The organism is Aquimarina amphilecti (genome assembly GCF_900109375.1).
Lineage (GTDB): Bacteria > Bacteroidota > Bacteroidia > Flavobacteriales > Flavobacteriaceae > Aquimarina > Aquimarina amphilecti.
Genome location: NZ_FOAB01000007.1, coordinates 230,686 through 288,356 on the forward strand (window position 1 = coordinate 230,686; position 57,671 = coordinate 288,356).

Annotated in this window: 58 protein-coding genes and 1 pseudogene (1 of these 59 running past the window's edge); 48 read left to right on the forward strand and 11 right to left on the reverse strand. The window is 31.0% G+C overall.

The features are described from left to right. Both BMY33_RS18690 and rlmB read left to right on the forward strand, forming a co-directional pair. Positions 1 to 624: the 3' end of an arylsulfotransferase family protein gene (locus BMY33_RS18690; RefSeq protein WP_091411600.1), read on the forward strand. The gene continues 735 nt to the left of window position 1, outside the view; 624 of the gene's 1,359 nt are visible here — the last part of the coding sequence; its start codon lies off the left edge, out of view; it ends in the stop codon at positions 622 to 624. Between the two features lie 123 nt (positions 625 to 747). Beyond that, entirely contained in the window at positions 748 to 1,482 is a 735-nt protein-coding gene (gene rlmB / locus BMY33_RS18695) for a 23S rRNA (guanosine(2251)-2'-O)-methyltransferase RlmB (protein ID WP_091411602.1), read from the forward strand. Positions 1,483 to 1,500: 18 nt separating this feature from the next. Here the strand turns inward: rlmB and BMY33_RS18700 are convergent, their stop codons facing one another. Beyond that, positions 1,501 to 2,238: a rhomboid family intramembrane serine protease gene (locus BMY33_RS18700; RefSeq protein WP_091411604.1), complete on the reverse strand. Its 738-nt coding sequence runs from the start codon at positions 2,236 to 2,238 to the stop codon at positions 1,501 to 1,503. A gap of 140 nt (positions 2,239 to 2,378) precedes the next feature. Between BMY33_RS18700 and BMY33_RS18705 the strand changes: the two genes are divergently transcribed. Next, positions 2,379 to 3,656, forward strand: coding sequence for a replication-associated recombination protein A (locus BMY33_RS18705; protein WP_091411357.1), 1,278 nt, complete (start codon positions 2,379 to 2,381; stop codon positions 3,654 to 3,656). A gap of 2 nt (positions 3,657 to 3,658) precedes the next feature. Here BMY33_RS18705 and BMY33_RS18710 read toward each other — a convergent pair whose 3' ends face one another. Genes BMY33_RS18710 through radC form a run of 6 tightly spaced genes read right to left on the reverse strand, consistent with a single transcriptional unit; the run spans position 3,659 to position 9,199 of the window. Then, complete coding sequence (locus tag BMY33_RS18710; RefSeq protein WP_091411359.1) at positions 3,659 to 4,477, reverse strand: hypothetical protein; 819 nt, start codon at positions 4,475 to 4,477, stop codon at positions 3,659 to 3,661. Next, positions 4,477 to 5,877 carry a DUF5723 family protein gene (locus tag BMY33_RS18715; RefSeq protein ID WP_091411361.1) on the reverse strand — a complete coding sequence of 467 codons (1,401 nt, stop codon included), beginning with the start codon at positions 5,875 to 5,877 and terminating at the stop codon, positions 4,477 to 4,479. Before BMY33_RS18715 ends, BMY33_RS18710 begins: the two co-directional genes overlap by 1 nt. Further along, positions 5,874 to 6,464, reverse strand: a complete 591-nt coding sequence (locus tag BMY33_RS18720; protein ID WP_091411363.1) for a hypothetical protein — start codon at positions 6,462 to 6,464, stop codon at positions 5,874 to 5,876. The genes BMY33_RS18715 and BMY33_RS18720 overlap by 4 nt, the downstream gene beginning before the upstream one ends. A 47-nt stretch (positions 6,465 to 6,511) precedes the next feature. After that, complete coding sequence (locus BMY33_RS18725; protein ID WP_091411606.1) at positions 6,512 to 7,201, reverse strand: YjjG family noncanonical pyrimidine nucleotidase; 690 nt, start codon at positions 7,199 to 7,201, stop codon at positions 6,512 to 6,514. After that, on the reverse strand, positions 7,182 to 8,492 hold the full coding sequence (locus tag BMY33_RS18730) for a polysaccharide deacetylase family protein (RefSeq protein ID WP_211482413.1): 1,311 nt from the start codon (positions 8,490 to 8,492) through the stop codon (positions 7,182 to 7,184). Before BMY33_RS18730 ends, BMY33_RS18725 begins: the two co-directional genes overlap by 20 nt. Before the next feature lie 8 nt (positions 8,493 to 8,500). Further along, on the reverse strand, positions 8,501 to 9,199 hold the full coding sequence (radC, locus tag BMY33_RS18735) for a RadC family protein (RefSeq protein ID WP_091411365.1): 699 nt from the start codon (positions 9,197 to 9,199) through the stop codon (positions 8,501 to 8,503). A 228-nt stretch (positions 9,200 to 9,427) separates the two neighbouring features. Here radC and BMY33_RS18740 point away from each other — a divergent pair, with 228 nt between their 5' ends. The 3 genes from BMY33_RS18740 to BMY33_RS18750 all read left to right on the forward strand — a co-directional run bounded on the left by BMY33_RS18740 (position 9,428) and on the right by BMY33_RS18750 (position 11,050). After that, positions 9,428 to 9,874, forward strand: a complete 447-nt coding sequence (locus BMY33_RS18740; protein WP_091411367.1) for a hypothetical protein — start codon at positions 9,428 to 9,430, stop codon at positions 9,872 to 9,874. A 127-nt stretch (positions 9,875 to 10,001) separates the two neighbouring features. Continuing rightward, a complete protein-coding gene (locus BMY33_RS18745) occupies positions 10,002 to 10,445 on the forward strand; it encodes a DUF1569 domain-containing protein (RefSeq protein ID WP_091411369.1) in 444 nt (147 codons plus the stop codon). Positions 10,446 to 10,450: 5 nt separating this feature from the next. Next, positions 10,451 to 11,050, forward strand: coding sequence for an FMN-binding negative transcriptional regulator (locus tag BMY33_RS18750; protein WP_091411372.1), 600 nt, complete (start codon positions 10,451 to 10,453; stop codon positions 11,048 to 11,050). On the opposite strand, the gene BMY33_RS18755 is transcribed toward BMY33_RS18750, so the two are convergent. Further along, positions 11,051 to 12,403: a UDP-N-acetylmuramate--L-alanine ligase gene (locus BMY33_RS18755; RefSeq protein ID WP_091411374.1), complete on the reverse strand. Its 1,353-nt coding sequence runs from the start codon at positions 12,401 to 12,403 to the stop codon at positions 11,051 to 11,053. A gap of 289 nt (positions 12,404 to 12,692) precedes the next feature. On the opposite strand from BMY33_RS18755, the gene BMY33_RS18760 reads away from it, so the two are divergent. Further along, positions 12,693 to 18,788, forward strand: coding sequence for an alpha-2-macroglobulin family protein (locus BMY33_RS18760; protein ID WP_091411608.1), 6,096 nt, complete (start codon positions 12,693 to 12,695; stop codon positions 18,786 to 18,788). A 41-nt stretch (positions 18,789 to 18,829) separates the two neighbouring features. Beyond that, positions 18,830 to 19,552: a hypothetical protein gene (locus BMY33_RS18765; RefSeq protein ID WP_091411376.1), complete on the forward strand. Its 723-nt coding sequence runs from the start codon at positions 18,830 to 18,832 to the stop codon at positions 19,550 to 19,552. A gap of 63 nt (positions 19,553 to 19,615) precedes the next feature. Here the strand turns inward: BMY33_RS18765 and BMY33_RS18770 are convergent, their stop codons facing one another. Beyond that, complete coding sequence (locus BMY33_RS18770) at positions 19,616 to 20,203, reverse strand: hypothetical protein (protein ID WP_091411378.1); 588 nt, start codon at positions 20,201 to 20,203, stop codon at positions 19,616 to 19,618. A gap of 140 nt (positions 20,204 to 20,343) precedes the next feature. On the opposite strand from BMY33_RS18770, the gene BMY33_RS18775 reads away from it, so the two are divergent. From BMY33_RS18775 to BMY33_RS18935, 33 genes are all read left to right on the forward strand, one after another. Beyond that, entirely contained in the window at positions 20,344 to 21,441 is a 1,098-nt protein-coding gene (locus BMY33_RS18775) for a serine hydrolase domain-containing protein (RefSeq protein ID WP_091411381.1), read from the forward strand. An 18-nt stretch (positions 21,442 to 21,459) separates the two neighbouring features. Next, the gene (locus BMY33_RS18780; protein WP_091411383.1) at positions 21,460 to 22,338 is read left to right on the forward strand and encodes an AraC family transcriptional regulator; all 879 of its coding nucleotides are present in this window, start codon (positions 21,460 to 21,462) and stop codon (positions 22,336 to 22,338) included. Positions 22,339 to 22,442: 104 nt separating this feature from the next. Then, the gene (locus BMY33_RS23835) at positions 22,443 to 23,897 is read left to right on the forward strand and encodes a nuclear transport factor 2 family protein (RefSeq protein WP_244543053.1); all 1,455 of its coding nucleotides are present in this window, start codon (positions 22,443 to 22,445) and stop codon (positions 23,895 to 23,897) included. Between the two features lie 64 nt (positions 23,898 to 23,961). Beyond that, on the forward strand, positions 23,962 to 24,498 hold the full coding sequence (locus tag BMY33_RS18790) for a hypothetical protein (protein WP_139195697.1): 537 nt from the start codon (positions 23,962 to 23,964) through the stop codon (positions 24,496 to 24,498). A 110-nt stretch (positions 24,499 to 24,608) separates the two neighbouring features. After that, positions 24,609 to 25,226 (forward strand): O-methyltransferase, encoded by a 618-nt coding sequence (locus tag BMY33_RS18795; protein ID WP_091411389.1) that lies wholly within the window; start codon positions 24,609 to 24,611, stop codon positions 25,224 to 25,226. Positions 25,227 to 25,231: 5 nt separating this feature from the next. Next, positions 25,232 to 25,765, forward strand: a complete 534-nt coding sequence (locus tag BMY33_RS18800) for a cytochrome b/b6 domain-containing protein (RefSeq protein WP_091411391.1) — start codon at positions 25,232 to 25,234, stop codon at positions 25,763 to 25,765. A gap of 11 nt (positions 25,766 to 25,776) precedes the next feature. After that, the gene (locus BMY33_RS18805; protein WP_091411393.1) at positions 25,777 to 26,211 is read left to right on the forward strand and encodes a cupin domain-containing protein; all 435 of its coding nucleotides are present in this window, start codon (positions 25,777 to 25,779) and stop codon (positions 26,209 to 26,211) included. A gap of 213 nt (positions 26,212 to 26,424) precedes the next feature. Beyond that, entirely contained in the window at positions 26,425 to 27,345 is a 921-nt protein-coding gene (locus BMY33_RS18810) for a HamA C-terminal domain-containing protein (RefSeq protein WP_091411395.1), read from the forward strand. Between the two features lie 2 nt (positions 27,346 to 27,347). Further along, positions 27,348 to 29,462: a DEAD/DEAH box helicase gene (locus tag BMY33_RS18815; protein WP_139195698.1), complete on the forward strand. Its 2,115-nt coding sequence runs from the start codon at positions 27,348 to 27,350 to the stop codon at positions 29,460 to 29,462. A 134-nt stretch (positions 29,463 to 29,596) separates the two neighbouring features. Then, entirely contained in the window at positions 29,597 to 30,355 is a 759-nt protein-coding gene (locus BMY33_RS18820; protein WP_244543054.1) for a DUF6090 family protein, read from the forward strand. A gap of 140 nt (positions 30,356 to 30,495) precedes the next feature. Next, a complete protein-coding gene (locus BMY33_RS18825) occupies positions 30,496 to 31,980 on the forward strand; it encodes an SH3 domain-containing protein (protein ID WP_091411397.1) in 1,485 nt (494 codons plus the stop codon). Between the two features lie 285 nt (positions 31,981 to 32,265). After that, positions 32,266 to 33,414 (forward strand): ligand-binding sensor domain-containing protein, encoded by a 1,149-nt coding sequence (locus BMY33_RS18830; protein ID WP_091411399.1) that lies wholly within the window; start codon positions 32,266 to 32,268, stop codon positions 33,412 to 33,414. Continuing rightward, on the forward strand, positions 33,371 to 33,526 hold the full coding sequence (locus BMY33_RS24025) for a two-component regulator propeller domain-containing protein (RefSeq protein WP_091411401.1): 156 nt from the start codon (positions 33,371 to 33,373) through the stop codon (positions 33,524 to 33,526). Before BMY33_RS18830 ends, BMY33_RS24025 begins: the two co-directional genes overlap by 44 nt. A gap of 264 nt (positions 33,527 to 33,790) precedes the next feature. Next, complete coding sequence (locus BMY33_RS18840) at positions 33,791 to 34,687, forward strand: hypothetical protein (RefSeq protein WP_091411403.1); 897 nt, start codon at positions 33,791 to 33,793, stop codon at positions 34,685 to 34,687. A gap of 461 nt (positions 34,688 to 35,148) precedes the next feature. Then, complete coding sequence (locus BMY33_RS18845; RefSeq protein ID WP_091411406.1) at positions 35,149 to 35,568, forward strand: hypothetical protein; 420 nt, start codon at positions 35,149 to 35,151, stop codon at positions 35,566 to 35,568. A gap of 259 nt (positions 35,569 to 35,827) precedes the next feature. Continuing rightward, the gene (locus tag BMY33_RS18850) at positions 35,828 to 36,643 is read left to right on the forward strand and encodes a helix-turn-helix domain-containing protein (RefSeq protein WP_244543055.1); all 816 of its coding nucleotides are present in this window, start codon (positions 35,828 to 35,830) and stop codon (positions 36,641 to 36,643) included. Positions 36,644 to 36,806: 163 nt separating this feature from the next. Beyond that, a complete protein-coding gene (locus BMY33_RS18855; RefSeq protein WP_091411618.1) occupies positions 36,807 to 37,190 on the forward strand; it encodes a VOC family protein in 384 nt (127 codons plus the stop codon). A 125-nt stretch (positions 37,191 to 37,315) separates the two neighbouring features. Then, positions 37,316 to 38,458 carry a sterol desaturase family protein gene (locus tag BMY33_RS18860; RefSeq protein WP_091411408.1) on the forward strand — a complete coding sequence of 381 codons (1,143 nt, stop codon included), beginning with the start codon at positions 37,316 to 37,318 and terminating at the stop codon, positions 38,456 to 38,458. Between the two features lie 46 nt (positions 38,459 to 38,504). Beyond that, positions 38,505 to 38,909 carry a hypothetical protein gene (locus tag BMY33_RS18865; RefSeq protein ID WP_091411410.1) on the forward strand — a complete coding sequence of 135 codons (405 nt, stop codon included), beginning with the start codon at positions 38,505 to 38,507 and terminating at the stop codon, positions 38,907 to 38,909. A 407-nt stretch (positions 38,910 to 39,316) separates the two neighbouring features. Further along, complete coding sequence (locus BMY33_RS18870) at positions 39,317 to 40,402, forward strand: ligand-binding sensor domain-containing protein (RefSeq protein WP_091411411.1); 1,086 nt, start codon at positions 39,317 to 39,319, stop codon at positions 40,400 to 40,402. A 143-nt stretch (positions 40,403 to 40,545) separates the two neighbouring features. Beyond that, positions 40,546 to 40,947 (forward strand): hypothetical protein, encoded by a 402-nt coding sequence (locus BMY33_RS18875; protein ID WP_091411413.1) that lies wholly within the window; start codon positions 40,546 to 40,548, stop codon positions 40,945 to 40,947. Between the two features lie 203 nt (positions 40,948 to 41,150). Continuing rightward, entirely contained in the window at positions 41,151 to 41,768 is a 618-nt protein-coding gene (locus BMY33_RS18880) for a hypothetical protein (protein ID WP_091411415.1), read from the forward strand. Positions 41,769 to 42,011: 243 nt separating this feature from the next. Next, positions 42,012 to 42,848: a LytR/AlgR family response regulator transcription factor gene (locus BMY33_RS18885; RefSeq protein WP_091411416.1), complete on the forward strand. Its 837-nt coding sequence runs from the start codon at positions 42,012 to 42,014 to the stop codon at positions 42,846 to 42,848. A 124-nt stretch (positions 42,849 to 42,972) separates the two neighbouring features. Continuing rightward, a complete protein-coding gene (locus tag BMY33_RS18890) occupies positions 42,973 to 43,635 on the forward strand; it encodes a CPBP family intramembrane glutamic endopeptidase (protein WP_091411418.1) in 663 nt (220 codons plus the stop codon). A 298-nt stretch (positions 43,636 to 43,933) separates the two neighbouring features. Then, a complete protein-coding gene (locus BMY33_RS18895) occupies positions 43,934 to 44,527 on the forward strand; it encodes a hypothetical protein (protein ID WP_091411420.1) in 594 nt (197 codons plus the stop codon). Positions 44,528 to 44,735: 208 nt separating this feature from the next. Further along, positions 44,736 to 45,374 (forward strand): DUF998 domain-containing protein, encoded by a 639-nt coding sequence (locus BMY33_RS18900; RefSeq protein WP_091411421.1) that lies wholly within the window; start codon positions 44,736 to 44,738, stop codon positions 45,372 to 45,374. Positions 45,375 to 45,559: 185 nt separating this feature from the next. Further along, positions 45,560 to 46,114 (forward strand): hypothetical protein, encoded by a 555-nt coding sequence (locus tag BMY33_RS18905; protein ID WP_091411423.1) that lies wholly within the window; start codon positions 45,560 to 45,562, stop codon positions 46,112 to 46,114. 154 nt (positions 46,115 to 46,268) lie between these two features. Then, positions 46,269 to 46,946, forward strand: a complete 678-nt coding sequence (locus BMY33_RS18910; protein ID WP_091411424.1) for a hypothetical protein — start codon at positions 46,269 to 46,271, stop codon at positions 46,944 to 46,946. 218 nt (positions 46,947 to 47,164) lie between these two features. Continuing rightward, positions 47,165 to 47,842: a carboxypeptidase-like regulatory domain-containing protein gene (locus BMY33_RS18915; RefSeq protein ID WP_091411426.1), complete on the forward strand. Its 678-nt coding sequence runs from the start codon at positions 47,165 to 47,167 to the stop codon at positions 47,840 to 47,842. Positions 47,843 to 47,857: 15 nt separating this feature from the next. Further along, on the forward strand, positions 47,858 to 48,868 hold the full coding sequence (locus tag BMY33_RS18920) for a transglutaminase domain-containing protein (RefSeq protein ID WP_091411427.1): 1,011 nt from the start codon (positions 47,858 to 47,860) through the stop codon (positions 48,866 to 48,868). Between the two features lie 97 nt (positions 48,869 to 48,965). Next, complete coding sequence (locus BMY33_RS18925) at positions 48,966 to 49,370, forward strand: hypothetical protein (protein WP_091411429.1); 405 nt, start codon at positions 48,966 to 48,968, stop codon at positions 49,368 to 49,370. Between the two features lie 12 nt (positions 49,371 to 49,382). Further along, on the forward strand, positions 49,383 to 50,318 hold the full coding sequence (locus tag BMY33_RS18930) for a hypothetical protein (protein WP_091411431.1): 936 nt from the start codon (positions 49,383 to 49,385) through the stop codon (positions 50,316 to 50,318). A gap of 61 nt (positions 50,319 to 50,379) precedes the next feature. Further along, a complete protein-coding gene (locus BMY33_RS18935) occupies positions 50,380 to 51,084 on the forward strand; it encodes a phytanoyl-CoA dioxygenase family protein (protein WP_091411433.1) in 705 nt (234 codons plus the stop codon). 74 nt (positions 51,085 to 51,158) lie between these two features. On the opposite strand, the gene BMY33_RS18940 is transcribed toward BMY33_RS18935, so the two are convergent. After that, the gene (locus tag BMY33_RS18940) at positions 51,159 to 51,758 is read right to left on the reverse strand and encodes a fasciclin domain-containing protein (RefSeq protein ID WP_091411435.1); all 600 of its coding nucleotides are present in this window, start codon (positions 51,756 to 51,758) and stop codon (positions 51,159 to 51,161) included. A gap of 305 nt (positions 51,759 to 52,063) precedes the next feature. On the opposite strand from BMY33_RS18940, the gene BMY33_RS18945 reads away from it, so the two are divergent. The 7 genes and pseudogenes from BMY33_RS18945 (at position 52,064) to BMY33_RS23840 (ending at position 56,582) form a co-directional block, all read left to right on the forward strand. Continuing rightward, positions 52,064 to 53,515 carry an amidohydrolase gene (locus BMY33_RS18945; protein WP_091411437.1) on the forward strand — a complete coding sequence of 484 codons (1,452 nt, stop codon included), beginning with the start codon at positions 52,064 to 52,066 and terminating at the stop codon, positions 53,513 to 53,515. A 109-nt stretch (positions 53,516 to 53,624) separates the two neighbouring features. Then, positions 53,625 to 54,578 (forward strand): SMP-30/gluconolactonase/LRE family protein, encoded by a 954-nt coding sequence (locus BMY33_RS18950; RefSeq protein WP_170837127.1) that lies wholly within the window; start codon positions 53,625 to 53,627, stop codon positions 54,576 to 54,578. Between the two features lie 98 nt (positions 54,579 to 54,676). Next, complete coding sequence (locus BMY33_RS18955; RefSeq protein WP_170837128.1) at positions 54,677 to 55,195, forward strand: Crp/Fnr family transcriptional regulator; 519 nt, start codon at positions 54,677 to 54,679, stop codon at positions 55,193 to 55,195. A 76-nt stretch (positions 55,196 to 55,271) separates the two neighbouring features. Beyond that, complete coding sequence (locus BMY33_RS18960; RefSeq protein WP_091411442.1) at positions 55,272 to 55,724, forward strand: carboxymuconolactone decarboxylase family protein; 453 nt, start codon at positions 55,272 to 55,274, stop codon at positions 55,722 to 55,724. Positions 55,725 to 55,743: 19 nt separating this feature from the next. After that, complete coding sequence (locus BMY33_RS18965) at positions 55,744 to 56,166, forward strand: DoxX family protein (protein ID WP_091411443.1); 423 nt, start codon at positions 55,744 to 55,746, stop codon at positions 56,164 to 56,166. Positions 56,167 to 56,358: 192 nt separating this feature from the next. Beyond that, a pseudogene (locus BMY33_RS24030) lies at positions 56,359 to 56,483 on the forward strand (GNAT family protein); the annotation flags it as partial. 9 nt (positions 56,484 to 56,492) lie between these two features. Further along, positions 56,493 to 56,582, forward strand: coding sequence for an N-acetyltransferase (locus tag BMY33_RS23840; RefSeq protein WP_244543056.1), 90 nt, complete (start codon positions 56,493 to 56,495; stop codon positions 56,580 to 56,582). Between the two features lie 6 nt (positions 56,583 to 56,588). Here the strand turns inward: BMY33_RS23840 and obgE are convergent, their stop codons facing one another. Next, the gene (obgE, locus tag BMY33_RS18975) at positions 56,589 to 57,587 is read right to left on the reverse strand and encodes a GTPase ObgE (protein WP_091411447.1); all 999 of its coding nucleotides are present in this window, start codon (positions 57,585 to 57,587) and stop codon (positions 56,589 to 56,591) included. Positions 57,588 to 57,671: the final 84 nt, after the last annotated feature.

The window sequence follows — 57,671 nt, forward strand, 5'->3', positions numbered from 1 at the left end:
TATAATTATGATGATCGAGGAGATATCATGCACGCTAATGGTATTGATTATGATCCTGAAAACGACCTAATTTATATCAGCGTTAACTTTTTTAGCGAAATATGGGTAATTGATCATAGTACTACAACAAATCAAGCGTCGTCTCATTTAGGCGGTAATTTCAGCAAAGGAGGAGACTTAATTTATAGGTTTGGAAATCCCGAGACATACCAAAACTCTAATGGAATTAGACTGTTTTATAATAATCACTTTCCTAACGTTTTACTTAACAATGAAATTGGAGCTGGAAATATTTTAATGTATATGAATGGAAATATCCCGAATCAAGAACAATCTATCGTATATGAATTAAATTTACCAGACGAACTCACTTTGTTATCTAATGCGAATAATGAACCAAATGTTGTTTGGGATTTCACATCACCGGATTTGTACTCTCCTTTAGTTTCAGGAGCTGTAAGACTCCCTAATGGCAATACACTTATCACAGAAGGTTCATTTGGATTTTGGGAAGTCAATAATGAAAAAGAAGTTGTATGGAAATTTGATGCTAATAGTAGTTTACATTGGAGAGGTTATCATTATAATATTGATGATGAAGCTATTATTAATTTAGGTTTGTAAATAAAAATAGACAGAATATTAAGTACCGGAGATTTCAGATTTAATTAATATTAAATATAGTATATAAAAAACATCCCGATGAAATTTCATCGGGATGTTTTTTATATACTATATTTGTTCCTTATGAAAAATGAATCCCAAATCTTTGGTATAAGAACAGTTATAGAGGCCATAAATTCTGGAAAAACAATTGATAAACTTTTTATTCAGAAAGGTCTGAAAGGGGACTTATCTAAGGAGTTGATGAGTTTACTCAAAGAAGAAAACCTTAATTTCTCTTTTGTTCCTATTGAAAAACTTAATCGGTTAACTCGCAAAAATCATCAAGGAGTGGTGGCACATATAGCACCTATTGAGTTTCAAAATTTAGAAAACTTGGTTCTACAGGTTATTGAATCTGGGGAAACTCCTTTATTTTTGATTCTCGATCAATTATCAGATGTTCGTAATTTTGGAGCAATAATTAGAACTGCGGAATGCACAGGAGTTCATGGTATTATTATTCAGAAAAAAGGAGGAGCACCTGTAAGCGCAGATACGGTAAAAACTTCTGCAGGAGCAATTTTCAAAATTCCTATCTGTAAAGTTGATCACATTAAAGACGCTATGTTTTACCTACAATCTTCTGGCATACAAATAATTGCTGCAACAGAAAAAGCAAATTCTACTATTTATGACAAAGATCTTACAAATCCCACTGCAATAGTAATGGGGAGTGAGGGGAAAGGCATATCCAACTCTGTTTTAAAAATTGTAGATCATTCAGCTAAACTTCCTATGTATGGCGAAATAGCTTCACTTAATGTATCTGTTGCCTGTGGCGTCTTTCTTTATGAGTCTATCCGACAAAGATTATAAAACCCGTAAAACACATTTTTAATCACTTTTTTTTTCATCTTTTGGATTATACTCATACATTATTTCAATACCCTCATTCAACTCTTGATCCGGTAAAACTTCTATAAAATTTCCATTTTCATCAAAATGCTTTAAAAAAGCATCATCTTCTGGATTAAAATCTTTTGTTTCCCAATGATACTTTTTTTGCTTAGCAATACCTTTTTTTACAATAAAAGCTAATAACACACCTACTATCAAACCTGATAAATGCCCTTCCCAAGAAATCTTTGGATCTACTGGCAATGTATACCAAATCATACTTCCATATATAAAAACAACTACGAATGAAAGCGCAATTAGCCTAAAATGCTTTGCCACTATCCCTTTAAAAAACAAAAAACCAAACAACATATAAATTACTCCACTCACTCCAATATGATTAGCAGATCTTCCAAGAAACCAAGTTAAAACACCCGTGAAAATAGCTCCATAAAGTAACACTCTCCATGAGTTCTTAGGATAAAAGAAAAAAAGTGCCATTGATAAAATTAAAAGTGGCAAAGTATTATGCCATAAATGTGATAAATCGCCATGAATAAAAGGAGAAAACAACACTCCCCTAACCCCTATTAAAGTTCTTGGATATATCCCATAACTATTAAAATCAAAACCAAACCGAACTTCAAACCAAAAAACTACCCAAATTACTAACACAAATAATAATGGATACCCTATAACTCCTGTACTAAACCTAAAATCACTATTTCCTTCCATAAGTGTATAATAATAAGCAAAAAACCATCCAAAATTCAAATCCAGTTAAATTGTCAGTAATACAAATTTTCGGAATAATGAAACATAGAATAAAGTTAACAATTATGTTTTTCTACTAAACACTTGTTACCTTTGTCAATATGAACAAACCACTGGCTGAAAGAATACGTCCAAAATCCTTAGAAGAATATTTAAGCCAAGAACATTTAATTGGTAACAATGGTTCTCTAACAAAACAGGTGAAAAGAGGAATCATTCCTTCTTTAATTCTTTGGGGCCCTCCTGGAGTTGGAAAAACCACTTTAGCTAATATAATCGCCAATGAATCTGATAGGCCATTTTATACACTAAGTGCTATTAATAGTGGAGTCAAAGAAGTACGAGAAGTTATCGACAAAGCCAAACAAAGTGGCGGTCTATTTACTTCTAAAAATCCAATATTATTTATAGATGAGATTCATCGTTTTAGCAAATCTCAACAAGACTCTTTATTGGGAGCTGTTGAAAAAGGATGGATTACATTAATTGGCGCAACCACAGAGAACCCTAGTTTTGAGGTAATCCCTGCCCTATTATCCCGCTGTCAGGTCTATGTTCTGAATCCTTTTGGGAAAGAAGAATTAGAAGCACTCTTAGAAAGGGCAATGAAGCAAGACGAATATCTTTTATCTAAAAACATAAAGTTAAATGAAAGCGAGGCTTTATTAAGGCTAAGTGGAGGAGATGCTAGAAAATTACTGAACATTTTTGAGCTTATAATTTCAAGTCAAGATCAAGATGAAATCACAATAACAAATGATCTAGTATTAAAACTTGTACAACAGAACACCGTTAGATATGATAAAACAGGAGAACAACATTATGATATTATCTCTGCTTTTATCAAATCGGTTCGAGGCAGTGACCCTAACGCAGCGGTATATTGGTTAGCTAGAATGATCGAAGGAGGAGAAGATCTAAAGTTTCTTGCTCGCAGAATGATCATATTAGCATCGGAAGATATAGGGAATGCTAATCCAACAGCGTTAATAATGGCTAATAATACTTTTCAGGCAGTTACTACGGTTGGATATCCAGAAGCAAGAATCATTTTAAGTCAATGCGCAGTTTACCTTGCTACTTCCGCAAAAAGTAATGCTTCTTATATGGCAATTAACAAAGCGCAACAGTTAGTACGGCAAACTGGAGATTTATCTGTGCCATTACACATTAGAAACGCTCCTACAAAATTAATGAAAGAATTAGGATATGGTGAAGACTATAAATATTCCCACAATCATGCGAATAACTTCATTAATCAAGAGTTTCTTCCTGAATCAATAGAAAACACCAAGCTATATGAACCTGGAGACAATCAACGTGAAAATGCATTTAGATCTTTTCTTAAATCACGTTGGGGAGAAAAATATAACTATTAAAATTACTGACGAGCAAAAGTATCAGTTATTAATCTACTAGTCGCGGGATTAATCCTATCCAGCATGAAATTTCCATAGGAATCAAAATAACCAACTCCACTTAATTCTCCAGCTTGAATAATATAATTATTATCCCTACTGGATTTAAATATTTTACCAACAGAAACAGGTGTATCATTATTATTTTTCAATAGCTCAAAACCAAAAATTCTTTTTTCAAAAATATATTTGTCACCATTATAAACATATGACAATGATTTTATTTTAGAAACATCTTCTTTAGAGATATTACTTTCGGCTTTATCTAAAGGCACAACTTTATTAGCTGCAGGTGATTTTTCAGAAACAACTATATCTTTTTTAATAGAAGTGTTTTCCTTTTTACCATTATACTTATAGTTTAGTCTTTCAATATCCTTAAAAGCATCTCTAAGGGCCTCATGATATGATTTTTTAAACTCTTTTTCTCTGCTGACTCCTTCTTTTGTGCTAAATACAACTATACCATTACAATCGATTAAATCAATGATAAGTTTAGTTTTTAATAATCCAGAGTTTTTCTTCACATCGGCTCTTAAACCTTTGCATCCATTCACCTTCAAATCTTCAGGTAAATCTTCTCCTCGAATAAATGCCGTGAATCCGTATTTTTCAAACAAAAATTTAGTTAAAGAATTTAACTGATAATCATCGTTCTCCCTTAAAAAGACATAGCCTTCAGGAACAATGACATATTTATAATCATTCACAGTACTCTGCGCTGAGAAATTAATTGTAAACAAAAAAGAAAGCCCAAAAAATAAAATACGTATTATATTCATTACATTATTACATTAAATCCTAACTGAATAGATGCCCCCCTGGCTTCTGCAAGATTAGAATATTCTAAAAGATTATTTGCCGAAATATAGAAATTAATTTTGTTAATATGGGTAGACATTAAAAAACCAATGTTTTTATATGAATAATCATCAACGGTATATGTCAATTTTGCTTTTAAAAAATTAGACAATCGCTTATAATAAAACAAAGATGCAGCATATTGTGGTCTTTTTGGTCTAAACTGAGAAAACACTTGTAAACCAAAAGCATCTTGATAAGGAGGATCCTCCCCTTCTACAAAACAGTTACACGTGCCATCATCATAACGGTTAAACGAATATTTAATAGAACCATTTAGTTTAAGAGGGCGTAAAGCGGCATAACTAGTATTCAATGTATCAATCGGTATAGCTTCTTCTAACTCATCCAAAATATCCTGACCATTATCATCGGTAATAGGAGTTTCGAATCCTTCAAAAACAAAATTCCCTCTCGCTTGATAGGTTTCAACATCTTTAGTATAAAAAATCACACCCAAATCCGTTGCACTACCAGTAATTGTCCATTGATCTTCTAATTTATATGTAAACCCAACATCAAAACCAACTCCTAGGTTACCTCCAAGAAATGCTCTACCCAAAAACTTATTAAGTACTTGTTTCGAACCATCTGAGTTATCTTCAGATTCTATATCCCGCAAGGAAGCATATCCTGCAGTTTGAAGACTTACATCCGCATTACTAATTACGTGTTGATATATGTTATTTCCTTGTGGAGTTTCTATAGTTGTAAAAGTACCTCTGTTTTTAGTACTCCGAAAATTAAACATACTGGAATACAATTTAGCCCTTGCCCCAAAAGTGAGTTTTTTACTTACTTTTTTATTATAACCAAAATGATACACCGTTAGTAACTCTCCTGTAGCACTGATATTCGAAAATCGAAATGGGACATTTATAAAATCTTGATTCCCTTGATAAGCTAACACTGCAAAGTCTTTAGGAAAATATACAATCAAGTCCAACTCTTGATATAAACCCGCAGAATAATATAAATCTTTATTATTCTTACTTCTCCAACCAAAATTTATAATATCTAATTGCTGAGTAAGTGTAAAATAATCTTTACTAGTTAGTGTATTTATTGTATTTTCTATCTTATCATTAATATCTCTTCCATCATCAGCAAAAATATCATAAATGGAAGTTCCTCTAAATCCTACATTTAAATGAATTTGTGATAAAAATGGTACTCCTGCATGATATTTAAAGTTTACATCTGCACCGGGATTAAGCATTAATGATTGTGGCAGATCTGTAAAGTCGTATAAGGTTTCTTTGTTCTGAGAATATCCTGAGTATCCCAATAAACCTAAATAAAGGCATAGCAAGATTCTCATAATTCGTAATTTACATAATAACTAGCTTTAGATCTTATATTCAAAACGCCTCTCAAATCTGTATTGAGAGTTGGAACGATAATCTCGGTTGCAATTTTTTGAGCTGACGATAATTGATTTAATGTGGCATTATCCAACACTATCGGATTAGGAACAGAAAACGACACTACCGGTTCAGTCCCCGCTCCCATTCCAGCCTGCACAGGAACACTGTACAATTGTCCTAATGGTTGTTCACTTTCAGTCAAAAACTGAAATTGTATTGTAAAAGATCTTTCTATTATATTACGAACTTCTATAGTTAACTCTACTCTATCCAAGTTATCTATTGCAAAATCAGTCCCTACCAAATCATAATTTATAGTATCTCGTAAGACATCCGGAGGAATTGTAAAATCTGTATCCGGAGGAAGCCCATCAGGAATATATTCGGACACATCAAACTCCGAATAAATAAAATCTGCTTCAATTACAGGCGTTAAAACAACATCATCAAGTTGTTCAAAATCTAGTTCCTTTACGCAAGAAACTGTTGTTAAAACTGCGCTAAAAAACAGCAGTAATAAACTGGCTTTTTTTGTTTTCATCTGGGGGGAGTTGTTTAGTATTAACGAAAATATACAAATAATTATTACTAAATATATTTTTTTATTTCATATAATTCAGAAACTTGTATTGTGGTTTCTGGTAACTTCTCTTTATGATAATTAAAACATATCGTTTTAATTCCCAATGATTCTGCACCAACAATATCAGCTTCATAATTATCTCCAATCATTAAACTATTAACAATATTAGCGCCAGAAACCCTAATTGCATGTTCAAATATTATTGGATTTGGTTTCTTTGCCCCCACATCTTCACTACTAGTAACCGTTTTAAAATAATGATTGATTTCAGAGTTTGAAAGCTTTGTGTTTTGTACCTCTCTAAATCCATTCGTAATGATATGAAGTTGATATTTTGGCATTAGATACGTCAACAATTCTCTTGCTCCAGTAATAAGATAATTATTTAATGGCAAAAAATTAATATAATCATCTGATAAAGCATCAATGATTTCTAAAGGAAATTTCTTATCAAAAAAGGCAAAAGCCTCTATCAAACGGCCTCTTCGAAGTTCCTCTTTAGTAACTTGTTCTTCTCTAAACAACTTCCAATAACGCAAGTTAATAGACTGATAAACAGTTAAAAAATTATCAATTGGAATTGAAATTTGGAATTTATCAAACATCAACTGAAAAGCTAAAGTAGAATTTTTATCAAAATCCCAAAGAGTATGATCTAAATCAAAAAATATGTGCTCAATTTTTTCTGTTTTCATCTTCATTCCATATAAACTCAAATACTGATTTCCAAAAACTTTGCTCAGTAAGCTCACTGAACAAACCGTTACTAAAAACGGGAATAAATAATCCGTTTACTTTTTTTATTTTTTCAATATAATTTTGTAATTCTTGTTTTACTGCAAATTCGTTTTCTGCCTTATCAAAACTTTTAGGAGTACAGCAGAAAGAATATATAACTAAAGGTGTTTGTACCTCATAATCCAAATCATAAAACATAAAAGGAGTACAAGTACCGGCTCTAAATCCTGCATGCTCGGGATATCCCATAGAGAAATCTTCTTTTATCTCTAACTCAATAAAATTTCTATAAGCTTCTGGTAATTTTATTTTATAAAAAGAACACAAGGAATACACTAATTGTCTATTCACTATGTTCTCTATTCTCTTTTTTTCTTCTTTTAATATTCCCAAATCTGATATAGCATCATAAGATACTTTAAGCCCTATATCAACATAATCAGAAACATGTTTAATTGTCTTTATGTGTTCTGGATTACTATGACTAATATTCTTTTCGTAATTCGTGTAATCGCCTAAACCAAAAAATATGAGACAATCCCTTATTTTATTCTTTTGTAGATTAATAACAAAATCAAAGGTATTATAAGGATCTTTTTTGATTCCTAACATTACTTTAATCCTATCAGTAACCTCACTTATTTTTAACTGCCATAAATCCCGTACACCTCCACCTATTGATCGTAAAATTCCTTTTTGCCAATATGCAAAGGTTTGATTAATATAGAGAATAGGATATATTCTAAATTCTTTTTCTTGAAACTCTATATCTGGATACTTCTCTCGTAAAATGTTTTTAAATTTAAATGCCCAGATATCAACCACCGGTTCTTGCAAAAAATCATTCTGATAGGCTATGCTTTCTGTAGCCGTAAATCGACCAAGTTCATCTTTTACGTGCGGAAGATATTCTTCATATCTAGTTAACAAATAAAAAGTAGCTGCAAAAATATCAAAAGGCAACGCTGTATCTGGATGTTTAACTTGAAAGAAACATTGAGTATCTTCCCAAGAAATTACCTGAACATCAACTTCATTAAATCCATGCTCAAAAAGTAAATCTACACTTTGAAAATAGAGTTCTTTACCTAAAGGTTGTTTACCATAAGATAGTTTAGGTCCGTCATGTGCTATAAAAGATTCTATTTTAGAAGTGAAGTCTACTTCCAATCCCATAATTCGTTTACAAATATGCTTAAAAGTATAAGATACTCTAGGAGTTATTTTCTGAACATAAACTAATAACATATTTTCAATTATAGTATTGCTTCGTCTGCAAAGCTAAAATACTCCTTTTCTGTTATTATCAAATGGTCTAATAACTTAATCTCTAAACTAAGCCCAGCTTGTTTTAATTTTTGTGTTAATAATTTGTCCGATGAACTAGGTGTTAATGATCCACTAGGATGATTATGAGTTAATATTATAGCCGTTGCATTAAACTCTAACGCATATCGAAATACAATTCTAGGATCTACTAATGTTCCTGTTTTTCCTCCTATACTTATTTGTTTTTTCTGCAAAATTTTATTTGAATTATTCAGATATAACACCCAGAACTCTTCATGTTCTAAATCTCCAATATGAGGACTAAGTACATCAAACACATCTTTACTTCTAGTAATTTTGGGAATAGATGGGACACCTTCTTCCTTTCTCCTTCTTCCTAATTCTAAACCTGCAATTATAGATATAGCTTTAGCTTCTCCTATGCCCTTAAAACTCATCAATTGTTTTATCGACAGCTTTCCTAATGAATTAATTTGATGATCAACACTTGCTAAAATTCGTTTACTTAGAGCCACAGCACTTTCATCTCTATTACCCGAACCTATTAAAATTGCAATTAGTTCTGAATCACTCAACGAATTCTTCCCTTTAACCAACAATTTCTCTCTTGGTCGATCATTTTCGTTCCATTCCCTAATAGAAAACGACGAATTATATTCACTCATATATGTTTTTTATATAATTTAATTCCCTAAATCTTTCAATCTATAAGTATAAACTATTTATCTCAAAAACAAGATATTATTACTTAAAAAACACAAATAAACATAGATCATCGTGTCGATCTTTAAATATTCATGCTGGATATATTTGTTTGAAAATGAAAGTTTTACTATATTTGACCACCCATAATCTAAAAACATAGAATTTAACAACTTCAAATTAACCTATTTATGAAGAACATTTTTACTTTCGTATTACTATTGGCCACTATTAGTTTTTATGGACAAGACAGGAAACGTATTAGTTTTCTAAACCTAGTAGGAAATCACATACAAGTTCCCCGAGGATGTCAAGCACAATCAGAATATGAACTACAAGCTTGTAATGGAACATCTATTAAATGGGATTACTATAGTGATGATATGTTAACTGCAGTTTTTGATGCTACTATAGATGCCTTTGGAGCAGAAAATACATCGAAGACAGCTGTGACTTTTACATCTTTTGGATCTCAACTTACAGGTTTCAAATTTAAATCAGGAACTACCTTTCAATTTTTCCTAATGGGAAAAATTAAAGAACAGCCCTTAATGATTAATTTAGGAACTCCTGCAGATATTTCTGCCAATGCAGATTTAGAAGGTATTCTTAAGCTAGTTTTTGAAAAAGTCGGATAGATAATAAATTATTTTATCGATTAATATCTCACAAAAAGTTATTTAGTAACACTAGCATTGTATAGCTATACCTTATTTTTAAAATAATTCTATTATTTTTGGGTATTGGATACTAAATATTATTGATATGAAATCTCTTTTTGATGAAACTACAAAAAACGAAATAGAAGAACGTATTCATAAATTATCTACTGAAAGTACTCCTTCATGGGGTAAAATGGATATTTCACAAATGTTTTATCATTGTCAGTTTCCTCTTAAGATTGCTCTTAAAAAAGATTATCCGTCGATGAAACCTAGTTTACTAGCTAAAATATTCTTTAAGAAATCATTGTACAATGACAAACCTTGGAGAAAGAGTCTACCTACACATCCAAAACTAAAAGTTGTAGATACCAAAGTTTTTAACGAAGAAAAAAAACATCTTATAAATTTGGTTAACGAGTTCTCTGAAAAAAGAACCATTTCAGAATGGGATCCGCATCCTATGTTTGGAAAATTCACAAAAGATCAATGGGGAAAAATGCAATACAAGCATTTAGATCATCATTTACAACAATTTAACGTATAGTCTCTGTGTATCCACCTAAACATCATCAAGACTATAACAATGAGAACATCAAAAGCGTAGCAATTAACTACCCTTTTGCTATCCTAATTTCTGCTCAAGAAACAAAACCCTTTGTTACACACGCACCTCTTATATTTCACGGAGATAAACTTGTAGGACACATAGATGCTAATAATCCCCACGTACACTTACTAAAAGGTAAGCATCCTATTACAGTTGTTTTTCAGGGACCTCAGACATATATCTCACCATCTATATATACAACAAACCAACTACCTACTTGGAACTATATTATAGCGCACGCTACAGGAACTGTAGAAGAAATAAAAGACCCTGAAGTGATAAAAAAATCTATGGTTATTATGACCGATTTTTTAGAAAATCCTAATCAAGCTTTCAATTTATCCATTGAAGATCCAAGAATGGATCGTTTGATTCCCTATATACACTGTTTCGAGATTGAAGTACAACAATGGGAAGGGAAATTTAAACTAAGTCAGGACAAGGTACCTGCAGATATCGAAAATGCAAAACAAGAATTGATTAAAAATAATCAAAAAAGTGTTGCTGATTTTGTAAATGGATTATTTAAAAAGCATTTTTAATTACATCATCTCTTTTACCTCATCAAAATCTAGTCCTCCATAGTTACCACTACTCATCAGTAACAAAGCAGCATTAGTAAAATCTTTCTGACGCAAGTATGTTTTAAACTCTTCGGGATTTGTATAAATAATAAGATCTTTTCTATTAAATGCTTTTGCTATTTGATCCGCAGATACCTCTTCCAGTTGTTTTATTTTTACCGCATTAGGCGAATAAAAAACTACTGCTTCATCTGCAAAATCTAATGCGCCTTCATATTCTTTTAAAAACTCTGCATTAAGACTACTATACGTATGCAACTCCAAACAAGCGACAACCTTTCTATCTTTATATTGTTCTTTAACCGCTTTAGTTGTTGCACTGACTTTAGATGGACTATGCGCAAAATCTTTATAAGCAACAGCACTATTACTTTCGGCTATTTTTTCTAATCTTTTAGAAGCTCCCGTAAAAGAAGCTATGGCTTCATAGAACTCATCTTCGTCAACACCCATATGCTGACAAATCCATTTAGCACCTGCTAAATTACTTAGATTATGAGCCCCAAAAACTTCAATAGGCATCTCCCCTTCTGGAGTTTGCAAAAGGGTTTCTCCGTTTTCCACTCTATATTCCGGTGTATTATAAGGTATTTTTCGTATTTGATTTTCTGAATTCTCTACGACTTTAGCCACTTCAGAATCCTCCTCATTATAATTTATACTCCCACCACGAACTATACTATCCACAAAAATCCGAAACTGTTCAATATAATTTTCAAATGTTGGAAACACATTAATATGATCCCAAGCAATTCCACTAAGCAATGCAATATTAGGCTTGTACAAATGAAATTTAGGTCTTCTATCAATTGGAGAAGAAAGATACTCGTCTCCTTCTAAAACCATAAAATCATTCTCTTCCGTTAGATGAACCATAGTATCAAACCCTTCTAATTGAGCTCCAACCATATAATCCACCTCTTTATCATGATAGTGTAACACATGAAGAATCATAGAAGTTATTGTAGTTTTCCCGTGAGAACCTCCTATTACCACTCGTGTCTTATTCTTAGACTGTTCATACAGAAATTCAGGGTACGAGTATATAGTCAAACCCAATTCTTGTGCTTTATGCAACTCTGGATTATCTTTTTTAGCGTGCATTCCTAGTATGATTGCATCTATGTCTGAAGTGATTTTCTGTGGATACCAACCAAAATTTTCTGGCAATAAGCCAAACCTATCTAATCTCGATTTCGAAGGTTCGAAAATCACATCATCACTTCCTGTTACTTTATATCCTTTTTGATGCAGTGCCATAGCTAGGTTGTGCATCGCACTACCTCCTATAGCAATAAAATGTACACGCATAATTATATCCTTGATTCTAAAAAGTAAAGATACAACCTACAATGAATAATAAAAGTATGTAGAAATGAAAAAATAAAGAACAGCTTTATTTAACCGTATATTTAGTTCATTACAAGATCATTTTCCTCATTAAAATAATATAGTAACTAATCAAAACAAGGTTTTCCCTAATTTATCGTTGCAATTATGTAGCTTTATATAGTTATTTACTTTCTACAAGTTTATACCTAAAAATATGTGGTATACGACTTGTATTATTGTTTTAACAAACACAAAAAAAATCAAACAGATGAAAAAATATATCATTCTTGTTTTCATACTCTTTATTACTAACCTAAATTATATGATGGCTCAGAACAACTATAATTATCAAGATGATTGGAAAAAAGTAGAAGATTTCGACCAACAAGGACTACCAAAATCCGCTTTAGAAATCGTGGAAACTATCCATACAAAAGCCAAAAAAAATAATAATACTAATCAAATTACAAAAGCATTAATATATAAGGCTAAGTACAACTTAGTTCTAGAAGAGAATGCTCAGTTAAATATCATTCAAGAATTTAAAAGTGAGATTTCTAGCAGTAAATTCCCTAGTAGAAATATCCTAGAAAGTATTCTAGCTAATATGTATTGGCAATATTTCCAAGAACATAGATGGCAATTTTATAATCGTACTAAAACTTCTGAGAAAGTAGACAAAGAAGATTTTAGAACTTGGGATTTAGAAACTTTATTCGCCGAAATCCATTTATATTATCAGAAATCATTGGAAAACGGCTTATTAGCGCAGCAAACAGATCTAACACAATTCAATGATATCTTATCACAGTCTACAGATTCTAAAAAATACCGCCCTACACTCTTTGATTTTCTATCACATAATGCTTTAGCTTTTTATAAAACGTCGGAGACCAGTATTACTAAACCAGCATATGCTTTTGAGATTGATTCTCCGGACTATTTAAATGACCACGAACCTTTTTCAGTAATTAAACTGAATACAAAAGATTCTTTGTCACTACAATTTCATGCTTTAAAAATATACCAAAGTCTTATCAATCTTCATAAGAGAGATAAAAAACCTGATGCATTAATCGAAGTAAATATTGAACGTTTAAAATTCATTCATGACCACGCAATTTTTAATGACAAACAAGAACTTTTATTAGCAACTCTTCTTTCGGAAAAAGAAAAACATAAAAACAGCCCATCCTCCACCCTATATGACTATGAGATCGTAACACTCTATCAGACACAGGCCGCTACTTATATTCCTGAAGAAAATGAAACCCATCGTTGGGCGCTTCAAAAAGCGCTGAAAGTTTGTGAAGCAGCTATCGCGCAATATCCTAAATCCAGAGGAGCTATTAATTGTGCATATCAAAAAGAACAGATTCTTGATGCTCAAGTTAATTCTATAAAGTTAGAAAGTTATATCCCTATTAACAAACCATCTAGGCTTCTGGTAAACTATAAAAACCTTGAACTTCTACATTTTAAAGTATTAAAGGCTAATCAAAATCAAATACAATCTTTACAGAAAATATATGAACCAAAAAAGAAGGTAGCATTTCTAAACAAATTATCAGAAGTTCATTCGTGGGAGTCAAAATTTATTGACAAAAAAGATTACCAAAACCATAACATGGAAATTGCCGTTCCTTCATTAGAGCAAGGATCGTATATTATTGTTGGATCAATTACCAAAGAATTAAACGTAGATCATACATTCACTTTTGGAGATCTACAAGTCACTAATCTTACTCTTTTAGAAAACAAAACAACAAAAGAAACTAAGTTTCAGGTTATCGATAGAAATAATGGAATACCAATCCCTAATGCTTCGATTAAACTCTTCGCAGATAGTAGAAGAAATAGTTTAAATAAAACGCTAACCACTAATGAAAAAGGAGAAGCGTTCTTTTCTCAAGAAGGTTATTACTACAATGTATTAGCAACTGTTACTAAGGGTACGGATAAAGCAAATTTTAAAGGAATATATCTTAATCAATATGGAGGTGATAGTCAACCAGACAATAGCACGAGATATTCTACTTTTCTTTTTACAGACCGAAGTATTTACAGACCTGGACAAACTGTATATTTCAAGGGAATTATGATGGCTACCAAAGGAAAAGAAGATCCTAAAGTAGTAGCTAATAGACCAACCTTTGCCAAACTTATTGATGTAAATGGACAAGAAATTACGCTTCTTAACTTTACCACAAATGAATATGGATCATTTGCTGGAGAATTTATTTTACCTTCTTCTGGATTAACTGGTAATTATTCCATTCAAACAGATAATTACAATAGCATCTATATTTCTGTAGAAGAATACAAGCGCCCTAAATTTGAAACAACATTTAATCCAGTTACAGAAACCTATAGAGTTAATGATAGCATTAAACTTACGGCTACTGCTACCGCTTATGCTGGTAGCAATATTACAGACGCTAAAGTAGTATACCGAGTATATAGACAAATACAGTATCCTCGTTGGTGTTATTGGTATCCTAGAAATAGCGAAGAACAAGAAATCACACACGGTGAGACCACAACCAATGATATAGGAGAATACAACATTACATTCGCTGCTTTACCAGACAAAAGTGTTTCAAAAGATAATCAACCTACTTTTACGTATAAAGTAATAGCGGATGTTACCGATATTAATGGAGAAACCAGAAGCGCTACGACTTATGTAAATGTAGGGTATCATGCATTAACGGCATCTATTAATATTGATTCCGAAATTGATAAAACCAAAAAAGACAATATCTTAAATATTACTACTCAAAACCTGAACAATGAATTTATAGCAAATACAGGAAGTCTAAAAATTTACAGACTACAAGCACCTGAATGCCCTTTACGCGTTCGCCCTTGGAAAGCTCCTGATTATAGTAATGTAACCAAAGAAGAATTCAAGAAATTATTCCCGCACGATGCCTATAAAAATGAAGATGATTATAGGAACTGGGAAAAAGGAAATCTAATTTTGGAAAAAGTCTATGATACTAAAGAAACTAAAGACAATACCAAAGGAACTAAGGATATATTGCTAAAAACCATTAAAAAATGGGAAACTGGTAAGTATGTAATAGAACTTCAAACTAAAGATCGATTTGGGCAAGAAGTAAAGGATATAAAATATATAAATATCTATGACCAATCTGATAAAACTATAGCCGATAGCAAGCTGTTCGAAATTACAACGGACAAAGGTGAATACGCAATTGGAGATGAAGTTATACTAAAACTAAGTTCTGCCTCAGAAGATATTACAATCACTTTAGATATTGAAAAAAATCAAAAGGTAATTGAAACTAAACTGATTAAATTATCTAACAATAGTAAGACTATCAAAATACCCGTAAATAAAGAAGATCTAGGTGGTTTTGCTGTTACATATAGTTTTGCAAATTATAATGCCTATCAAAGCGGTACTGTCCCGATTGCAGTTCCGTATGAACCGACAGCGCTTACTATAGAAACTAACACCTTTAGAGATAAGTTACAACCAGGACAACAAGAAACATGGAGTTTTACTGTAAAAGGACCTAAAGGAGATAAAGTAACTGCAGAGTTACTAGCCAGTATGTATGATGCCTCTTTAGATCAATTTAAGCCGCATCAATGGTATTTTAATCCTATCAATAGACCTATTTACTATTCGTACTCACAACGAAATGCAACCAAAAGTTTTGCTAAAGGGAATTTTAATATCTATGATCAACAACTATGGATCGCTAGTTTTCAACACCAGGGATATGATCAATTAAATTGGTTTGGATTGTATTTTGGAAATTCATACAATTACCGAATGGACTCTTTCGCCTCTGGTGTACGAGGTAAAAAAAGCAGAAAATTAGCTTCTGCTCCCATGGCATCTATGGAAATGGTCGCTGATGATGCAGAGATGGAAGAAGTAGCCGAAGTTGAAGAAAAATCTTCTAAAGAAATTTTGGGAGGTACTTTTGAAAAGAATGAACAAGATGAAGAGAAAAAAGAACCATCCCTAGAAGGAGTTAAGATTCGTAAAAATCTTCAGGAAACTGCATTTTTCTTTCCGAAGTTAACTACGGATGCAGAAGGTAACATACGTTTTAATTTTACTGCTCCAGAGGCATTGACTAAATGGAAAGTGCAACTATTGGCACATACTAAAAAGCTAAATACTGGAACACAATTATTAGAAACTATTACCCAAAAGGAACTAATGATTTTACCAAATCCTCCAAGATTTCTTAGAGAAGGTGATAAGATTATCCTGAGTTCTAAGGTTTCTAATATTTCTTCTAAAGATCTTAGTGGAGTTATCGAGTTACAATTAACAGATGCTTTGACCGGTAAATCAATTGATACCGATTTACAGAACACTAGTATTCGCAAAGATTTTTCTGTAAAAGCAGCTGGAAATACTAATGTATCGTGGGAACTTTCGATTCCCTCTACTGTACAAACGGTACAATATAAAATTATAGCGAAAGCTGGTGAATTTTCTGATGGAGAACAGAATGTATTACCTGTATTATCAAACCGAATGCTGGTTACAGAAACATTACCTATGTGGATCCGTTCTAATCAGACCAAGACATTTACATTAGATAAATTAAAAAACAACACATCTACTACATTAAAAAATCATAAGCTCACATTAGAGATGACATCTAATCCAGCTTGGTATGCTGTACAGGCACTACCCTACTTAATGGAGTATCCATACGAATGTGCCGAACAAACATTCTCTAGATATTATGCAAATTCTTTAGCAAGCCATATTGCTAATTCTAACCCAAGAATTCAGGAAGTATTCAATCAGTGGAAAAACACGGATGCTTTACTTAGCAATCTAGAGAAAAATCAAGAATTAAAATCGCTAATCATACAAGAGACACCTTGGTTAAGAGATGCACAAAGTGAAACAGAACAAAAGAAACGCATTGCATTACTTTTCGATCTTAATAAGATGAATAATGAATTGCAAAATGCTATTAATAAATTACAGCAAATGCAGTATGGTTCTGGAGCTTTCCCTTGGTTTAAAGAAGGAAGAGAAAATCGTTATATCACTCAGCACATTGCTTCAGGATTTGGACATCTTAAAAAACTAGGTGTTACAAAATATGACAGCAAAACTCAGAATATGCTTCAAAAAGCAGTTCGTTATCTAGACAAAGAATTTATAAAAGAATACGAAGAGCTTAAAAAATATTGCAAGCGTAACAAGGTAGATATTAATAAAGATCACCTTAGTTATACACAAATGCATTATCTATATATGCGTAGCTTCTTTACGGATATCAAAAGAGCAAATAACACTAATGAAGCTTGGGATTATTATTTAGGACAATCCAAAAAATATTGGTTAAAAAGAGGTTTGTATCCTCAAGGTTTATTAGCGCTAATATTACATCGAAATAACGACACCAATACTGCCACTAAAATCATTAGATCATTAGATGAAAAAAGCATCACTAGCGAAGAACTAGGTATGTACTGGAAATCTAATACTGCTAGTTGGTATTGGTATCAGGCTCCTATAGAAACACAAGCCTTGATGATTGAAGTTTTTGCAGAAATCGAACAAGAACCCAAAAAGACTGAAATTGTAGACAATCTTAAAGTTTGGTTACTTAAAAATAAACAAACTAATCAATGGAAAACTACCAAAGCTACTACAGAGGCAGTGTATGCATTATTATTACAAGGTAGCGACTGGTTATCTGTAACTGATATGGTCGAAATCGTATTAGGAAATCAAAAAATTGATCCTAGTACCATGGAAGATGTAAAAGTAGAAGCAGGAACAGGATATTTCAAAACATCCTGGAATGGGAATGAGATACAGAAAGATATGGCAACTGCCAAAATCACCAAAGAAGGAAAAGGGATCGCTTGGGGAGCATTGTACTGGCAATATTTTGAGAATCTGGATAAAATTACCTCAGCAGAAACCCCTTTAAAACTTAAGAAAAAATTATTCTTAAAAAAGAATACGGATACAGGAGAAGAAATTACTGAAGTAACCGATAAAACAGAACTAAATTTAGGTGATTTAGTGAGAGTTCGTATTGAGTTACGATCTGATCGCGCTATGGAATTTGTACACATGAAAGATATGCGTGCATCAGGATTAGAACCTATTAATGTTATCTCACGATACAAATACCAAGACGGATTAGGTTATTATGAAAGCACTAAAGATGCTTCTACCAACTTTTTCTTTGACTATTTACCAAAAGGAGTTTATGTGTTTGAATATGATCTACGTGTAAATAACAAAGGTGATTTCTCTAATGGAATTACAACTATCCAAAGTATGTATGCACCAGAGTTTAGCAGCCATTCTGAAGGAGTACGAGTAAAAGTAAAATAGACTTTAAGCTAGAATCTAATTAATTTGATTACTAAAATATAATGATAAAAAATAGTTTAATAATTACACTTTTAATTTGTGTACTAGCAAGTTGTACTGATGGTAAAAAGCCAAAAATAGTATATGATAACAGCGGTAAAAACAAAGAAACAACAGAATTAAAAAAAGATACTACCTTAATCGAGGCGGCAGATCTGCCGATTCGGATGGACAGCACCGATTATTTAATACACCCGATTGGTTTTTTAAAAATTAGCAAATCTTGGTCTAAAACATCTTACAGATCTTCGGATTATAAGAATACCAATTTTTCTGTATCCAATCAATCTAAATATCAGATTACTGGAAACTTAACAAATTTAAAGTTTCAACATATCGATTCTGAAAAACTAGTTCCATTAACAGAAAAGACAATTAATATTCAATCGGTAACTTTTCTAAAGGAAGTGTTTGATCGAACTAAATCAAAATATTTACTCTATAAGATAATTGATAAAGACACTAATCAAGATCAAATTCTAGATTATCAAGATCTAAAATCTTTATACATCAGCAATATCGATGGATCAAATTTCACTAAGATAACCCCAGATTATCAAGAATTAGTTAATTGGAAAATATTAATATCTAACAATAGATTGTATTTTAAAACTGTTGAAGACATTAATAAGGATGGAGAATTTGACAAAACGGATGTCATACATTATCAGTATTTGGATTTAGATAATAAAAATTGGAAGGCTAAAGAGTACAATCCTCTCTAATAAATAATTGAAACTATTTAAACTAAGTAGCTAAAACAAAATCTTTACAAAACTAATTGTTTTTTAAGTGTTTTGTTTTAGCTCTTTTTCAATAATAATCTTCAAAACTTTTAGATCATTTTCACTTATAACATTAGATAAAGAAAAGGGATCAAATTCACTTGATTGCGGGTAGATAAAAACTTCAAACTCATTAATAATTATATTTTTTATTTTATCAAATGCACATGCCTCAGAAGATTTAAGAAAAAACTGAATCTCTTCGTTATTGACATTAACAGAAAACTTTTGATTATATATCAATTGTCGTATTTCTAGATATACACCTTGTCTAGATCTATCTTTTTCAAGAACTGATCTCAAAATTATTAAATCATAAATATTGATGATATCCATTAAATCATATGGTAAAAAGGTATCTGACTTTGGATATATACAAATCCTCTTTTTATCAATTAAAACATCTTGTATTTTATGGCTTTCGAATTTTTCGGAAGTAGCATTACAAAACATTATTTCAGAATCTGTTTTGGGATAAATTAAACGTTTATCATCGTATTTTCGATACAAAGAAGCGAACTCATTTATTTCTGAATAAAGTTCATCTCTAAGTTGATCAATCTTTTTGATAAAATATTCTTGCGTTTTCATAATTCCTAAGCCGTTATAATTACACATACATTTTAGATCGCAAAAGGCGTATCTTTACATTAAAGATCATCTAAAAGACAATTTGTAACACTTACATCTAAAAAAATGTTATCCAGTATAGTTCGCGAAACTTAAAACCAATGAAAAAAGATTCTCTAAAAAAATCCATCTTACTACTATTAATCACCTCATTAATTAACTGTTACTCACAAGACAACATCAAAAACCTAAAAGGTTTTGACATTTCGTCTGATTCCATTAATACGTTCCTTAAGACACGTATGGATTCTTTACATATTCCTGGACTTTCCATAGCGGTAATAAATAATAGTAACGTTGTTTATCATAAAACATTAGGGTACGCCAATCTCGAAAAAAAACTACCGGTTACCAACAAAACAATTTTTGAAGGAGCCTCTATGTCTAAATCGGTTTTTTCAACATTTGTAATGAAGTTTGTCGAAGAAGGAAAATTAGATTTGGATAAACCTATGTATGAATACCTACCTTACGAAGATATTGCATACGATGAACGTTATAAGAGAATAACTGCCAGAATGATTTTGAGTCATAGGTCAGGATTTCCTAATTGGAGAGAAAATGAAGATGACAAAAAATTAAAAATCAAATTTGATCCTGATACAGATTACGGATATTCTGGAGAAGGGTATCAATATTTAGCAATGGTATTAAAACATATCTTAGGGACTGATTGGAATGGTTTAGAAACTTATTTCCAGAAAGAAATAGCAAAACCTCTAGGATTAGAACATACTACTTTTATTGAAGATTCTTACGCCCTAAAACATAAAGCAGAACCTTATAATAAAGAAGGTGATTGGATTGATTGGAAAAATGAGTATTGGTACAAAAAGGACAAAGGCATATTCGTTTCTTCTTCATCTATTCGTTCCGAACCTATTGATTTTTCTAAGTGGATGATTGGTGTAATGAATAAGAAAATCTTATCAGAATCTAGTTATAAAGAACTATTTAAACATCATTCCAAAATAACAACATTATCTACGGGAGTTAATGTTTATTATAGCTTAGGATTTATCACAGCGGATTCCCCTTATCACAATACTTATTTCCATGGTGGATCTAATGATGGTTTTACATGTTGGTACATGATGGATATCGAAAAAAAATGGGGATATGTAGTATTTACTAATTCCATGTACGGTGAAAAATTAGGGAACGAACTGTGGGATTATTTCGAAAAAGAATACGAATAAAACAAGCATTGTAATTAAGTGAAAGAAAAAATTAAACACGTAAAATTTGATAATAAGACAAATCCAAAATCTTACTTTGAAGTAGTACAGCTTGAAGAGTTACTAAATAGAAAGTTAGATCATGACATTTGCAAAAATCACATTGTCAAATTTTATATCATAATTTTTATTACAGAAGGAAATGGCTACCATACTATTGATTTTGTAGACTATAAATACCAAAAAGGTTCTGTTCTATTAGTTAGAAAAGATCAAATTCAAAAATTTTCGAAAAGCGCTACTGCAAAAGGACATCTACTGATCTTTACTGAAGAATTTATAGTCAGCCATATCAATAAATTAGAAGCATTAAAATCGTTTCAATTGTTTAATGAGTTGATAAGCTTCCCTAAGATTGAATTAGATATCGAAGAGAATGATTTTTCCAATTTTCACTCTCTAATCGGGCAAATAGTATCAGAGTACAATCTAAAAGATGAATATTCTATTGGTATAACACGCAGTGCGCTACATATACTAATTACCAAATTATTTCGTATCAAGTTTACTAAGAAACAGCTGCCAAACAAGAAAAAATATTTAACGGAATTCTTATTACTTCAGGATATGGTAGAAAAAAATTGCTTTGTCAATAAAAAAGTGATGTTTTATGCTGAAAACATGGGTTGTTCCACCAAAACACTGAACAATATTGTACAAGCAATAGTTAATAAACCTGCCAAAAATTTTATAGACGAAATAGCTATTACGCAAATAAAGAGATTACTTATTGGTACAAATGAATCGGTTAAGGAAATAGCCTATACTTCCGGATTTGATGATCCTGCGAATTTTTTCAAATATTTCAAAAAATATGTCGGAAGTTCTCCAGAAGTCTTTAGAAAATCGCATCGATAACATTTTCCTATTTTGACACTATTTAGGATAATATCAACCACCTTATTATACTGATTGTAAATTACTTTTGGTGATAAATTTCTATTATTATCAAATACAGTAAAATGAAACACGCAATCAAACTTACCCTCATTTTGATGACTTTATCTCTAAGTCATTGCGCCGACAAAAAAGAAACATCTACAGAAAGTAAAACTATTATGGAAGTAACCACTTTCGAAATTAATGGAGATGTCGATCCACTAGATTTTAAAAAAAGAGATACACAGATAGAAACAGACTTCACTAGTAGGCAACCAGGTTTTATCAAAAGACAAAGTGCTATTGATGAAAACGGAGCCTATGTTGTAATTGTTTACTGGGAGAATACAGCAAACGCCAAAGCATCTATGGATAAGTTTATGAGTGATACATCCGTTGCTGATTATGCACAAATGATAAACGGATCAACCATGAAAATGGAACGTTATGCAATGGACAAAACGTTCAATGCAGATAAAAGCAAGTTTGTAGAGGTGATGACATTTGATTTAAAACCAGCTACAGATTTAGAAAAATTCCATAAACTTAATCAAAAGGTAGAAACTGATTTCACAGGAAAAAGAGATGGGTTCTTACAAAGACTTACCGGTGTAAATGAAAAAGGTACACAAGCAGTTGCTGTTTATTGGACTAACAAAGCGGCTTCTGATGCTTCTTTGGATGGTTTTATGGCAAATTCAACAGCAAAGGAATTTATGGCAAAAATGGATCAATCCAGTATGTTCATGGGTCGTTATGAATCCTTACTGGCGCACGTAACCAAAAAAGAAAAAGTAGTTGCATTGCTAAATAGTTTTAACACAGGTGATCAAACTCCAATTTCATATATCAATCCACAAAAATACATTCAACACAACTTAGATGTTGGAGATGGATTAGCAGGTTTTGGAGAAGTCATGAAAAACGCTCCAGAAGGTGGATTCAAAGCAAATGTAGTCAGAGCTTTTGAAGATGATGAATATGTGTTTACGCATACAGAATATGACTTTTTTGGGCCAAAAGCCGGGTTTGACGTTTTCCGTTTCGAGAATGGAAAAATTGTAGAGCATTGGGATAATTTATTAGAAGTACAAAAACCAAATCCAAGTGGACACACCCAATTCGACGGTGCTACTAAAATTACCGATTTAGATAAAACAGAAGAAAACAAAGCCAAAGTAAAAGATTTCATTGAAAAAATACTTCTAAACGGTGAAATGGATAAGATCACTAATTATATAAACCCCAAAGAATATACGCAACACAATCCTGCTGTTGCAGATGGATTAGAGGGCTTTGGAGAAGCGATGAAGTACTTTGCCATGAACGGGTTGGTTATGGAATATACTGCACTGCATAAAGTCTTGGGACAAGGAAACTTTGTTCTTACACTTAGTGAAGGAAAATTTGGCAAAGGAGATCAAACTGCATTTTATGATCTATTTAGGCTAGAAAATGGGTTGATCGTAGAGCATTGGGATGTAATTACAATAATTCCGCCTAAATCCAAATGGAAGAATGAAAACGGAAAGTTCTAGTCCAATTCTTTCTTTACCCTTACAATATCTTAAATCAAACGTAAACTTTTTTAAAACCCTTACTATGAAAACTCTAAAATCAATTAGTTGCTACCTAATACTATCCTTGGCATTAAGTTTATTTACCTCTTGTGACAGTGATGATGATAACACCACTCCTCCAATAACATCCGGAGTCAGTGTAACTGTAGCTAATACATTTCAATCAACTACAATCACGAGCGGAGTTGAAACCGCCATAGAAGATTTATTTATGCAACCTGCCGGATCATTAGAAGCAACAGCAACTATTGAAAATGCTGTTGAATTCCCTGCCTACCTATTAGGATTATATGATATTGATATCGATCAAAACACGATTTCTTTTGAATTGGTGGCACAAGCTGGGGATGCAACCTATGGAGATTTATTCAGAACATTAGAAACAGGAACTACAGATCGATATTATTTTACATTCGATGAACCGCAAAATGTAAGTGGGTTTTCTACAGATAATGATTCCGTAGGTCTCAGAATAGATGCAAATAATGTTTTAGTGGTAGAGATTGGTGAGGGATTCGAGTTTCAACCCGGAGCTAGTTTTACTATCACACTAAATTAATTTAGAACATACACTTAACTAACTGTATGTACTATCAATGGGCACATACAGTTTTCTCTAAAAAAACAGTCTTATTCTTTTAATCAAATTTTATATATAAGAAAAACACTATGAATAAAGAAAAAATCAACACGGTTATAGATGAATTGTTTCGTGATTCTAAAGGTGATTTTTTTAAAATGATTAAGACTGTTTCTAAAAGTGTAGTCCGACCATTAACGCCTGTCGACTTCAAAGATTTGTACCTATCAATATCTAAAGAACAAGGAGAAGATCTAACAAAATTAGTTGTAGAAAAAAACTATAAGAACATTGTAGAATTCGGAACCTCATTTGGGATATCAACCTTATACTTAGCCTTAGGTGCGATGGAAACTAATGGGCACATTATCACAACTGAGTTAATTACCTCTAAAGCTAATAAAGCAAAAGAAACGTTCAAAAAAGCAGGAGTAGACAATCTTATTGATCTAAGAATTGGTGATGCTATGAAAACATTACAACATCATAAAGATCCAATAGATCTTTTGTTTTTAGATGGTTGGAAAGATGTGTATCTCCCATTATTCCAGATGTTAGAAACTAATTTTCATCCCAATACTACCATTTATGTGGATAATGCTAATATGAAAGAGACGCAACAATTTCTAGACGTTATTAGTCAACAACCAACATACAGATTACAACCTCTATATAATGGTAAGGTGTTCTTAATTAGTATTCTATAATTGCAATGCAGCAGCCATCTATAACATATAGCAAACGTACTATTTGGATTCATTGGGTTTCTACAGTACTAATTTTTGGATTAATCTATACAGGAATTAATATGGAGCATCAAGCTGTCAGTGAGCGTAAATTTATACTGTATCAAATACACTTCTCATTAGGAATTTTAGTATTTCTATTAACGATCATTAGGATCATTGGTTTATGTAAAGATAGAAAACCCAAGAATTTATACCCCAAAAAATCCATAAGAGAAAGGGTTAGAAAATGCGTTTACTATGGTTTCTATATTAGTATTATCTGGATGTGTGTGTCTGGATTGGCATCTCTTTTTTTAGAAGGAATTATTCACTCAGTACAATCTAGTAATTGGCAAGATTTACCAGAAATAAGTGTAGATGGTTTTCATCCCATTATGTTATCGCATCACATAATGGCCAAAATGATATTCCTTTTATTATTATTTCATATTTCTGGATTTGTATTGCACTTGATACAGAAAAAAGAAAACACATTAAAGAGAATTTGGTTTAATTAATATATATATAAATGAAAGAAAAAGAGATTATAAGAAACGGACAAGGTGACAACTACAATTATTCTCAGGATCATTGCTTTATCAAACTTTCTTCCGATAGCACACAAGGTGAGTTATGTTTTGTAGAGGACACCTTAAAACCTGGATTCTATCTAGCCAGACATCATCATAAAATCATGACCGAAGTATTTTATATATTAGAAGGAGAAGTAGAACTAATTTTTGATGATGAAACGATTATCGCAAAACCAGGAGACACGGTTACTGTGCCACCAAACGTATGGCACGCTGCAGGTTGTGCAGAGGGCGGAAAAATGCTTAGTATATTTAAAAATGGTCAATTTGATTTATACCTAGAAAAGTTATCAAAGATGTCTGATAGCGATTTTGAAGATACCGAATTAATGAAAGCGATATCTGCAGAATTTGATATTTACGAAGAGTAAGAAATACTACATAGCAATGTACCTAGACCACATATGAATTCATATGTGGTTTTGTTTTAGGGGGAATTTTACACTATTTTTAGATCCATAAAACAAAAGTGCCTGTAAAGTTAACGAGGTATAATACGTTTGTAAACGTTTACAAGCAATTACAAACGGTACTATATGCAATAACTATACACGCAAGTTGGGCGTCATTAAAAAAAACCGAGAATGAAATTTGAAATTATCGTAAATAACATATTTGATGACGTTAAATTAGATAACTCTTTAAGTCCGTCTGACAACAAATCAGTTCTTGGAATAATCAATGATTTTGAAAATGGAGAATGGAGATATGAAAAGTTTCAAAACTATATTTGGGATAATATCAAAGAAACTGCTTTAAGTCATAACGAAAGACAAGCTTTGTTAAATGATGGAGCAGGTACAATTCTTTCTGAATCAGCAAAGAAATTAAGATTAATTGAATCTGTAGATGCAATTGGTAGAGGTAGTGAAATTGCAGAAATTGTTCTTTATGGAATAATGAAAGACCACTATTCTGCACTTCCAATTGTACCTAAAATATTTTACAAACAAAATACCAAGGATGAAGCCAAAGGTTCTGACAGTGTTCACATTGTTGTAGAATCAGAAGACTCTTTTTCACTATGGTTTGGAGAATCTAAATTTTACAATAGTATTGAAAATGCTCGTTTAGACACAATTATTACTTCAGTGAAAGATTCTATTAGCTTAGAAAAAATTAAAAAAGAAAATAGTATTATTACCAATTTAAGCGACATCAACGATTTTGATGAGATTTCAGATGTATTAAAAATCAAAATAAAAGAAAGTCTTTCTCAAGATGTATCAATTGATAAAATAAAACCAATTTTAAATATTCCTATTTTACTTTTATACGAATGTGAACAAACAAAAACAGGAACAGGTTTAACAACAGAATATAAACAAGGGATTATAGATTATCACAAAGACAGAGCAACACAATATTTTAAAAAACAAATTCAAAAATGTACAGATGTACATTTATACGAGAAAATTAATTTTCATATTATCCTGTTTCCTATTGCTGACAAAGATAAAATCGTAGATAAATTTATTCAAATAGCAAAAGTTTATAGAGATTAGATATGCAAGAACAAGTTTTTGACAAATGCCATATAATTAATGAGCTTCTAATTGGTAAACAAGAAAATGAAGCTAGACAAGAACTAATTAAGTTATTAGACTACCACAATACTAATGAATTACAATATAATCCGTTGGTTAATCATTTAATAAGGGAAACAGGGCTTTTTCCTTATTTAGAACCCGAAACCTCAAATTGGGAAGAACGATTTATCTACAATGCTTTTAAGGTAGATGTTGGAGAAGAAAAACCCCTAACGCTTCATAGAGAACAATCATTATTACTAAAAAGTCTTTTAGAGGGTAGAAATATTGCTGTTAGTGCACCGACAAGTTTTGGAAAGAGTTTTGTAATTGATGCTTATATCAAAATCAAAAAACCTAACAACGTATTAATTATTGTACCAACATTAGCTCTAACAGATGAAACTAGAAGAAGACTCTATAAAAAATTTGCTCACGATTATAAAATCATAACAACTTCTGATGTTAAATTATCAGATAAAAATATTTTTATATTCCCTCAAGAAAGAGCAATGAATTACATCAATATTGTAGAATCATTTGATATAATGATTGTTGATGAATTCTATAAAGCTAGTAGCAAGTTTGATAAAGAAAGGTCGCCAAGCCTAATCAGAGCAATGATAAAACTTGGTTCTAAATCTAACCAAAAATATTATCTCGCACCAAACATCACGTCTATAGATAGCAATCCATTTACAGAAGATATGGAATTTATCAGGCTTGATTTTAATACAGTATTTTTAGAAAAACACAGATTATATAATCAAATAAAAAACAACGAAGAAAAGAGCGAAAAGCTATTAGAAATTTTATCGAAAAACAGAGGGAAATCTTTGATTTATGCAGGCACATATTCTAACATTGATAGCTTAACTAATCTTTTTCTTGATACATACGAACCCGTAAAAAATAGACTGCTTGAAATGTTTGCGGATTGGCTTTCTAAAAACTATGATGTCAATTGGAGTTTAACAAAATTAATTAGTCGTGAAATTGGTGTTCATAATGGTCGTTTACACCGTTCGTTAAGTCAAATTCAAGTAAAATTATTTGAAGAAGAAATTGGGATTCGTAATTTGATTTCAACGTCCTCAATCATAGAAGGAGTAAATACATCAGCAGAAAATGTAATAATATGGAGGAATAGAAAAGGAAGTGCTAAACTAGATGACTTCACTTACAAAAATATTATTGGAAGAGGCGGTAGAATGTTTAAACATTTTATTGGTAAAATATACATTTTGGAAGAGCCACCAATTGAAGGTCAAACACAATTAGATATTCCATTCCCAGACGAAATACTAGGAGATTTAAACGACACTAAATATGAAGGATTACTAACGAAAGAACAAGTTGCAAAGTTAAAAATCTATAATGATGAAATGGGCGAACTTATAGGCGTCCAAGCATATGACGAACTAAAAGCAGAATCTGCATTTCAATCCAGTAATTCCGAATTAATCAAAACAATAGCTATTGACCTATCTACAAATGCAGAAGAGTGGAATGGTCTATACTATTTAAATGAATTCAAACCTGAAAACTGGGATAGATTATTATATAAAGTTATAAAACTACAACCTGGAAATTGGGACACAGCTTATAAAACTTTTGTAGAGTTTATTAAGATTATGGCGTACAATTGGAGTAAATCCATTCCCGAATTACTGAAAGAGCTCGAAGATTATGACGTTGGCATTGATAAATTTTTCCTGTTAGAAAGAAACGTAACATATAAGTTTTCTGCTCTATTAAATGATTTAAACACATTACAAAAAAGAATTTTAAAGGATAAGCAATATGATATTTCTAAATTTATAAAGTGGTGTTCTCACGCATTCCTTCCGAAAGTGGTGTTTCAATTAGAGGAATATGGTTTACCTCGAATGATTTCAAAAAAATTACACGAATCAGAAATTATCAATTTCTATGATGATGAATTGACAATTCATAGTGTAGTTCAAAAACTTAATGAAATTGGAAAAGAAATGACTATTGAAAGGACAAATAATTTAGACGAATTTGATAAATATATATTGAACTATTTCTTTGACGGAATAAAAATAACGAACGCCCAACAAGGTGTATAAGTAATAAGGGTTAAGTGCTAAACCCTAAGTTAGTGCATATTTACAAAGTCCGCCAAATTTAAAATTTGACGGTTAAATGAGAAAAAGGTAACAGTAAAATTTTAAATTTGGCTAAGTGCTAAACCGAAAAGTTAATGCTTTCTATTCCCTTACTACTCATACACAAACCGTTACCCAACATTGACAAAAACATACTAGAATTGAAAGGAAAAAATTGGAAAAAATATAGTTTTGAGTTCTTATCTATTTTTATTGCAGTGATTTCTGCATTTGCACTAAACAATTGGAATGATAATAGAAAAGACAAAAAAGCTGAACAAAAAATACTGATTGAAATAAAAAATGGCTTAGAGAAAGATCTTGAAGATCTAAAAATCAACAATAAAGGACACAAAAGAGGAATTAAAGCTTGTCAATTCTGGAGAGATGTAATACAAAATAAAGAGGTAATTATTGACTCCGTGCAATTAAGATTTGTTGAACTAACTCGAGATTTTACATCATTACAGAATAATTCTGGTTATGAAACATTGAAATCAAAAGGCCTTGAAATTATTGAAAATGATTCTTTAAGATCAAAATTAATCTCACTCTATGAGTATGATTACTATACATTGAGAAAACTTGAAGAGGAGTATGAAGAAATGCAATATCAAAAGAATTATTTTAAAGACATTAATAAAATATTAGCACCAAACTTTGTTTTTGATAAAAAAGGGAACTTAATAAATATAGAAACACCAATCAAACTCAATAAAAGCGATAAGAATATTTTAATGAGCTACCTTATGAAGATTGAGTTAAACAGAAGAATGGTGTTAACTTTCTATAAAAAAACAGAGAAAAAAATAAACAATTTAGAATCTCTAATTGAAAAGAACATAAAACGGTAGCTAACACGATGTATAGTTCATTGCTAATGATTTTCTTATTGGAAAATCTGCCATGGCGGAACAATGGGCGTTTCTTTTTTGCTATCGTAGTATTCGCAACAACGAAACTATACACTAACCGTTAGGTGCAATTCAAAAAAATGATAAATAAATTATTTCTTACTTTCTTATTATTATCTATCGAAATAACTTTCGGACAAATAAACAAACCTGATTCTTCTATTTTAAATGAAAGTGGAATAAATTATACTCCTATTACTAAATCTTCTACCATAAATTCAACTGAAGGAGCATCTTTTTGTAAAGGTATTTTTGAAAAACATCCTAAAGTTTTAACTGATATTGGAATATCTATTTTAATTTTAAAGGAAGAATGTAATTGTACTGTTGGAGATTTTGATAATAATGGATATTTGGATTTTGCTTTTTGGGGGATTGACAAATCTGAACCGATAAAGCACGGAGTTAATCATTTAGATTATGAAAACTATGTTGTATTATTCTTTGAAAAATCCAATATAATAAATACAAAAAAAATTAAGACAGAACCTGGGTTACCTTTAGTTTATTACCCTAAAAGAAGCCAGATAGGAGACAATAACGAACCTATAAGTAACAAAGAATCTCTTTGGGTTTGGGGAACTACAGAAGATGGTTATGATGATTATTCACAAGGGACAGTTTACATCTACAATAATTATACAAAAGAATTCGAAAAAGTAAAATACCCTTATGAAAACTTAAACTTATCACAAACAGAAAAAACAACTTTAACAAACGATTATCTCTATAGTGCTACTGTAAATTCAAATACTTCTTTAAATGTAAGAAGTTCTCCTGATTTAAAAGGAACAAAAATTGGCAACATAAGATATCGTAAAGAAGTAAAGGTACTTAAGCATACTAATATTTATTTTTCTTTAAAACTAGAAAATAGAACGGCATATGGGCAATGGGTTTATATATCATATATTGATTCATACAAAAAGGTGAAAAAAGGTTATGTATTTGACTACTTTTTAGAAATGAATTTTGATACCAAGAAGCTTGGTATTAATATAACTGATGCTATAAAAAAGTTTAAAGAGCATAAAGATTGTCTTATTGAAAATGTTTCTACTGACTTTTTATTTAGTATTCAAGGGTTATCTTATTCAAAGGAAGATTCTAATAGAGTGGAACGAATACGAATTGAAATACAAGGTATAACAGACTCGAATACTACTTTCCAAAGAATTGATTATAAACCTAATAATTGGATAATGTACAATGAAGTTGATTGTGATGCAAGAAGTAATTTTGAAGAAAAAAACACTTCTATTGAAATCGGCAACTTAGGACACCTTATAATATGGGATTATAATATTGATGGATTACAAGATTTTGCCATTATGAGCGACCAAGGTATGAATGCTGGTTCATATTATGATTTTTATATGCAACAAAAGGATGGTAGCTTTAAAATCGAAGAATACCCTTTTTCACTATTTCCTACTAACATAGATTATGAAAACAAAACAATCACTGAAATACATCCTTTAGGCTGTTGTAAATTAAGTGGAGCAACATACAAAAAAGAAAAAAATAAATGGAAATTAATTAAAACGATAAATGAGGATATGTAATACTGAAAAACTGCATACAACAATGGCTAAAATTAATACGGGTTTAGTGCTTAATCCAAAAATTTAAATTGTTTTTACTAAGTCCGACAAATCTTTTGATTTGGCTTTAGAACAGAAAAAGATAAAACGAAATAAAAAGTTTTGGCTAATCGCTTAATCCAAAATTAAATGCTAATTTAATTCCGTACTAACCTTAGCCGAGACGTTAGCGGTAGCGGCAACCATCAGTAACGTTAACGAAAATAATCAACTTCCAAATAAAGATATAAAAGCTAAAATGAAACTATGATTAAATATCTCTTTAACAGACAAATTATATATAGTTTACTAATACTTGCATTTTATATTTCTTGTAATGGGCAAGTTGAAACTAAATCAACAAATGATTTAAAAAACACAGATACAATTACTATTGGGACACCTAAACTTTTAAAAACACAAGATTCTGGCTTTGGTGATAATATTCATTGTAGTCTTATAGATAAACAAGGAAATCTTTGGTTTGGTACGACTGGAGAAGGTGTTTATTATTATGATGGTAAATTATTCACTCAATTTACTATTAAAGACGGTCTAAGTAATAATTCTGTTTGGTCTATTTTAGAAGATACTATAGGAAATATTTGGTTTGGAACCAGTGATGGTATATCTAAGTTTGATGGGAAAGAGATAGTTAGAGTTTCCTTGGAAAAAACAAATTCAAATAATACGTTAACTAGTAATTCAGATTCAAGAATTACCATAGGGGCTATGATGCAGAGTAAAGATGGTAGACTTTGGTTTGGCACTAATAAAGGAGTTTATATTTATAAAGAGAACTTGTTTTCTGCTTTTCTAAATAATGAGCACATTGTAAATAAGAACGGCCTGCAACTTAAATCGGTTGAAAGAATCTTAGAAGATAAAAACGGAAACATATGGTTCTGTTCGGGAATGGGAGGCGGAGAAGGTGTTAGCCGTTACGATGGAAAATTAATAACCAATTATAAACCGAATGGTGATGTTTGGGTGCCCTATATTTTAGAAGATAAATCAGGAAATATTTGGTTCTCAGGAAGAACTAATGGTTATTTTCGTTATGATGGAAAAACATTTACCGATTTTACAGAGAATCTTCCCTTTAGTCCAATTGTAGAAGATACAACAGAAACAATTTGTCTTAAAGAAAAAGTTGATTTTGGTCCAATATTAGAAGATAAAACAGGTAATATTTGGTTCACTGGAAAGATGAGCCGGTTTGGAGGTACAGGAGGTATATGGCGTTATGATGGGGAATCCTGTACAAATTTTACCCAAGATGGGTTAGAAGATTATCAGGTTTGGTCTATGGTAGAGGATAAAGCAGGGAATATTTGGATAGGAACAAACAATACAGGCTTGTATCGTTTCGATGGAAAAACCTTTACTGATTTTTCGGAGAAAGCGTCTAAGTAATAATTATGTGTTTTGTATTGTTGTAGATAACGATGGAAACCTTTGGTTCGGGACTAGAAACACAAGTTTAAGTAAATACGATGGGGGAAACTTCACAACATTTTCCGAATAGAAAAAAACTAAGAATTTGAATAATCAAAACTTTCAAAAAAAATAGGGCAGCCGCTAACAATGTATAAAAAACATAGGGCGTTTGTGTTAAATCGAAAGGTCTGTGCATATTAATAAAGTCCGCTAAATATAAAATTTGGCGTTTATAGTAGAAAAGAAAAAAGCAAAATATTTATATTTAGCTAAGTAATAAACCGAAACGAAAGTGCTTATCACCTGCCCTACGTTTCTTATACTGAACGTAGTAAATATAGAATTCAAAATTATGATAAGAAAAATAGTAACCTTTACACTTATTTTAATATCATTAACTTCTACGTATAGTCAAAATAATTCGCTCTTTGAAAGACTTCGAGCTATTAAAACTAGTGGTTCTTTAACTTTTTATAATGTAGATGGTATAGCCATCACTTCTGAATCAATGATATATAGTTATAATGATATCAACCTTAAAATGGCATATAATTTATATAATGTGAGTTCAGAAAAAAAAGAAAAAAACATTACGTTAAGATGTGAGAATTTATTTACCAGAACAAAAAATGTTAGAAGCGATAAAATCACCCAATACAACTCATATTTTTTCGTAAAAAATAAAAACAATAAAGTAATTGTGTTTCATTTTGGATCAATCAATAAAACAAATAAAGATTTTGAAATTGATTTTATAAATCTCGTCATAGATAATAAAATACCTAAAAGCTGTTTTTCAGATAGACCTATCAATAAGATAAATTTTGCCTCTCGAATAATCGAAATTGAGGATAATTGTAATTACGCAAATGTCAATTCCATTCAATGCCCGTTTAATGGACAAATGAGCTGGTCATTACACGAGAATTTATCCGATGCAAAAAAGCAAGTCGAATATGAATTTGAAATTACCAAATCAAAAAAGCTCGGGCAATTAGTAAAAGAAGAAATGATTAATTTGAACTTTGAAGGAATTAATACCATAGCCAAAAGAGTCACTTTTGTAGTTGAAAATAATGATACAATTAATATTGATTTAAAATCAATCGAAGGAAAAAAACTGATTATATATTATATCGCTGAAAAAGTCAGAAGTTATAATATAAGTTGTGTTCTAAGTCATTGGGAAGATGACAAAATAGCATCAAATGGATTGCCTACCTTGTTAAGTAAAATAATCCAATTATAATAAAATACATTTGCTACCAATATATATGTGATCATAGCAGCTCAGTTATGAATGCAATGGTTGTCGTACTTTTGGTAAGTCGTAATGCTTGCAGAAAGTAAAAGTTAGCAACCAATGCGCAGAAAAACCTAAAAGCAAGGTAACATTTTGCTCTGCTATGATACATATATTAAACGTTATCATTAATTTACACAAAACAGTAAATAAAAAATGATGTAGAATATAAAACATCGATATATGATCGCTGGAATATCAATAATATCAAATTTGACTGAAGAAGTACAATTGAGAATTAAAATAAAGTTGAATACTTCAATGTAGTCTTTGTAATACATTACGGTATTAAACTTACTGCGTCTTATCGTAAATTTTGAAAATGATTAATTTATATTTTTTTAACAACTTAAGAGCTAACAACTATCTTTAGTTAAAATTATAAAAGTGAGAAATAATATTTTAAGATGGGGGAATACACTACAGAGTACATAAACGAAATTGCTAATCATTATATTTTAATAAGTGCTCTTTTAGGTGGTTTTTCGATAACTTTTATAGCAAATATTATCGTTAACAAAATTGAAAAGAATATTCAAAAAGCACTTTTAATTGTTGCTACAATAACTGCAAGTTCCTTTTTGATTAGCGTATTTGCGTTGACGAAAATCTTAGCTATAACATCAAAAAATTATCCATTTGAAATAAATTTGGTAACTCTATTAACAATCAACAAAGCTTCGGAAATATCTTTCGGGATAGGAATGATATGTATTTCAATATTAATATCATTATCAGGCTGGACAAAATCAAGAGCTGTTGGAATTATAACAACAATAATTGGTCTTTTGACTTTTGTAACAGCCCAAATTTTGTCTCGAATGTAGTTTTAAGGGATCTTATTAAGATTGGTGAAAAACAAAAATCGTAACAACAAAGTCTATAAAACATAGCTAATACGTGTTAACCCAAAAGGTTTGGGCTTATCTACGAAGACCATCAAATTTTATATTTGGCTTTAAAACTGAAAAGTTAAAAGAAAATAAAAAATTGGCTGATTGCTAAACTCAAAATATAGTATCTTTTTAAACGCTACGTTTCATACCTGAGACCGTTGTGCATAATGCGAAAAAAAATCTCGATTGATTGAAAATAAGTAAACAAATACGACAACTTTACAAACCAATTCAGCCGACAATTAAACAGTCGGAGAAAAATGTAACTTATCAAGAAATTGTACCGAATCAATCACTTCAAGAATTTATTTATTGCTATTGGCAACTAAAAACCGAGAAACCACTTTCTGACCAATTTAATTATAAGGTAGTTGCGGACGGTTGCATCGACATTTTTTTTGAACTCACTAATCCCAAAGAAAGTTTTGCAATGGGTTTTTGTAAAAGATACACGGAATTTCCTCTGGAAAACTCATTCAATTATATAGGAATTCGGTTTTTGCCAACAATGTTTCCACAAATATTCAATTTTAACGCTTCAGAATTGAGTAACCGATTTGAAAATCTGAATATAATCGAACCGAAAACCGCAGAATTTATTGCAAAGAGAATTAACGAAAGCCAAAACTTAAAAGACATTAAAATAATATTTGACGAGTATTTTCAGCAGAAAATTACGGAAACCAATTTTACCATTGACAAAAGACTTTACCGAGCAATTGAGATAATTCTTGAGAATTTTGGAGTTGTGAATATCAAAACTGACTTGAATACGGGAATTAGCCAAAGGCAACTACAACGATTGTTCAAGTATTATATTGGTGACACCGCAAAAACTTTTAGCAAAGTGGTTCAGTTCCAAAATATTTTAAGGGCAAAACCTTCAAATCAAAGTTTAAAATCAAACAAATTATTCTACGATATTGGTTATTACGACCAAGCTCATTTCATAAAAGATTTCAAAAACTTCTACGGTGTAACACCATCAAAAGCATTCGAGAAATGATTATGTCCATTTTTTACAATCCTTGACTGTAAATTCGTGATAGCTTTGGACTATAAATCAAAATCCGAAGAGTATGAAAAAGACGATCACATTATTAATTGCAATATGTCTATCTACAAACATATTTTCACAATCAAGTATTAACGACAAAAAAAATCTACAAATGAAACTGAACGCAGGAATTACAACAGAAAAAATAACTGAAAGCAAAGAATTCTATACTAAAGTTCTGAATTTTGGAGTAACGTTTGAAAATGAATTTTATCTATTATTACATACGCCAGACGGGAATACGAATTTGGCATTTTTATTGCCAAATCATCCTTCACAACAGGAATTATTTCATGAACCTTTCGATGGAAAAGGAATGTTTTTAACCATAGAAGTGGATGACGTGGACAAAATTTATAACGAAATAAGGAAAATGGGAATTGAGATAAAAATCAGCATCAAGGACGAACCTTGGGGAGACAAACATTTTGCAATTCAAGATCCAAACGGAATTGGAATAGATATAGTTAAGTACACCGAACCAACAGCGGAATAAGCACTACGGACGACAATGTAAATAAAAAAAGGGCAGAAATTGCTCAATCAAAGACTTGGGTATATTTGCTAAGTCCGTCATTTTTGTTAATTTGTATTTTTATGACACTATAAGGTAAAAAGAAAATGAAAGATCAGATTAAACGAATGCGAGTGGGTGAAGGAAGAATTAGCGGAGCTATTTCAATATTCCTTGGTACGCTATCTTTGGTTGGAATATTATGTTTTAAATTTCCAGAACAATTAACAACTAAGGAATTTCGTGAAGTATATACAGCGGAAATGGTTGAAAACCTTATGTTGGGTGGAATAATTGCTACATTTCTTTTTGCACTAGTTAGTATATTACTCAATAAAAACAAACAAAATGCAATAATTGGGATTTGTTTAGGAGTTCTAACAATAGTATTTGGAGGAATTACAGTTAAAGGTAGAGCTGTGGAAGAAATTAGCTGGAGTATTGGTCTTGACTGGCTTATTTTAGATTTATTAATAATGGTCGTATTATTTGTACCTATAGAGTTATTTTTTCCAAAAAATAAGTTACAGTCTAAATTTCATGAGGAATGGAAAACTGATCTTATTTATTTTGGTATAAGTCATTTAGCAATTCAATTGTTTGGAGTTATAACCAAAAAACCCGCGGTAGCGTTTTTTGGTTGGATGAATTTAGAAGAAGTTCATGTTTGGATTTCAGAATTACCTTTTCTAGTTGAATTATTTCTAGCTTTATTTATAACTGATCTATTTCAATATTGGGCGCATAGGTTTTTTCATTCACACCATTATCTTTGGAGATTTCATTCAATTCATCATTCAACTCAAAACATGGACTGGCTTGCTGGTTCTCGAACTCATTTTATGGATATATTTTTCACACGCAGTGTATCATATATGCCTCTTTATATATTAGGTTTTTCTACCCTAACATTCAATGTGTATATTTTATTTATTGCTATTCATGCAGTTCTAATCCATGCGAATACAAGGATTAATTTTGGGTTTTTGAAATACATTATAACAACTCCTCAATACCATCACTGGCATCATTGTGAAGAACCTGAACATTATGGGAATAATTTTGCGGTTGTCTTTCCATTTATAGATAAAATTTTTGGAACCTACTACCTTCCAGGAAAGGAATGGCCAAAAGGAACAGGATTAGTTGATGCTTCATTTCCAAAGGGTTTTGTAAAACAACTTTTCTTTCCTTTTACGAAAAATCCTTTCAAAAATGATTTACTACCAGAAGAAAAGAGTAAAAGATAAATAAAATCATCTTTTATATTAACCGTTATCAAACATTTGAAAAAAAATGAAATTTCTGAATTACATATCGATTTTGTTTTTATTTTTTGTCTTTACTTCATTTCAGATTACTGAACCTAAAACACCTGATTTTTTATATCAAAAATGGATTTATAACTATTATCAAAACGGAAACTTGATTTATAAAAGTAAACGTAAATTTAAAAAAGACAAATCTGGGATTGAATTTAAAGAAAACGGAACTATTATACGCAAACAGAATTCTGGTTGGTGTGGAACTCCTCCTATTAATTTTGAAATAGTGTCCGGAACTTGGAAAAATGTCTCTGACTCTTTAATCAAAATTGAATATAAAGATTGGAGTGGAATAAGAAATGACACATTACAGATAATTGAATTATCTAAATCTAAATTGATTTTAAAACCGATTTACACATTAAAAAAACAATAAAAAAGTGTCACAACAACGTGTATAAAACATAGCTGTTATTTTTTACTTAAATACAAAGGTCTCAATGTTGGTTATCTTAGTCTAAATAAAAAATCTGATTTTTTACTACTCGATAAGTTATATTTTTTAGAAGAATACAGGGGCAAAAAAATTGGGATACAGTCTTCTAGACATCGTTCCTAATCATTTTTGAGACTGGTCAAATCATAGAAAATTATGAAATGGAGAAAATATTACTAACATTATAAAACGATTTACAATACCGTGTATAGTTAATTGCTAAAGTATCTCTTTGTCCATCCGAAAATTCGGAAAATTTTCCTCAAACTCGTCCCCTTTTGCTATCTTAGTTCCTACACGCAACGAACCATACACAAACATGTTCTACATCATAAAAGCCTAAACTATTGAAAATAATTACAACAATTATCTATAAAGTAAAATTACTATTGATTATCGGCTTATGCTTCTCATTATTATCCTGTAATGGGCAAAACAAAACAAGCAATTATAAGGAAGATTCAAACTTAATTATTCCCCAAACAAATAAACAAAAAGTCCATCGCACAAGTGTCTTTGCAAACTTTGAAGACCAAATAGATAACGTTATCAGAACTGTATTTCAGGATAGTAACGGGAACTTTTGGTTTGGTGGAGAAGGTGCTGTTTATAAGTTTGATGGAGATGTACTTAGTAGCATTGATGGAATTATGAGCGAAGATGGAAAAGGTATTACCATAAAAGATATTGCGGAAGACAAGGATGGGAAGATCTGGTTTGGACACACAGATGGTATAAGTGTATACGACGGCACTTCTATAACAAACTATTATGAGAGTGACGGTTTGTTAAGCAATGATGTTTGGTGTATCACTATTGATAGAAATAATCAAGTTTGGATTGGGACAATAGATGGAGTTTGTAAATTTGATGGAATGAACTTCACTCCTTTTGAAATACCAAAAGGAAAGATTGATCCTAGCCGTGGGGTATCAAGTAAAGAGATCGTGCATCATATTATGGAGGATAGCAACGGGAGAATATTATTTAGTACTAACGGAGGCGTCTACATAAAAGATGGAAACTTACTTACCAATTTATCCGAAAAGGATGGGCTCAAATCCGGTTTTGTAAATAAAGTACTTCAGGATAAAGATGGAAGTTTTTGGATTTGTACGTCGGATGGACTCTACCATTATGTCGATGATGTCCTAACAAATATTACAAAAGACATTATACTAAGTGGAAAAGGAATAGGAACAGTACTTCAAGATTTCGAAGGGAATATTTGGTTCAATTCTAACTTACGGGATATATATTTCTATGATGGAGCTAGTTTTACTAAATATCGAATAAATGAAGATGAGTATGGTCCAGCTCCATTTCACATCTATGAAGATAAACAAAGACGGTTATGGTTTGTAGGATATGGTGGAGCATATCGTTATGAGAAGAACCAATTTATCAATGTTACAAGAAATGGACCGTGGTAAGAAATAATACTTCAAATTCAAAATAATGAATGCGACAATCCGAATATGGTGAATACTATCTCCAAGAAAATTAAAAAGTAAACACAACAAAATGTCAAAATGTATTAAAACGCATTTTAGACACGACATTAGCAAACATTTAAATGGAAATTATATTATATATCTCTGTAACATTTTTAGTTTTACTTCTTTTTGTCCTATTGAGATATAGATTAGTTTACTCTAAGACAATCGAAGGTGAATCAGAAGTAAAATATAAAATGGTTGACATAGGGCAGAATGATTTTTTAAGAAACTCAATTGAATCTTTGTTTGGCAAAAAAAGAGTATTCTTAAAGAACAACCTTAAAAACATTCAATGGATATATGTTAACAAAATAGATTTCAAGAATCTTCATCCAGCAAGCCCAATGAAAATGAAAGAGGATAACTGTACTATTAGATTCAAATTTGAAACAAAACTTTTGATTTTTGGAGGCCTCGGTGTAACTAGAATTATTTCTTATGAAAAGCTTAATAAAAGTCCTGAAGTTCTAAAATCCTAAAAACGATTTGGCAATACGATTTATTAAACATAATAATTACCTAACATTAGATGAAAAGGACTAAATCAATATTGATAATCCTGCTTTTAACATTCTGTTTTACTCAGTGTTACTCACAGTTATCGAAAACCGAATATGAAGATTTGGTTGAGTATTTTGTAAACTGCATAAAGTACTCAGATATTGATAGATTGGACTCGATCATGTCTTACCCAATTGAAAGGCCTTATCCAATTCCTTCAATAAATAACAAACAAGAGTTAAAGAAACGATATTTAGAAATATTTGACGATAGTTTGACTTCTGTTATTTCTAATTCAAATATTAAAGAAGATTGGACTGATATGGGTTGGCGCGGAATTATGCTCAAGAATGGAATCGTATGGTTGGACTATGATGGTAAGTTTCTAACAACAAACTATACTTCTGAAAAAGAAAAAGCAATTGAAGAAAAATGGATCGAATCAGAAAGAGATTTGCTCTATACAGACTTAAAAAACTTTAAAAAACCCATTCATACTATTGAAACTGAAAAGTTTATTGTACGAATTGATCTTTTAGAAAATAAAAAATATCGATATGCATCTTGGTCAAAGGAATCTGACATATCAAACAAACCTGATTTAGTAATTAACAATGGAGAATGGACTCCTGATGGAAGTGGAGGAAATCACTATTTCACATTTACAAATGGAGTGTATAGCTATGTCATTTATGTAAATGTTTTGGGAACTGATGAAACACCTCCATTCAACTTAGAAGTAAACAAAAGAGATAAAGTGATATTAAATCAACCAGCCCAATTGAAAAAATTAAAATAACACATGCTAACAATCCATATAATGTATAGCGCGCTTCAGGATGCTATAGCACCAGACTATTGCCAAAAATACTCCAAGGATACTCTTTATAGCACCTTTTTACCTAATCAAGCATTTCTTTTCCTACAATTTCATAACAAAATTTGATTAGGTTTAATGAATAACATTCGATATTCTTAGCAAAGGTTCTATGGAGAAATTATTCTTTACTTTTGAATCTTACAAAAAAAGAATTTCTAATTCATGAGTACTACCCAACCGACCAAGAATATAGTAAAAACAGTATGGTATATATGTATCAGTAGTTCTGCATGGCGTTGGGTTAAGAAAGCAATCATATTAACAATTTTCTCATTAGTCGCAAATCATTTAGCAGCGAGTGATAATTTTCTAGATAGCGAAACGTATAGGTTTCCCATAGAAGGTTTTCTATCGACTATTGTTTTGTCTATTCTCATTGGAATCATAGCGGAACTTAATTTTAAATTTTACAAGAAAAAACATTTCTCTAAAAAAGTAGAAACTGTTACTATAGTAAGATTCATGCTTTCTACGCTAGGATATATTACACTCATGTATATTCCTATAAACGTTATTATTGATAAAGTTGTAGGGGGACAAACACTGTTCTATTATTTATTAATTGGTTTGCTAATTACCTTATTGTTGTGTTTTATTCTAATAGGTTTATTGTATGCTCAAGACATATACAATTTATATAAGTTATCTATAAGAGATGCTCAAATTACTATTGACAACGGTACGAAAATGACTAAGCTTACCTACCAAAATATTGCGTGTTTTTATAGTGAAAACAAAATTGTGTATACCATTAAAAATGATGGTACGACAATCAACACCGATTTTACATTAAATGAGCTCGAAGAAAAAATAAACGATCAATTGTTTTTTAGAGCCAATCGGCAAATTATCATCCACAAAGATACCGTAGACCTAATTGAAAAGATTGAAAATGGCAAGTTGCGTATTCGATTAAAAGCTTTCATTAAAAAGGATACGATTGCTGAAATCAATATAAGTCGTTACAAGCGAAAAGCATTTGTGGATTGGTTTCAATAAAAGATGTCAAAAACTATCGACTATTCAGTTATTAATTTCGACCATTCAGTAAAAACATAGATATTTAAAGGGGTTTTCAGCGATTTTGTTCATTATTTCGCTTAGAATTTAAAATCAAAAAACAATGAACAAAATCACTTTACGACAAACATTAATTCCATTAATTACCATTGCAATCATCTGCTTTTTATGGTTTGGACCAATTAATTTAGGTTTCCTTCCAAATATTATAGCTTCCTTAGTAATCATTATAGCAAATTACCTAGAATACAAAGGAAAAGCATTTTTAGAACTTGGGTTTCAACGCGAAAAATTTACAACCAAAAACATTTTCGTACTTGCTCCGTTAGTCGCATTAGGGCTCTTTATTTTTTACTTCTTTGCATTGGTACCTGTAATTACAAAACTAACCGGAGTTCCTATAGATTACTCAAGTTTTGATGAATTAAAAGGAAATCTTCCTGCCTCATTAGTTACTTTATTAATAGTATGGGCTACAGCCGGATTTGGAGAAGAAATAATCTTTCGCGGTTATTTTATGCGTCAATTTGTAAAATTCTTTGGAGAAAGCAAAATCAGTATAGTGCTTAATATTGTCCTAGTTACTGGTTTTTTTGGCTTCATGCACAGTCAACAAGGCATTACAGGACAACTTGTTACTTGGATTACTGGAGCACTTATAGCTTTGATATTCTATCTGCGCAAATACGATCTGTGGTTTGTTATTGCCGTGCATGGTTTTTTTAATACTATAGCTTTATCTTGTATTTACCTTGGTTTGGCGTAACGACACCAAGTAATAAAATGTATATTTTGGCACCATGCTTTTGTTATAAAATAAAGCAGAAGTATGGGGTATGCCAGATTAGTTTTCGAAATATAGATAAAATTACTGCTGAATTTGATTCGAAAAAATAATTGAGTTGATTACAGTTTGAGTGTTTAGTACTTTAGGTAACACCGAATATACTTTATATATGATGTCCAAAAGAGACCTGAATTTCATCACTATTTACACTTGTTTTACATTTATGTGACACTTTTTTATTGAATGTTGATTTAGTTTTACTCAAAATAAAATCAATATGAAGAAATCAATTATAATATCACTAGTATTACTTAACTCCTTTATCACTTTTGGGCAAGAACTTAAAGAAATAAATTTATTAAAAGCTGACAGTACTTGGGGTAAAGAAATTATTAAAGTGCCATTTTGGTTCGCTCCAGAAATAGATTATCAAGGGTATGAAGATATTAGATTTGCCAAGGGTTGGGAGGACGTTAACAGCTCTGGGTTTTGGACTCTTGTTTTTGCGTGGGATATTAATTTAAAGACTAAACCAACAACGAAGTTTTTTGAAGATAATATTAAACTTTATCTTGACGGATTAATGAAAGTAGTAAACGACATTGAAACATTAATTATTCCAAAAACCGTAGCAAACTTTAGAATAGATAAAACAGATTCGGAGAAAGTAACTTTTAAAGGAACAATAGAGACATACGATGCATTTACTACCAAAAAAACAATAGCTCTTAACGTTATCATTGAAAGCTTTTACTGCAAAAAATCTGACAAATACGTTCCTTTTTTCAGGATTTCTCCTCGAAACTTCGATCATCAAATCTGGGAGGAACTGAACAGAATATATCTTAACGATGATATTTGTAATAACTAATTATGAATATTACAGAGTTGTGAAATTACAAAAAGATACCAGATGCAACAATACGTATACTTAATTGCTTGTGACTTTCACTTCGGTAAATCTTAGCTCTTTTATTATCTTAGTTTGCTAATCCGGAAATCCTCATAAGTTTTCGCCCCAACAAATCATACAAAGAAATGTAACACATAAAATTGATGATAATTAATTAAGGACTCAAATGAAAAACAGATTTACTTTTTTAATCGGAATACTTGCAGTTAGCATCTTTGTTATTTCTTCTGTCATAGGCGGGTTTCTAATTGAAAACTATAACATATTGAGTCAATATATAAGTGAGACCTATGCAATAGATACGGAATATGGAGTCATTTTGAGAATCTTTGGATTTATCCCAAGTGGAATTCTTCTCACTTTATTCTGTTTTTTGGGGATTACATATTTTCAATTTTCTAAATTAACCAAAATCGGATTTTTAGGACTCGGAATATTTTATGGGTTGGCAACTGTAATCGTTGGAATATTCCCTTGTGATAGCGGATGTAATAAACTATCAATTGATCCTAGTATTTCTCAAGTAATTCATAATCTAATAGGTTTATCGACCTATATATTTGTTCCCATTTGTATCATCCTAATTGGTGTGGGATTAAAAAAAACGCCGAATTACAATAACTTCTCCATACAATCAATCATATATGGAGTAATAAGTATGCTATTTATCTTTTTATTCTTTTCTAACTCCAATCCGGAATACATAGGGTTATATCAACGAATGGTAGAAGCTGTATTTATTATTTGGATAATTACTTGTGCTATTACAATAAAAAACAAAAAACATACAAATAGCAATCCATAAAAAAGATAAAACTTTTGAGTTTAATCGAAAGATCTATGTATATTTTACAAAGTCATCAAATATAAAAATTGTCGTTTCTAAGAAAAAAGATAAAAGCTAAATATTTATATTTGACTTAGTACCAATACAAAACATATTGCTAGCTTCTAACACGAAAAATGTTTGTGTGCAATTAAAAAACTCAGATGATTAAGATTATTTATTATACTATTTTTCTCTTATTAATTGACTCTTGTAGTGCATATCAAAAAAAAGAAACTTTAGAAATAATTGTATCTAATAAATTTCTTAATCCACAAAAAGAGTATGATGTCCTAATAGATGATTTTACAGCAACAGATTTAATCGATAGTTTAAAAATCATTGGGAGACCGATTAAGATTCCCTCTCTACAATATAAAATAGATACATTACGCGCAGTCAAATTGGGAATCCAATTAAATGTATTGGAAGAAAATTTTAAAAAAATAAATCAATTAAAAAATATTGATGACATATTACGTCAAAATATAATTAATGAATCGGGGCAAAAAATTCCAATAAGTTCAATTTGCAAAATTTATAAAACATTTGAATATTATAAACCTAACGTTTTTATACCAAAACCTGAAATCTATAATTATAAAAATGATACTGTTGTAAAAATTGAATTCTATTTAAAAAATGGAAATAGAAAGAAACTTATTAAATTTTCAAAGAAGTATTTAAACAATAAATGGAATATTGAAATTTTAGATTAGAATAAACAAACACACAACAATGTATAGAAATACAAATGACTCTTTGGGTGAATCAAAAATCAGAATTTATTTGGTCTAGCACCAGTTCTAAACCTATCTTATTATAACATCCCCTATGTATATCTCATACGAAACGTTGTAAATAAACTAAAAAATGAAACATACCCTTTTATTCTTATTTATTATTTCATTTTTAAATTGTTGTACAAGTAGTACAAAAGAAGAAAAACAGCACCTAGTTAAAAAACAAAACAAACTAGAGTCTGAGAAAATCAATACTTCTCCAAAAACATTGATCAAAAGTGGTGATACAATTGTAATTAAACAAGTTCATCAAATAGAAAACTATGATCGTTTTACCATAAAGTCATCTTCTTACTTATGGGTTACAAAAAAAGATACTCTTGATTTTAAAATTCATGTTAGAGAATATATAACAGATAGTTCTAAAACGCATGTCCATATAGATATTAGACACTCAGAAACAGTATTTTTTTCTACCGCTTTAAAACACCTTAAAAATTGTATTCCAATTATTCAAAAAGATTTTGCATTAAAAAACTTAGGCTCCATACAATTTGAGGGACCCAACGCTTACAAAGATTTTAGCACTTACTTACCAAAAGAATACGAAAGTAAATATGGTAATGAGAAAATAAACTATCTACAAGTAAATGATTTCCTTATGCAATCTAGTATGAATCCCGAATTTAAAAAAATTCTATTTTCTTTAAAAAAGGAAACCTATGAATACAGTATAGAAAAATTTCAGATTCGTGATTCAATCATTTCAGGAATAACAATTTTAGTTCGAATTAAAAATGATAAATAACTCTATTTACAATATCGCATAAGTGATCATAGTTAATTAGTAATTGATCCATTGTTTTTTTATACGTATGAATGCTTCCCTTTAATTATATAGTCAATACTATACTCACTCACCAAAACAAACAGTTCACTCCTTATAAAGATACGTTACCTAACTCTATATTTTATTTACAGTATTGATGATCTAAGTTTGATGTATTAACTATAAAAAACAATACTATGAAAAATCAATTTAACTTAAACATCAAAAACCCATGTACTGAGAATTTCAATACCTTTTCTACAACAAAAAAAGGTGGATTTTGTAACTCTTGCACAAAAGAAGTCATTGATTTCTCTAGGATGGATTCTAAGGAAATTATTAAATACTTTAAAACTAATTCTACAAAAAACACTTGTGGTAGATTTAATAATAATCAACTAAGAACCTATAACTATGCATCAAGGAGAAAAAGTGTTAGTTATATCAGTGGAATCGCATTTGCTTTTTTAAGCTTGTTTTCTTTTTCCAAAACACAAGCACAAGATCTAAAAAATGAAACCAACATCTCTAATAAAGAGATTACAAAGTTTCAGACTGTTAATACTAAAAATAACATAACCGTAAAGGGAGTAGTATCCGAAAGCGGAGTTCCTTTACCTGGAGCTAATATAGTTCTACAAGGAACAAACATAGGTACATCAACCGATTTTGATGGAAATTTCGAATTTCCTGTAGAACTTAAAAAGGGAGATGTTTTAGTATTTAGTTATATCGGATTTACTTCTAAAAAAGTAATGATTCAGGATCAAAAATCCGCTAATGATGTTGCGTTAAAAGTAAACTTAAAAATGGATGGTTGTGTATTAATGGGTAAAGTAGCCGTAAAGAAAGTATATAGCTCAAAAAGGAATTAATCAAATCACATTGTTATGAAAACTAGTCTTTATTCTTTTTTATTCCTCTTTTTTGGCAATTACTTGTATGCTCAAGTCTCTGATTTTAAGCATATCGATTTTACCAGAGCGGATAATATAGCCAAACTAAACAATGGTGCTTCGTTAGAAAACCTGCCATTATTAGCACATGAGCTTACAAGCTCACTACCTACAGAAGTAGAAAAGTTTAGAGCTATTTATGTATGGGTTTGTCAAAACATCAAAGGTGATAATACGCAGTTTAGCAAAGTGAATAAAAAAAGAAAAAAACTAAAACATGATTCCATTTCTTTTATGAGGTGGAATCATGAATATAAAAAGATCGCTTTTAAAAAGTTATTAAAGCGCAAAAAGACAATGTGTACCGGATATGCTTATTTGATTAAAGAATTGTGCTATTTATCTAATATAACCTCAGAAAGTGTAGATGGGTATGGCAGATCCGTAGAATCTAACATAAAAGCGTTAGACATGGCAAACCACTCTTGGAATGCAGTATTACTAAATAACAAATGGTACTTATGCGATGCTACTTGGTCTAGCGGATATCTAAATGAATATAACGTTTTTGTAAGAGCGTATAATGATGGTTATTTTTTAGCAGACCCTCTACTATTTGGAAAAAATCATTTTCCCATAAAACAAAAATGGTTATTGAATGAAAACATTACCGCTGTTAGTTTTGTAAACGCTCCACTAGTATACGGAGAAACTTTCGAAAATCACATCACTCCTATTTACCCAAAGAATATGGATCTATCTATTAATAGAGATGAAGAGGTTACATTTAGTTTTAAGTCAAATAAAAATGTCTTAGATAAAAACATTGCTCTAATCTATTATATAGGAATTGAAGAAAAAACATTAAAAATCCACAACAAACAAAACGCAGACAATATCATATCTTTTAAACACGCATTTAAAAACAAAGGTATTTATGATACTCATTTAAAAATCAATGGTGATATTGTAGCAACATACACCATTAAAGTTACTAAAAGCTAAATACTAGAATAGTAAACTATATTCAATCAAAATTTAATATCTTTTATTATCTAAAAAATCATCAGACTCTTAATACCAAAAAAAGGCAAGAAGAAGTATGACCAATCAATCCTTTTCATTTATTGAATCCTTAAGAAAACAACCAAAACTACTTTTTCTTATTGATGGATTAGGTGCATTGGTTACGTTATTTTTTCTAACTGTAGTATTAACTACGTTTCAGGAGTATATTGGAATGCCGAAAGAAGAACTTTATTTTTTATCCGTCTTCGCAATGGCTTTTTCTATATACTCTATAACTTGTTATATCGTAAACCCTACCAATTGGAATATTTTCCTAAGAATAATAGCGTTCGCTAATCTTATATATTGTTTTATTACTATTGGATATATATGCTACTTCTATCAAAACTTAACGCTTATAGGATTACTTTACTTTATCATAGAAATATTGATCATATTTGTATTGACAAATTTGGAACTAACGGTTGCTAAACCTTAAAAAAGATATTCTATGAAACCTCAAAAGAATCTTTGTATATCATCACTCGTACTCGCTACACTAATTTCGATATTGTACGGTTGTAAAAATCCAGAAAAGAAGACTTCAGAAATTATAGATAATCAAAATGTAACAATCCCATTTGAACTAACTCCGTATAACAATATCAAAATAAAAACAGTACTTAACAAACGAGACACGTTATTCTTAAAATTTGATTCAGGAACAACTGGCCTGCTACTTACTCATGACGCGATAAAAGAAAAAACGAATCTATTAGATGATAAAAAAGAAATAACCCCAACCAAAAACTACGTAAAGCTTAAAACTCCTGCCTCTTTACAAATAGGAGAATTAATATGGAACGATTTAGAGATATATCCGGTAAAACATTCTGGCCAAGGAACTGATGGACGATTCGGTTGGGATTTATTTAAAGACAAAATAATATCATTGGATTATGACAAAAACCTTTTGACCATCCATGATGAATTGCCAGATGTAAAAGGTTACTCAAAATCTAAACTAGAACCTGTAAAAACAATACTATGTATTAATGGTGTAATTAATGTTCAAAATAAAAATTATACAAGTCGTTTTTTATTCGATACTGGATATCAAAAATCCTTACTATTAGACAGTATAATAGTAAAAGAACAATCATTTCCTAAAGATTTAAAAGTTATTAAAATCAATCAATTAAGAAATGGAGCTGGTGATATTTTCATAACCAAGGTAGTCGAGATTCCTACTTTAAACATTGCCGGACAAGATATACACAAATTACCGACACAGCTTTTAAACAGAGAAAATCCAGCAGGAATTAAAACTCATATTTTAGGAAATGAGTTACTAAAAAGGTTTAATACTATTCTTGATTTTAGAAACAATACTATTTATCTTATTAAAAACACGTTATTCGAAATGCCTTATAGCGATGCTTCTTGAAATAAGAAACAACCATCAATGAATTTAAACAATTATATACTTTAGTTAACTAGATGTAATAATGTACAAAACAAAACTCCAAAAACAAGGTTTTGCAACCATTCCAAATATATATTCAAATCAGGAAATTAATAAGCTAGCTAATGCACTAGAATCTTTACAAACTGAAAACGAGAATTTCAGAAAAACGAAAGATTTATTTGCAATTAGGAAATTCTTAAAGGAAGTACCTCAGCTTAAAGACACAATCTTAAACAATAATCTTAAACAACTAGTTCAGGAATATTTTGGTAAGAACTATTTCCTTGTAAAATCCATATATTTTGATAAACCACCTTCTTCTAATTGGTTTGTTTCTTATCATCAAGATCTATCAATTTCAGTAAATAAAAAAGAAATGATCCCCGGATATACGAATTGGACCGTAAAACAACAACAATTTGGTGTGCAACCTCCTTTAGAAATTCTAGAAAATATATATACCATACGAATACATCTAGATGATACGGATAAAAACAACGGTGCGTTAAAAGTGATTCCTAAATCTCATACTAAAGGGATTTATAGACCCGAAACCATCGATTGGAATATTGAAAAAGAAGTAATCTGTAATGTTCTAAAAGGAGGAGTTATGCTTATGAAGCCTCTTTTATTACACAGCTCCAATCGTACAACAAATACGCAAAGAAGAAGAGTTATTCATTTAGAGTTTAGTAACAAAAATTTAATTGAAAAACTAAGCTGGGCAGAAAAAGCTAAAATTTAAATAAAAAAAAACCTCACAACTCTATCTCTTGTGAGGTTTTCCAGTTTGAAACAAACACATTAAATTATGCTTTTCTATTTCTTTGGTAACATTACAGTTTCTAAAGTATGAATAATACCATTTGAAGCTTCGATATCAGTTTTCATCAACCTACCAGCATTACCATTTTTATCGATCAAATAGATTTTTCCTCTTTTTCTACTTGCTATCAATCGAGTTCCTCCTAAGGTTCTTAATTTCACACTTCCTCCTCCTTCATTAATGGCTTTTATAATATCCTGCTCATTTATGGCTCCTGGAATAATATGACAATTTATTATTGCAGAAAGCTTTTCTTCATTTTTTTCTTCCACAAGCTTTTCTATTATTCCTTTAGGTAATTTTTTAAAAGCGCCATTTAATGGAGCAAAAATAGTATACGATTTAGTCCCGCTAAATTTAGTAGCATACTCAGAAGATTGTACTATTTTATTCAACTCTTCAAATGCGATATCATATGATATCAATTCATTAATCGTTGAAGTATTCGTTTCTGCAGTAGGAATATCTGCCTGTGCAATTAACTTATCGTTATTTAAAGATTTAGATTCTTTCTTTACCACAAGACCTTCACAAGATACGAATGTGATAATTAAGATGAGTAAAAAAACGTTAAATAGACTTTTAATCTTCATGTTCTAACTTGATTTTAATGGAGTAATTATTAGTTATTAATAACAATTTTATAATCAAAGTATTACTTGATAACGGGTTAAAACTATTGTAATTAACGTTAACAAATGTTAATAAATGAGTATTCGTAAGTAGCCAATTAGTATGCGTTTTTACACCCATGTGGTTGTACCGTAATTGATATAAAACCGAATGTTTTTTGATTAAACCTAACATTAAGAAGTAGGCGCTATAATGCTATTGTCATCATAAAAAATGTTATTTTTATCATTATCATCTCAAGCAAACTCATTTAATTCAGTCTATTATGAAATTGAATACCATTTTAAGTGTTCTTATATGCTCAGTACTATTTCTTCCGGTTTATGGTCAAAAAAAAATCTCCGACAATAAACAAGCAATTATAAAATCTATTGAAAAGCATCAATCAGAGCTTATCAAAATAAGTGATAAAATCTGGGCACTAGCAGAAACCGCTTTTGAAGAAAACCAATCTTCAAAATTATTAGCAGATTATGCCGAGAAACAAGGTTTTATAGTAGAACGAGGAGTTACAGGCATGCCTACAGCCTTTGTTGCCTCCTATGGATCAGGAAAACCTGTAATCAGTGTATTAGGTGAATTTGATGCCTTACCCGGCATTTCGCAAAAAGCACAACCTACTAAGTCTCCACTTAATGAAGGTGCTGGAGGACATGGTTGTGGACATAACCTTTTCGGAGCAGGAAGTTTAGGTGCCGCTATCGCTGTAAAAGAATTGATCCAAAATGGTAAAATTAAAGGAACTGTTAAGTTTTTTGGTACTCCAAGCGAAGAAAAGTACTTTGGTAAGATCTGGATGGTAAGAGAAGGGCTATGGAATGATGTAGATGCTAATATTAGCTGGCATCCATCGGCTTCTACAAAAGCAGATGTACAAAGTTCATTAGCACTAGTAGATTTTAAAATTGAATTTTTTGGACAAGCTGCTCACGCATCCGCAGATCCTTGGAACGGTAGAAGCGCATCGGACGCTTTAGAATTATACACTACAGGAATCAATTATTATAGAGAACATGTAAAACCAACAGTTCGTATGCATTATCATATTCAGGATGGTGGACAAGTAGTGAATGTTGTTCCTGATTATTCGAGATTATGGATGCGAGTACGTGACACCAAACGTTCTGGAATGATGCCTGTATATGAGCGTGTAAAGAAAATGGCAGAAGGCGCAGCAATTATGGCAAATGTAGATTATAAAATCTCTCTGATATCTGGTATTTATGAAGTGTTAGTTAATCGCGAAGGTGGAAAATTAATGCAAAGCAACCTAGAGCTTCTAGGACCTATTAGCTATACTAATGAAGAAATTGCATTTGGTAAAAAGATTCAGGAAGTTACTAAAAAAGAACAGGTAGGAATGGATAGTACTATCAATCCACTCGAAGAAACTAAAGAGCATCCAGGTGGCGGTTCCACAGATGTGGGAGATGTAAGTTGGAATGTCCCTAACATTAACCTAGGAGTTACCACAGCACCAAAGGATACTCCTTGGCATTCCTGGGCAGTTGTAGCCTGCGGCGGAATGAGTATTGGCCATAAAGGAATGCTTTATGCATCTAAAGCAATGGCAATGACAATGACAGATCTTTATGAGAATCCTGAAGCCTTAGCAAAAGTAAAAGCAGAATATAAAGAACGTAAAGGAGATGAAGTTTATGAAGCAATTGTTCCTGAAGGTCCTCCACCAATCCCTAGCAACACTAAAAAACAATAAGATTTAGTAACATATGAAACGTTTGACAAAAAGAATTGTCCTTTTTCTTTTACTTATAATTATAATCTTTGTTGCTCATACCTTAATCTCAACTGGTTTTTTTCGGTCAGTGCAAAATAATTTTGAAGGAACAGTTTTAAAAGAAATCCCTATTCCTGGTGCCGAGGATATTACCATAAATACATTGGAGGGCTTTGCACTAATTTCTTCTACAAATAGAGAAATCTATCCTCCCGTTAAAGAAGAAAAGGGAGCATTATATTTTATGGATCTCAAAGACAAGGATTTTCCTGTAACTAATCTTACCACTTCATTTAATAAGCCTTTTGCTCCGCACGGTATATCGATGATTAAAAAAGATAGCACCTCTACAATCATGGCTATCAACCATACTCCAAAAGGTCATTCAATAGAGGTTTTTTCCATGCGTGATAAAAATTTGATTCATAAAAAAACTCTTAAACATCCTTCATTGGTTAGTCCAAACGATATAGTTCTTATTGATGAAAACAGATTTTATGTAACAAATGATCATAAGTATACTAATGGATTTGGTAAAGTACTAGAAGAATATCTTGGACTTTCTGTTTCTAATGTCTTATACTATGATGGAGAAAACTACATAGAAGTTGCTGATGGAATTGCTTACGCCAACGGGATCAACTTTGATCGCAAACGAAGTTTATTATTTGTGGCATCTCCGAGAGCATTTTTGGTCAAAGTGTATACTAGAAATGATGACGGTTCATTAGAGTTTATTGAAAATATTTCTTGTAATACCGGAGTAGATAACATTGAGATTGATTCAGAAGGAAATCTATGGATCGGGGCACACCCTAATTTACTACGATTTGGATCTTACGCTAAAAGAGAAAAAGAAACTTCTCCTTCAGAAATCATAAAGATCATCTACAACGGGAAAAATGACTATGTGATAGAACAAAAATACACAAACGATGGAAAAACAATGTCTGGATCAACAGTAGCTGCACCTTACAACGATCTTATTCTTATGGGAAACGTTATGGATGATCATTTTTTAATTTTAAAAGCAACGAAATAATCAATATTTAATAGCGAGCTAATTTTTCTTTATTCGTCACAATGATAACTTCTTTAAAAAATCACATCCAAAGATTTGTAAACCCATCAGAAAAGGAAATGAATCATTTCATAAATATGGTCGAACTTGAAAATATTAAAAACAAACAATTCATTTTAAAAGAAGGTCACTACTGTAATTATAATCATTTTATTATAAATGGTTGTTTCAGGTCTTTTTTTATAAACAAGAAAGGAGTTGAAAAGACAGTTAATTTTGGAATCGAAGATTGGTGGCTAACCGATTTTGATAGTTTTATAAATAAGACTCAAACAAAACTTAACATCCAAGCAACCGAGGATGCTATAATTTTAAAGATTAGTAAATTTAATTTCGATACGATTCTACAAAACTCTTTAGAAATCAATAAATATTTTAGAATTATTCTCGAACGGGTTCGAATTGCTGATCAAAGAAGAATACAATATATGTTCAACCTATCAGGAGAAGAACTATATACTACTTTCTATAAGTACAATCCAGAGTTCGTACAACGCATTCCTCAATACATGTTAGCATCTTATTTAGGCTTTACTCCGGAATTTTTAAGTAAAATAAGAGCAAAAAAACATTCTTAATATATTTCTTAATCTAGATTAAGTTTTTCATCATTTCATATGTTGAATTTTGTCTTGAACAAATAATAACATACTTATGAAAACAGATAGAATCGATATCAGTAAAGTTAAACCAAGTGCATACCAACCATTATTTGATTTACATAATGATTGCAAAAAAAGTACATTAACAGATTTAGAATTTTTATTGATAGAAATTAGAGCTTCGCAAATCAATAGCTGTGCGTATTGTATACAAATGCATGTAAAAGAAGCTATTGAAAAAGGGGAAAAGCAATACCGCATCCATGCGTTACCTGTATGGCGAGATACTCCATTTTTTACATCCGAAGAACAAATCATTTTAGCAATGACTGAAGAAATTACTCTTATATCTAATAACGGATTACCCGAGATTTTATATAAAAAAGCTATAAATACATTTGGAGAAGAGAAGGTAGCAGATATCATTATGGCTATCTGCGGAATTAATTCTTGGAATAGAATTGGAGTAGCTACATTACTAATTCCCTCACCATCACAAGAATAAATATTATTAATAATATCTAATGAGAATTATTTATATAAAACTCTTTCTAAGAGTAAGTATTGCTATTGGGTTTATATCAGCTGTCGCTGACAGATTTGGATTTTGGTCAATAGAAAAATCGGCTTGGGGAACCTGGGATAGTTTTCTGGAATATACCAAGCTATTGAACCCTTGGGCTCCTCAATCCATTATTAACAGTCTTGGTCTGATAGCCACACTATTAGAAATAGTACTTGCTTTTTTCCTAATCATTGGTTTTAAGACAGCATTGTTTGCCCGAATCAGTGGGGTTTTATTATTGATCTTTGGTATTGCTATGACTAGCACTTTGGGTATAAAAGCACCCTTAGATTATTCCGTATTCTCTGCTTCTGCTGCCGCATTTAGTTTAAGTCTTATTAAAGAACAATATCTGGAAATCGATCAACTACTTAAGAAATAGATATATTAAAATTTACCTAAATGAGTTTTTACCCATTTCTTAAGTAATTGATTTCCTTTTATGTTATAATTTTAAGATATAACTTCAGTAGTTAATTATACAAAAGAACGATTGGTCTTAATTGGTACTAACGAATAATACAGATTGTCCTAAAAAAGATTTGAACTAAAAGTAGAAAACGAAATCATATTTATAGAGTATACACTTACCAATGATAATTCTTTATACCTTACGCATATAGAAGTACCAACAGTAATGGAAGGAAAGAGACTAGGAAGCACTTTTGTAAAAAGGTATTAGAATTTATCAAAGACAAGGAATATAAAATGATACCATTTTGTCCATTTGTAGCTGCTTATTTAAAAAAACATCCAGCAGCAGACGGTATTCTTAAAGAAGGATATTCTATTAAATGATAAACATTAAACATTAAGCATTTCCCAAAGCTTATCCTTAAGTTCCTGCAATCCTTGTTGCGCTACTGAAGAAATAAATAAATAAGGAACATTTAGCTGTGCATCTAACTCTGTCTTCAGTTCTGCACTAAGTTCATCATCCAGCATATCACATTTAGAGATCGCTATTAATCGTTCTTTATCTAATAAATCCGGATTATATCTGCGTAACTCATCTAGTAAGATTTCATACTGTTCCTTTATGTCGGGAGCATCAGCAGGCACTAAAAATAATAAAGTAGAGTTTCGTTCTATATGCCTCAAGAAGCGATGACCAATACCTTTACCTTCAGCTGCACCTTCAATAATACCTGGTATATCGGCCATTACAAAGGTTTGAAAATCTCTATATTCTACAATTCCCAAATTTGGTTTAAGTGTAGTAAACTCATAGTCCGCAATCTTGGGTTTTGCTGAAGTGATCACAGAAAGCAAAGTAGATTTTCCTGCATTAGGAAAACCTACTAAACCTACATCTGCTAATATTTTTAATTCTAACGTTATATCAAATTGCTGTCCTTCTATGCCAGGTTGTGCATATCTAGGCGTTTGGTTGACTGAATTTTTAAAATGCCAATTTCCACGTCCACCCTTTCCTCCTTCTGCAAGTATCGTTTGTTGCCCGTCTTCTGTAATTTCATGAAGGATTTCCTGAGTTTCAGTATCTCGAATTACGGTTCCTAAAGGTACATCTACATATACATCTTCTCCATCTGCTCCAGTACTTCTACTTTTACTTCCGTGCCCTCCGTGTTCCGCTCTAAAGTGACGCTTGAATTTAAGGTGGAGTAAGGTCCACATATTTGGGTTACCTCTAACAATGACGTGACCTCCACGTCCTCCATCACCTCCATCTGGACCACCTTTGGTAATATATTTCTCTCTATGTAAATGCACAGATCCTTTACCTCCATTTCCTGAAGTAACATGTAATTTTACATAATCTACAAAATTCCCTTCTGTCATAATACGCTACCTAATTATTCTAGCCTAAGGACTAGAATATTTTGAATTTGAAATCTTTTATTTAAAAAAACAGAAACCTGTCAC

Excerpts from the sequence above, each read along its gene's own strand:
- rlmB (WP_091411602.1), top strand. The coding sequence starts at position 748 with ATGAAAAATGAATCCCAAATCTTTGGTATAAGAACAGTTATAGAGGCC.
- BMY33_RS18700 (WP_091411604.1), bottom strand. The coding sequence starts at position 2,238 with ATGGAAGGAAATAGTGATTTTAGGTTTAGTACAGGAGTTATAGGGTAT.
- BMY33_RS18705 (WP_091411357.1), top strand. The coding sequence starts at position 2,379 with ATGAACAAACCACTGGCTGAAAGAATACGTCCAAAATCCTTAGAAGAA.
- BMY33_RS18710 (WP_091411359.1), bottom strand. The coding sequence starts at position 4,477 with ATGAATATAATACGTATTTTATTTTTTGGGCTTTCTTTTTTGTTTACA.
- BMY33_RS18715 (WP_091411361.1), bottom strand. The coding sequence starts at position 5,877 with ATGAGAATCTTGCTATGCCTTTATTTAGGTTTATTGGGATACTCAGGA.
- BMY33_RS18720 (WP_091411363.1), bottom strand. The coding sequence starts at position 6,464 with ATGAAAACAAAAAAAGCCAGTTTATTACTGCTGTTTTTTAGCGCAGTT.
- BMY33_RS18725 (WP_091411606.1), bottom strand. The coding sequence starts at position 7,201 with ATGAAAACAGAAAAAATTGAGCACATATTTTTTGATTTAGATCATACT.
- BMY33_RS18730 (WP_211482413.1), bottom strand. The coding sequence starts at position 8,492 with ATGTTATTAGTTTATGTTCAGAAAATAACTCCTAGAGTATCTTATACT.
- radC (WP_091411365.1), bottom strand. The coding sequence starts at position 9,199 with ATGAGTGAATATAATTCGTCGTTTTCTATTAGGGAATGGAACGAAAAT.
- BMY33_RS18740 (WP_091411367.1), top strand. The coding sequence starts at position 9,428 with ATGAAGAACATTTTTACTTTCGTATTACTATTGGCCACTATTAGTTTT.
- BMY33_RS18745 (WP_091411369.1), top strand. The coding sequence starts at position 10,002 with ATGAAATCTCTTTTTGATGAAACTACAAAAAACGAAATAGAAGAACGT.
- BMY33_RS18755 (WP_091411374.1), bottom strand. The coding sequence starts at position 12,403 with ATGCGTGTACATTTTATTGCTATAGGAGGTAGTGCGATGCACAACCTA.
- BMY33_RS18760 (WP_091411608.1), top strand. The coding sequence starts at position 12,693 with ATGAAAAAATATATCATTCTTGTTTTCATACTCTTTATTACTAACCTA.
- BMY33_RS18765 (WP_091411376.1), top strand. The coding sequence starts at position 18,830 with ATGATAAAAAATAGTTTAATAATTACACTTTTAATTTGTGTACTAGCA.
- BMY33_RS18770 (WP_091411378.1), bottom strand. The coding sequence starts at position 20,203 with ATGAAAACGCAAGAATATTTTATCAAAAAGATTGATCAACTTAGAGAT.
- BMY33_RS18775 (WP_091411381.1), top strand. The coding sequence starts at position 20,344 with ATGAAAAAAGATTCTCTAAAAAAATCCATCTTACTACTATTAATCACC.
- BMY33_RS23835 (WP_244543053.1), top strand. The coding sequence starts at position 22,443 with ATGAAACACGCAATCAAACTTACCCTCATTTTGATGACTTTATCTCTA.
- BMY33_RS18790 (WP_139195697.1), top strand. The coding sequence starts at position 23,962 with ATGAAAACTCTAAAATCAATTAGTTGCTACCTAATACTATCCTTGGCA.
- BMY33_RS18795 (WP_091411389.1), top strand. The coding sequence starts at position 24,609 with ATGAATAAAGAAAAAATCAACACGGTTATAGATGAATTGTTTCGTGAT.
- BMY33_RS18800 (WP_091411391.1), top strand. The coding sequence starts at position 25,232 with ATGCAGCAGCCATCTATAACATATAGCAAACGTACTATTTGGATTCAT.
- BMY33_RS18805 (WP_091411393.1), top strand. The coding sequence starts at position 25,777 with ATGAAAGAAAAAGAGATTATAAGAAACGGACAAGGTGACAACTACAAT.
- BMY33_RS18810 (WP_091411395.1), top strand. The coding sequence starts at position 26,425 with ATGAAATTTGAAATTATCGTAAATAACATATTTGATGACGTTAAATTA.
- BMY33_RS18815 (WP_139195698.1), top strand. The coding sequence starts at position 27,348 with ATGCAAGAACAAGTTTTTGACAAATGCCATATAATTAATGAGCTTCTA.
- BMY33_RS18820 (WP_244543054.1), top strand. The coding sequence starts at position 29,597 with ATGCTTTCTATTCCCTTACTACTCATACACAAACCGTTACCCAACATT.
- BMY33_RS18825 (WP_091411397.1), top strand. The coding sequence starts at position 30,496 with ATGATAAATAAATTATTTCTTACTTTCTTATTATTATCTATCGAAATA.
- BMY33_RS18830 (WP_091411399.1), top strand. The coding sequence starts at position 32,266 with ATGATTAAATATCTCTTTAACAGACAAATTATATATAGTTTACTAATA.
- BMY33_RS24025 (WP_091411401.1), top strand. The coding sequence starts at position 33,371 with ATGGAAAAACCTTTACTGATTTTTCGGAGAAAGCGTCTAAGTAATAAT.
- BMY33_RS18840 (WP_091411403.1), top strand. The coding sequence starts at position 33,791 with ATGATAAGAAAAATAGTAACCTTTACACTTATTTTAATATCATTAACT.
- BMY33_RS18845 (WP_091411406.1), top strand. The coding sequence starts at position 35,149 with ATGGGGGAATACACTACAGAGTACATAAACGAAATTGCTAATCATTAT.
- BMY33_RS18855 (WP_091411618.1), top strand. The coding sequence starts at position 36,807 with ATGAAACTGAACGCAGGAATTACAACAGAAAAAATAACTGAAAGCAAA.
- BMY33_RS18860 (WP_091411408.1), top strand. The coding sequence starts at position 37,316 with ATGAAAGATCAGATTAAACGAATGCGAGTGGGTGAAGGAAGAATTAGC.
- BMY33_RS18865 (WP_091411410.1), top strand. The coding sequence starts at position 38,505 with ATGAAATTTCTGAATTACATATCGATTTTGTTTTTATTTTTTGTCTTT.
- BMY33_RS18875 (WP_091411413.1), top strand. The coding sequence starts at position 40,546 with ATGGAAATTATATTATATATCTCTGTAACATTTTTAGTTTTACTTCTT.
- BMY33_RS18880 (WP_091411415.1), top strand. The coding sequence starts at position 41,151 with ATGTCTTACCCAATTGAAAGGCCTTATCCAATTCCTTCAATAAATAAC.
- BMY33_RS18885 (WP_091411416.1), top strand. The coding sequence starts at position 42,012 with ATGAGTACTACCCAACCGACCAAGAATATAGTAAAAACAGTATGGTAT.
- BMY33_RS18890 (WP_091411418.1), top strand. The coding sequence starts at position 42,973 with ATGAACAAAATCACTTTACGACAAACATTAATTCCATTAATTACCATT.
- BMY33_RS18895 (WP_091411420.1), top strand. The coding sequence starts at position 43,934 with ATGAAGAAATCAATTATAATATCACTAGTATTACTTAACTCCTTTATC.
- BMY33_RS18900 (WP_091411421.1), top strand. The coding sequence starts at position 44,736 with ATGAAAAACAGATTTACTTTTTTAATCGGAATACTTGCAGTTAGCATC.
- BMY33_RS18905 (WP_091411423.1), top strand. The coding sequence starts at position 45,560 with ATGATTAAGATTATTTATTATACTATTTTTCTCTTATTAATTGACTCT.
- BMY33_RS18910 (WP_091411424.1), top strand. The coding sequence starts at position 46,269 with ATGAAACATACCCTTTTATTCTTATTTATTATTTCATTTTTAAATTGT.
- BMY33_RS18915 (WP_091411426.1), top strand. The coding sequence starts at position 47,165 with ATGAAAAATCAATTTAACTTAAACATCAAAAACCCATGTACTGAGAAT.
- BMY33_RS18920 (WP_091411427.1), top strand. The coding sequence starts at position 47,858 with ATGAAAACTAGTCTTTATTCTTTTTTATTCCTCTTTTTTGGCAATTAC.
- BMY33_RS18925 (WP_091411429.1), top strand. The coding sequence starts at position 48,966 with ATGACCAATCAATCCTTTTCATTTATTGAATCCTTAAGAAAACAACCA.
- BMY33_RS18930 (WP_091411431.1), top strand. The coding sequence starts at position 49,383 with ATGAAACCTCAAAAGAATCTTTGTATATCATCACTCGTACTCGCTACA.
- BMY33_RS18935 (WP_091411433.1), top strand. The coding sequence starts at position 50,380 with ATGTACAAAACAAAACTCCAAAAACAAGGTTTTGCAACCATTCCAAAT.
- BMY33_RS18940 (WP_091411435.1), bottom strand. The coding sequence starts at position 51,758 with ATGAAGATTAAAAGTCTATTTAACGTTTTTTTACTCATCTTAATTATC.
- BMY33_RS18945 (WP_091411437.1), top strand. The coding sequence starts at position 52,064 with ATGAAATTGAATACCATTTTAAGTGTTCTTATATGCTCAGTACTATTT.
- BMY33_RS18955 (WP_170837128.1), top strand. The coding sequence starts at position 54,677 with ATGAATCATTTCATAAATATGGTCGAACTTGAAAATATTAAAAACAAA.
- BMY33_RS18960 (WP_091411442.1), top strand. The coding sequence starts at position 55,272 with ATGAAAACAGATAGAATCGATATCAGTAAAGTTAAACCAAGTGCATAC.
- BMY33_RS18965 (WP_091411443.1), top strand. The coding sequence starts at position 55,744 with ATGAGAATTATTTATATAAAACTCTTTCTAAGAGTAAGTATTGCTATT.
- BMY33_RS23840 (WP_244543056.1), top strand. The coding sequence starts at position 56,493 with ATGATACCATTTTGTCCATTTGTAGCTGCTTATTTAAAAAAACATCCA.
- obgE (WP_091411447.1), bottom strand. The coding sequence starts at position 57,587 with ATGACAGAAGGGAATTTTGTAGATTATGTAAAATTACATGTTACTTCA.